A 55736-nucleotide genomic window follows, 5' to 3' on the forward strand; every position below is an offset into this window, starting at 1 on the left:
TACCGCGAAAACGCAGTCGCAGGACTTCGCCCGCAACCGTCAAATTCATAACTGCTGGCTGATTACTCACGCCGGTAAGGAATAAGTTTTATGTCACTGATCAGTATTCATGGCGCTTACCTCTCATTCAGCGACGCGCCGCTGTTGGATAACACCGAGCTGCATATTGAAGAGAACGAGCGCGTCTGTCTGGTAGGGCGCAACGGCGCGGGCAAATCAACGCTGATGAAAATCATCAACCGCGAGCAGCCGCTGGACGATGGGCGCATCATTTATGAGCAGGACCTGGTTATCGCGCGCCTGCAACAGGATCCGCCGCGTAACGTAAAAGGCTCGGTGTATGACTTCGTTGCCGAAGGCGTGAATGAACAGGCCGAGTACCTGAAGGCCTATCATGCGATTTCGCATCTGGTAATGAGCGATCCCAGCGAGAAAAACCTGAACGAAATGGGCAGGCTGCAAAGCATTCTCGATCACCAGAACCTGTGGCAGCTGGAAACGCGTATTCAGGACGTGCTGAAGCAGATCGGTCTGGACGGCGATGCGCCGCTCTCCTCGCTGTCCGGCGGCTGGCTGCGTAAAGCGGCGCTGGGCCGCGCGCTGGTCAGCAATCCGCGCGTGCTGATGCTGGACGAGCCGACCAACCACCTGGATATCGAAACCATCGACTGGCTGGAAACCTTCCTGAAAACTTTCCAGGGCAGCATTATCTTTATCTCGCACGACCGTTCGTTTATCCGCAATATGGCGACGCGTATCGTTGACCTCGATCGCGGCAAGCTGGTTTCCTGGCCGGGCGACTACGATCAGTTCCTGCTGGGCAAAGAAGAAGCGCTGCGCGTGGAAGAGATGCAGAACGCCGAATTCGACCGCAAGCTGGCGCAGGAAGAAGTCTGGATCCGTCAGGGCATCAAAGCCCGTCGTACCCGTAATGAAGGACGCGTCCGCGCGCTGAAAGCATTGCGCAACGAGCGCGCCGAACGCCGCGAAGTGATGGGCAAAGCCAATATGCAGGTGGAAGAGGCGAGCCGCTCCGGCAAAATCGTCTTTGAACTGGAAAACGTCAGCTACGGCGTGGCGGGCAAACAGCTGGTGAAGGATTTCTCCCGCCAGGTGCAGCGCGGCGACAAAATTGCGCTGATCGGCCCGAACGGCTGCGGCAAGTCTACGCTGCTGAAGCTGATGCTCGATCAGCTGAAACCGGACAGCGGTCGCGTGCATATCGGCACCAAGCTTGAAGTGGCCTATTTCGATCAGCACCGGACGGAACTCGACCCCGATCGCACGGTGATGGATAACCTGGCGGAAGGCAAGCAGGAAGTGATGGTGAACGGCAAGCCGCGCCACGTGCTGGGCTATCTGCAGGACTTCCTGTTCCACCCTAAGCGTGCCATGACGCCAGTACGTGCGCTGTCGGGCGGAGAGCGTAACCGCCTGCTGCTGGCGCGCCTGTTCCTGAAGCCCAGCAACCTGCTGATCCTCGATGAACCGACCAACGATCTGGACGTGGAAACGCTGGAACTGCTGGAAGAGCTGATCGACGGCTATCAGGGCACGGTGCTGCTGGTCAGCCACGATCGTCAGTTTGTCGATAATACTGTTACCGAGTGCTGGATTTTTGAAGGCCAGGGCGAGATCGGCGCCTTTGTCGGCGGCTATCATGATGCTCAGCTGCAGCGCACCGCCTACAAGCAAACCCGCAGCGCGGCGCAAAGCGCGCCGGCCACGCGTCAGGAAACCGTAAAAAGCGATCCGGCAAAGCGTCCGGCGGCTAAGATGAGTTATAACCTGCAGCGCGAGCTGGAGCAGATGCCGCAGAAGATGGAGCAGCTGGAGAACGAGCTGGCCTCGCTGCAGGCGAAGGTGGCCGACGCCAGCTTCTTTGGCCAGCCGCACGACGTGACCCAGCCGGTACTGGATGCGCTTGCCGAAGCCGAACAGGCGCTGGAAAAGGCTTTCGAGCGCTGGGAATACCTGGAATCGCTGAAAAACCAATAACCCCGAGGTAATCTATGTGTTCATCGCACCAGGCCGACCAGTGGATGCTTTGCCCGCAGTGCGACCTGATGACACAGTTGCCGCCTCTCACGCCGGGCAGCAAAGCCAGCTGCCCGCGCTGTGATACCACGCTGGTCATGAACTGGGATGAGCCGCGCAAGCGGCCAACCGGCTATGCGCTGGCGGCGCTGTTTATGCTGCTTCTGGCGAACCTGTTTCCGTTCGTCAATATGCACGTGGCGGGGATGAGCAGCGAAATTACGCTGATGCGTATCCCGCAGGTCATGGTTTCGGTGGATTACAGCAGCCTGGCGACGCTGTTTCTGCTGTTCGTGCAGGCCGTGCCCGCGCTCTGTATGCTTATTATCCTGCTGCTGGTGAACCCTGTTAATCTGCCCACGCCGTTAAAAAAAGCGATGGCGCGCGCGCTGTTTCAGATCAAAACCTGGGGCATGGCGGAAATTTTCCTGGCCGGCGTGCTGGTCAGCTTTGTCAAACTGATGGCCTACGGCGATATCGGCATCGGCACCAGTTTTATTCCCTGGTGTTTGTTCTGCGTGCTGCAGCTGCGCGCTTTTCAGTGCGTCGATCGCCGCTGGATGTGGCAGCGCATTGCGCCTCTGCCTGCGTTGCCGGCGAAACCGGTGCCTGCCATCAGCGGCCTGGCGCAGGATCTGCGTTCCTGTAGCTGCTGTACAGCCATACTGCCGGTCGGACAACTCTCCTGTTCACGCTGCGGCACGCGCGGTCACGCCCGGCGCAGGCACAGCCTGCAATGGACAATGGCGCTGCTGCTGACCTCACTGCTTTTATATATTCCCGCTAACCTGCTGCCAATTATGATCACGGAATCCCTTGGCAGCAAAACGACGTCTACCATTATGGCGGGCGTGGTATTGCTGTGGGGAGAAGGCTCCTATCCGGTTGCGCTGGTGATTTTTATCGCCAGTATCATGGTGCCTTCGCTAAAAATGCTGGCTATCGGCTGGCTTTGCTGGGATGCCAACGGCAAAAGCAAGCCGCATCAGGACAGCGAAAGGATGCATAAAATCTACGAGGTGGTGGAGTTTGTCGGCCGCTGGTCAATGATTGATGTCTTTGTGATAGCTGTGCTCTCCGCGCTGGTGCGCATGGGCCAGCTAATGAATATTTATCCCGCGACGGGGGCGTTGCTGTTTGCGCTGGTGGTGATCCTGACGATGTTCGCCGCCATGACGTTTGACCCCCGTCTGACCTGGGATCGTGTCAGTACCCAAACTAAAGAGGAGCCAGGCATTGCAGGAAAATAATCATGGCGTGGCGACGGTTGATCGAATCAAACGTTGGTCACCAGTCTGGATCATCCCCATTGTCACCGTATTAATCGGTGCGTGGATCCTTGTTTATCATTTCACCCATCAGGGGCCGCTGGTCACGCTGATCACCACCAACGCGGAAGGCATCGAAGGCGGTAAAACGGCGATTAAAAGCCGCAGCGTTGATGTCGGCACGGTAGAAAGCGCCGTACTGACTGACGATCTGCTGCACGTGAAAATTACCGCGCGCCTTAACGCCGGCATGGAAAAACTGCTGAAAGGCGACAGCGCGTTCTGGGTGGTTAAACCGACCATCGGCCGCGAAGGCGTTACCGGTCTGGGGACGCTGCTTTCCGGCTCCTATATTGAGCTGCAGCCGGGCAGCAAAGGCGAACAGCCCGAACAGTATAAGCTGCTGGATGCGCCGCCGCTGGCGCCGCCGGATGCCAAAGGGGTACGCATTACGCTGGACAGCGCAAAAGCGGGCCAGCTGAACCCTGGCGATCCGGTGCTGTTCCGTGGCTATCGCGTAGGCTCGGTGGAAACCAGCCAGTTCGACGCCGACAAACGTATGATGACCTATCAGCTGTTTATCGCCGCCCCTTATGACCGGCTGGTCACGACAAACGTGCGCTTCTGGAAGGATAGCGGCATCGCGGTAGATATGTCCGCTTCAGGTATGCGGGTTGAAATGGGCTCGCTGACCACGCTGTTCAGCGGCGGCGTCAGCTTTGACGTGCCGGACGGCTGGGATCTGGGACAGGCGGCGGCGAATAAAGCGGAATATAAGCTGTTTGACGATCAGCGCAGCATTCAGGATTCGCTCTACACCGTGCATAAAGACTTCCTGATGTTCTTCAGCGATTCTATTCGCGGCCTGCAGCCGGGCGCGCCTGTAGAGTTCCGGGGCATAAGGCTGGGAACGGTCGCGGAAGTGCCGTTTAAATCCACTAAAGTCGCGCAGCAGCTGGGCAACGATTACCGTATCCCGGTACTGATCCGCATCGAGCCGGACCGCTTCCAGAGTATGCTGGGCAAGGACTTTGATATTGAGCAGCACCTGAAGGACGGTATCAAGGCGGGTCTTCGCGCCTCGCTGAAGTCGGCCAACCTGCTGACCGGCTCGCTCTATATCGATCTGGATTTTGACAGCAATGCCAAACCGTTCAAAGGACCGGCCTCTTTTGCGGGCTATGAGCTGATCCCAACGACCAGCGGCGGACTGGCGCAGATCCAACAGAAACTGATGGATACGCTGGATAAAATCAATTCGCTGCCGCTGAACCCGATGATTAATCAGGCCACGGGCACGCTGAAAGAGAGCCAGCGCACTATTCGCGAGCTGCAGAAAACGCTGGATAACATCAACCAGATCACCGGCAGCCAGTCGATGAAAGAGCTACCGGCCGATATGCAGAAAACGCTGCGCGAGCTGAACGCCAGCATGAAAGGCTTCCAGCCTGGCGCACCGGCCTACAGCAAACTGGTCGGCGATATGCAGCAGCTCAATCAGGTGCTGCGTGAACTGCAGCCGGTGCTGAAAACGTTGAACAGCAAGAGCAATGCGCTGGTGTTTGAAGCAAAACCCGGCCAGGATCCCCAGCCGAAGAGGGCGAAATAATGAAAAAATGGCTACCTGTGGCTTTGATCCTGGCGCTGAGCGCCTGCAGCAGCACGTCCGATACCACCTATTACCAGCTGCCCGTGGCGGCGAAGGGCGCGGCCGTCAGCAGCGTTGATGCCGCGCGGCCAGCGGTTTTTGTCCAGCATGTTTCCGTTCCGGACTATTTGTCCGGTAACGGGCTGGTTTACCAAACCAGCGACGTGAAATATACGATTGCTGCCAATAACCTCTGGGCCAGCCCGCTCGACCAGCAGCTACAGCAAACGCTGGTGGCGAACCTGAGCCAGGCGCTGCCCGGCTCGCTGGTCTCGGCTTCACCGCTGGGCCAGCAGCAGGATAAGCTCAACGTAACGGTGACCGGCTTCCACGGTCGTTACGACGGCCATGCGGTGATCAGCGGCGACTGGGTGCTGGAGCATCAGGGGCAAATCGTGAAGCGCTCGTTTACGCTGGCCCTGCCGCAGAAAGAGGATGGCTACGACGCGCTGGTCAGAACGCTGGCAGAAGGCTGGCAGCAGGAGGCGCAGGATATAGCTAACGGTATCCGCAGCCTTAATTAGAAAAATTAATCACTGGCGCTAAGCCCCGGTTTGTCGACAATCAGAAGATTGCACAATCGGGGCTTTTTTTATTGCCATACAGGAGGTTATCTGGTTTTCAGGAGAGTTTTCAGGCGATAAGTTTCCACTATCCTCGCACAGGTTTATGACATTGGCGTGAAATTTGCGCGTTGATCTTCAGCGAAAATGGCGTTAGAACTAAATTGTGACTGCGTATGCACTCACTGATTTCTTTCCACCAGATTCCACCTGACCTGAAGAGGGGATTACAGGCATGATGAAGAGACAGAAACGAGATCGGCTCGAACGGGCACATTCCAGAGGTTATCAGGCCGGTATTACCGGACGCCCTAAAGAGATGTGTCCCTATCAAATGATAGATGCAAGATCTCACTGGTTGGGAGGTTGGCGACAGGCCATGGAGGACAGGACGGTTACCGCGTAATCCGCTCTGTTATTGAAAAGGAAAACCTCCGCCCGGGCGGAGGTTTCGTCTTTTAAACGCGCTTAAAAAGCGGTGGTGTCCTTGAACAGACCCACTTTCAGATCGGTAGCGGTATAGATAACGTTGCCATCCACCAGCACTTCGCCATCGGCTACGCCCATCACCAGCTTGCGGTTAATAACACGCTTAAAGTGAATACGGTAAGAGACTTTTTTCGCCGTTGGCAGAACCTGGCCGGTAAATTTAACTTCGCCTACGCCCAGCGCACGGCCTTTGCCTTCCGCGCCCAGCCAGCCCAGATAGAAGCCTACCAGCTGCCACATCGCATCAAGACCCAGACAGCCTGGCATCACCGGATCGCCGATAAAGTGGCAGCCGAAGAACCACAGATCGGGATTGATATCCAGCTCCGCTTCCACAAAGCCTTTACCGTAGTTGCCGCCATCTTCATTCATCTCGATGACGCGATCCATCATCAGCATGTTGCCAGACGGCAACGGCGGGCCTTCGGCACCGAAAAGTTCACCGCGACCAGAGGCAATCAGGTCTTCTTTTGAGTAGGATTTGCGTTTATCTACCATGTTCTTAATAAGCCTTATTTTATTGAAGCACGAAGGTTAGCTTACAGCTGTAAGCTGAGCAAGCCCGATTAGCTCTGGTTAAACCAGTTCAGCCAGCGCAGCGGCCACGGACGTTGCCGACCTTCCTGTTGGTTTATTTGCGCAATGCGCTCCTGAATCGATCTTAGCAGACAAGGCGCGTCTTCTTTGTCCCATTCGGTTTTGGTCAGGAGAGGAAGGGCTTCCTCCACGCTTTCCACCGCCCAGACGTGAAATTTTCCTTCCCGCACGGCATCCACTACTTCCTGCTGCAGGCAAAGGTGACGCACGTTCGCCGCAGGAATGATAACGCCCTGGCTGCCGTTCAGCGTGCGCTGCTGGCAGATATGGAAAAAGCCTTCGATCTTTTCGTTCAGGCCGCCGACCGGCTGCACGCGACCGAACTGATCCACCGAGCCGGTCACGGCAATCTGTTGCGTAATCGGCTGGCTGGACAGCGCGCTGATCAGGGCGCAGAGTTCGGCCAGCGATGCGCTGTCGCCATCGACTTCTGAATAGGATTGTTCAAACACGACCGAGGCGGAGAAGGGCAGCTGCTGATCAAGCTCCAGCTCCGCAATCAGCCATGCCTGCATAATCATCATGCCTTTGGCATGGATGTTGCCGCCCAGCTCCGCTTTACGCTCCACGTCATGGAACTCGCCGTCGCCCACGTGTACGACACAGCTGATGCGGGAAGGCTCGCCGAAGGCGCGGGGATGGCCGGGAAATTCGATAACGGAAAGGGCGTTGATTTGACCAATCGCCTCGCCTTCGGTTTCGATCAGGATCTGATCCAGCAGGATCTCGTCACGAATTCGCTCGGCAAGGAAGCCTTCGCGCCACTCGCGATTATCCAGCGCCGCCTGAAGGTGTTCGCCGTTGATCAGGTTTTCATCGCTGTTGGCCGCCGCCTCCTGGAACTGGCGAGCCAGCCAGACGGGACACAGCGGCAGCGTTTCCTGGTCGCCGGTATAGCGTACCGCTTCACGCATCAGCACCGGCCAAAGATCGTCTGCAATCAGCAGATCTTCATCAGCAGCGACCGAACGTGCCCACTTGATCCACAAAGCGAACGACTGCTCGTCGACGATCTGAATGTTATCCTCAAATTCCGAATAGAACGCCAGCTCCGCCAGCTCCGGCTCCATCTCCTGGAAATCAGCCAGCGCGTCGCGTTCACCGGTCAGGATAAGACGAAAATGCAGCGGCATTGGCGGCACGGCAACCGGCAGCGGCCGGGACTCGTCGGGCGAATGCCAGCTAAACTGGCGGGTGCTGAGGATTTGCTTCAGACGTAGCCAGAGCAGCGGCTGGGCCAGCAGGGCGCGTAAAGAAAGCAGTAGCGTCCCGCCGTTAGCCTTGTGCACCAGTCCGGGTTCAAGCGTTAACGTATTATTGTACTGACGGAAACAGCCGAACAGCTGTTCCGCCTCAATCCAGTCTGCGCTGTGCACGCCGCCCGTCGAGGCAAAATTATCCTGCTCCGACTCGGCCGGACGCCAGCTGACCGCCGCGCCGTCAATATGATAATGACCGCCGTACAGCGTCACGCTTTCATCATCAAAACCTGAAATCACGGTCTGCAGCAGAGCCTGATACTCCGGGTGCTCCGGCGTTTTGACCAGCATCAGCGGCAGTTTTGCCTGGCTGTCCAGCAGCAGGCTCAGCGTATTGAACAGGCGTGGCTGTACTTCGGAAAAGTAACAGGGATCATCAGGAAGCTCGGAGAAAAGCGACTGAACGCTGTCGGTATCGGGCTGCAGGGCGCGCCATTCAAGTTGGTTGTTGATCAAAGTTATCGTTTTTTTCTTAAAATGAGTAATACGCCATTATACAAGATTTCAGCCTGTTAAGCATCGCTGAGTTCTTCTTTGCACCCTTACGGGCCGCAATTGCGAGTTCGCTCTGGTTTTCCGTGCGGCTATGTTAAAAAAGCTGTTATTCTAAATAGGTTACAGGTTTAGCATGAGAGCCCGATGAAATACCAGCAACTGGAAAACCTTGAAAGCGGATGGAAGTGGACATACCTGGTGAAAAAACACCGGGAAGGTGAAGCGATCACGCGTTATCTGGAGCGAAGCGCGGCCCAGGCCGCCGTCGGTGAGCTGCTGGCGATAGAACACAGCCCTGGCGAGGTAACGACATGGATTGCCCGTCATATCAATCCGGCGCTGGAAAACCGCATGAAGCAAAGTATACGCGCGCGCCGCAAGCGTCACTTTAATGCAGAACATCAGCATACGCGGAAGAAATCTATCGATCTGGAGTATCTGGTCTGGCAGCGGCTGGCCGCGCTGGCGCAGCGGCGAAACGTCACGCTTTCGGACACCATTGTGCAGCTGATAGAAGATGCAGAGCATAAAGAAAAATATGCCAGCCAGATGTCTTCACTCAGGCAGGATTTGCAGGCGATCCTGGGCAAGCCGGATTAGACCTGTCGACGGTCTGCAATTACGGCCGGCGGGACAATAAGCAGCAGCGCGAAATAGCGCCCACAAAAAACCCCGCCGAAGCGGGGTTTTTATCAAAGCGTAAACTTAACCCTGAGGCTGAGTTACCACGTCTTTGATGCCTTTAACCTGGATTTCTACGCGACGGTCTGGACCCAGACATTCGATCAGGGCGTTACGGCCTTTCACGCTGTCACAGGTGTTGCCGGTAACTGGGTTAGTTTCACCCATGCCACGTGCAGAGATCTTGTTAGAAGGGATGCCTTTAGACACGAGGTAGTCAACAACGGACTGTGCACGTTTCTCAGACAGTTTCTGGTTGTACTGGTCAGAACCGATACGGTCGGTGAAGCCCAGAACCACGACGTTGCCGTCTTTAGGATCCAGAGAGCTCAGCTGGGTGTACAGCTGATCCAGAGCCTGCTGACCTTCTGGCTTCAGAGTCGCCTTGTTGAAGGTGAACAGCACGTCTGATTTCAGGGTGAAACGCTTGGTTTCAACAACTGGCGCTGGTGCTGGAGCCGGAGCCGGTGCTGGCGCTGCTTCATCCTGGCCGAAACGGTAGGAAACACCTACGCTCAGCATGGCGTTATCTGGACGGGTGCCAACGGTGTTTGCATCACCGATGTTGTTAACCCACTGGTAGTCCAGACGGGTAGCCCAGTTTTTGGTTACAGCGTATTCAACACCTACAGCTGCCAGCGGAGAAACACCGGTGTCGTGATCGCTGATGCGAGTACCGTTGTTGTTCTGCGTGGAGTCAGCGCGCCATACCATGCCGCCCAGACGGGTGTACACGTCCAGATCGTCATAGATTGGGTAGCTCAGTTTCGCAGCCAGCTGAATGCCCTGTGCTTTGAATGCGCCGTTTACAACGTTGCCTTTGTTAGGCATACGACCCAGCCAGTCATAACCCAGTTCGAAGCCCAGGTACTGATTAGCCTGGTAACCACCGAAGGCACCTGCGCCCAGCTGGCTTTCGTGAGTTGGGCCGTCGTTGTTTGCATAACCGTGACCGTAGTAACCAGTGTCGTGGTACTGAGACCAGCCCAGTTTCGCACCGGTATACCAGGTGTCATCTTTAGGAGCGGCCTGCGCTACGGTAGCGAAGCCAGCCAGTGCCACTGCAATTGCGATAGCTGTCTTTTTCATTTTTGCGCCTCGTTATCATCCAAATAGGCAATGAGCTTTCATTAGCTCTTTGATTTAATCCTTCGCCGGGTTATGACGCTCGATTATGACTCATCCAAAAAAGGGAGATTATTGAGCACCCTGGCGACGTAAAGTCTACAACGTACCAGCAAACTTACAAGTAAGATGTGAAGGCGGTCTGAAAAAAAACGGCGTTTTGTACACATTTTTACACATTTGCGTACAGGACGGCGGGAGATAACTTCCGGGAAAAACGCGGCTAAACCATTGTCACGCCGGGTCATAGCATAATCAGACGCTTATCATGCCCGGCGAAGAAGTTTATGATGAGAAAACTCTTATTTTTACTTAATGATACAAACTCGACTGAATTTTTAACCCATTAAAGGGTCTGCACGCGACAATTTCGACCGGATCCGGTCGCATAATCAGACCTAAAGCCTGGCCGCTTAACGCTGCGTCATGGAGCCGACGACGATCTTCCTCGGTCAGTTCCTCAGGCAGCCAACCCAGCACCACGCTGTAGTTCCCCGTTTGCAGCGCTTTAATCATGGCCTCCAGCGTATTAATGGCCTGCCCCTGGACCTGCATCACTTTATTAAGCGGCAGCCCGGAACGCGCAAGCCAGCTGCGGCTCAGCTTTTGCTGCGGCGTCAGCCATAGCTGCCAGCGGGACTGCGTGCCCAGCTGTTGCAGCAAAGGGAGCAGTAGCATTTGCGTCATGCCCGGCTGATTCTCGCTGTAGATCAGTTCGCTGATCAGGCCAGTCGCTTCGCTATGGGATGAAGAGCGGGGCTGAGGAAAACGGCTGTTAACAGAATGAGATTTCATGGAATGAGTACGCATATCGGCTTTGCTCGCAGGTCACTGTATGGATATACAGTATAAGGGCGGTGAACAAAGATCAACCCTAAATTTTGATAACGTCTCGCAAAATCACAATGAAACCGGCTGTAACGGCAATTAGTAATTGAACCTGTTACCACGATTGCATACTTTTCATTTCTCACAGGGACGAGGGTGTTCTGTATACAGGGAGAAAAGGATGAGCCAGTCAAAAAAACAGATTGAAAAAGCCAGACGCCAGCTTGCCGAACTGGGCGAAATCGAATGCCGCAGCCAGTTCGGCGGCTACAGCCTGTCGATAGAGAACGTGGTGTTCGCGCTGGTAGCGGAAGGGGAGCTTTATCTGCGGGCCTGCGAGCAGGTAAAGCCCTATATCGTGGAGCGGAAGATGCAGCCTCTGCATTTTACTAAAAGAGGGATGCCGGTCGCGCTGGATTATTATCGGGTGGACGACCCGCTGTGGAAAGAGCACGGGCAGCTGGTGGCGCTCTCCCGGCTTTGCCTGCAGGGCGCACGCCAGCAGCGAACGCAAAAGCAGCAAAATCAGCGCCTGAAAGATTTGCCCAATTTGACTATCCGCATCGAGACGCTGCTACGTCAGGTCGGCATCAGCACTATCGCCATGCTCAAAGAGCAGGGCGCCAGACGCTGTTGGCTCAAGCTGTACGCCAGCAACAATAATTTGGGCATCAACGTCCTTTTCGCGCTGGAAGGCGCGATCGCGGGCCGCCATTACGAAGCGCTGCCGGAAAGCGTCAAAACCGAGCTTCGGCAGTGGCATAAGGAAACGCTGCGGCGCCGGGCCAGGCAGCAAAAGTCTTAGGCCAGCCCCTTTTTTTTCAACCGAACAATTTCCGGCAGCAGTGCAACCAGCAGGCCAACCTGCTGTAAGACCAGCGGCTCCTTTGTGTCCGGCGCCGCTTCCGCCGCTGCCAGGCGGGCGGAAAGATTGCCCAGCAGCCTGGCCGCTTTGTCTTCATCAACAATATCAATATGCAGCACGTCGTCGACGTAGCAGACCGCATCATCCATCAGTTGCAGCATGGCCGGGTTGGTGATTTTCTCGCGATGGGCGCCCAGCGCGGAAATATAGCTGAGAAAAGAGTGGTTCAGGCACAGTAGTCGGAAAGCGTCTTCACGCAGGCCCGCGCTGGCGTTTTTTTCGGCCGAAATATTAGACACTACTGAGGCCAGCTCGGCGTCGCAGTTGTGCGCATCGCGCCGGGCAATGCGGTAATCCAGGCGATTATCTTTGCCCTGGTGATACTGCACCAGAATGGCGTCCAGATAGCGGCAGTTGGCATTAAGCGTGCGATCCGCGACGGCGGAAAGCTGGCGGAAACGCCAGTCGGGCCAGATAAAGGCCACGGCGATCCAGGCTATGCCGCAGCCCAGCAGCGTATCGATAATACGCGGCAGCGCGATCTCGAACCCCTCACCAAGCAGGTTAAAGCAGCAAAGTACCAGCAGGGTGATAAAAAGCGTGGCGTAGGCATATTGCGACTGTCGGAAGGCGAAAAACAGCACGCCGGTGAGCACAATGAGTATCAGCTGTCCCTCAACAGAGGGGATCAGCCAGAGTAGCGGCAGACCAATCGCTATACCGGCCAGCGTGCCGACAATACGCAGCGCCAGGCGCCTTTTCGTCGCGTTATAGTTGGGCTGGCAGACAAACAGGCTGGTCAGCAGGATCCAGTAGCCGTGTTCCAGCCCGGTGATCTGGATAAAAGCGTAGCCGGTACAGAGCAGCAGCGACATGCGCACGGCGTGACGGAAAAGCGGCGACTGCGGCGAAAGATGGCGACTCAGGCGCAGACGGATATCTGCCCAGCCGGTCAGGCCTTCACTGGAAAGACGTCCGTCGCTGTTGTCCTGCAAAACCTGCTCGGACTCGATGGTCGCCAGCTGGGCGTCGATAGCCTTAAGGTTATGCAGCAGGTAGTGCATGGCCTTAAGTTCGCTGCTGGCGGGTTGGTTTGCACTCAGGCGCTCCAGCGCGGCCTGAAGGTGCACAAAAGCGCGCTCAAAACGCGGATCGTGCTGCCAGGGTTCGCGCAGCAAGATAGCGTTGGAGAGCTGCTGGCAGGCGCGCGCCTGCATGGTTAACAGCCGCTGAAAGCGGAACAGAATATCGCTGTAGCGATACTCTTTGCGTAAGGCGTGATATTGCGCGTGGGAAGAGCTGGCGCGCTCGTGAATATCCTGCGCCACGAAATAATAGTGCAGCGTGCGGCGCGTGCTGCGCTGCCCGCGATCGCCACGCAGCCGGGACTGGATGGAAATCTTGGTTTGATTCAGCGTGGCGACCAGCTGGCTATTGGTCATTGCCGCTTCAATCAGCGAAGCGTCGTCATTCTCTTCGATGTCTGGATCGAAGAGACCTGCTTTCGCCTCCAGGTAGCGCGCCAGGCCTTCAAAGCAGCGCGCAATATTCTCCTGTAACGGACGTACGGGAAAAATCAGATGACCGATCAGCGTCAGCAGGTTGTACCAGATAGCTCCCGTCAACAGCAGCGAGGGCTGCAAATACCACTGGGGAAACAGACCAAGCCCCAGCAGCGTATAGACAGCGATCAGCAGCGCGCCGAAAGCAATAGTGGCGTAACGCTGACCCAGCGCGCCGAGCAGGATAAACCCCCAGGTAGACAGCGCCAGCCCAAGGGTAAACAGCCAGGGAAAAGGAGAAAGCAGCTCCACCGAGACGGAGGCCACGCAAAAGCAAACCAGGGTGATCAATAAATTGCGCAGCCTGCCGCTGAGGCGATCGTCAAGATCGGCCAGCGCTGCCGCCACAACGCCCAGCGTTAGCGGGATAGTCCAGGTTATCTGGCCCAGCCATAAAGGCACGCCCGCCGTGCCGGCCAGCGCAAAAAAGATGCGCAGGTTGTAGAGCAGGGCGCTGTTATAGGCATAGCGGCGCAGGCGTGGCGACAGCGACAGACGCATAGTTAGTTATACCGGCTGCGGGCGTTGGCTTCACGGGCGGCTTTGGCGACTTCAACGCTGACTACGCGGCGTCCGACCGGCCAGAGTGCGATAGCGGCGATCTTAAAGTGTGCGATGCCCGTAGGGATACCGATAAGCGTAATACACTGCGCGATGCCTACCAGGATATGGGTGACGCAAAGCCACCAGCCGCAGAAAATAAACCAGACGATATTTAATACGGTGCCGCCGGAGTTCAGCAAAACATTTTTTTTGCCGGGATTAAGCTCATCCACATGCACCGCTTCGTTGCCAAACGGCAGTAGCGAAAGCTTGGTGATTTCCCAGCAGGAACGGGTTAACGGTAGCGTCATAATGAAAACGATGCTGAGCAGCGTGGCAACAAGCCAGCCGAAAGTCGTGACAAAACCGCCCAGAAAGAAATTTAAAATATTTAAAACGGTACGCATCAGATAGGGTCCTCGCGCTGCGCGAAAAAAGAAAATTCAATACGTTGATTATACCGTGTTTTAACGCTGGAGCGGTACATCCTTGCCGGGTAAACTGTCCGGCAGATTAACCGCAGCCCGAGAGCCTCTATGGAACTGAAAGCAACCTCGCTGGGTAAGCATCTGGCGCAGCATCCCTATAATCGGGTGCGTCTGCTCGCAGCCGGCGTCGAAGTCAGTGGTCAGAAGCATGAATACCTGATCCCTTTTAACCAGCTGTTGGCGATCCGCTGCAAGCGCGGACTGGTCTGGGGAGAGCTGGAGTTTTCGCTGCCCGATAATAAAGTGGTGCGTTTGCACGGCACGGAGTGGCAGGAAACGCAGCGTTTTTATCACTACCTTAATCAGGCGTGGCAGGCGTGGAGCCAGCAGATGAGCCCGATCGCCGCCGAAGTTTTACAGCAGCAGGTTGCCAGCCTGAGCGAGTTTGAGCAGCAGGATCGCTGGCTGAAACGTCAGGAAGTGGCGAACTGGGGCGAAAAAATCCGGGATGCTTTCTCCTCTCAGCCTTTGCCCGTCAGCCGTCTTGAAGAGTTTGAATCCTGTCGCGAAGCATACCTTTTCTGTCAGCGCTGGCTGGAAAACAGCGAGGCGCAGCGTCAGCAGCGCAACAGGCGCTGGACGGAAAAAATGCTGGCGCAGTATGCCGATTTTTTTGCCGGCGTCGAAAGTTCACCGCTTAGCGCCTCCCAGGCCAGCGCAGTAGTCAACGGCGAGGAAGCGGTGCTGGTGCTGGCCGGGGCGGGCAGCGGGAAAACCTCGGTGCTGGTGGCGCGTGCAGGCTGGCTGCTGATGCGTAAAGCGGCTGCCGCAGAGCAAATTCTGCTGTTGTCATTTGGCCGTCGGGCCGCGGAAGAAATGAACCACCGGCTTAAAACGCGCCTCGGTAGTGATGACGTTGAAGCGCGCACTTTTCATTCCCTGGCGCTGCACATTATTCAGCAGGGCAGCAACAGGTCGCCAGTGATTAGCAAGCTGGAAACCGACGGCGCGCTGAGGCACAGGCTGCTGACAGAAACCTGGCAGCAACAGTGCAGCGAGAAAAAAGCGCAGGCCAGCGGCTGGCGGCAGTGGCTTCATGAGGATTTGGGCTGGGAGCTGGACGAAGGCGCTTACTGGCAGGATGAGACGTTGGCCAACAGAGTCGGCGAGCGTCTGGAGCGCTGGCTGGAGCTCATGCGGATGCACGGCGGCGCGCAGGCCGCGATGATCGAATCCGCGCCGGAAGCGGTTCGCGAGCTGTTCAGCAAACGAGTTAAACTGATGGCGCCGCTGTTAAAAGCCTGGAAAAGCGCACTGAAAGAAGAAGGCGCGGTAGATTTCGCCGGGCTGATCCATCAGGCGATCGCCGTGTTGGAAAAAGGACGCTTTATCAGCCCGTGGAAGCACATTCTGGTCGATGAATTTCAGGATATGTCGCCGCAGCGAGCGGCTCTGCTGGCGGCGCTGCGCAGGCAAAACAGTCAGACTTCGCTGTTCGCCGTGGGCGATGACTGGCAGGCGATTTATCGTTTTAGCGGCGCGGAAATGGCGCTCACTACCGCCTTTCATCATTATTTTGGCGAAGGCGAACGCTGCGTGCTGGACACGACCTGGCGATTCAACGAGCGTATTGGCGAAATAGCCAATGACTTTATCCAGCGCAACCCGTCCCAGCTGAAAAAGCCGCTGAACAGCCTGAGCAAAGGCACTAAAAAAGCGCTCTCGTTGCTGCCTGAGTCACAGCTGGAAGCGCTGCTGAATAAGCTCAGCGGCTACGTCACGCAGGAAGAAGAAATCCTGATCCTCGCGCGCTACCACTACCAGCAACCGACGCTGCTGGCTAAAGCGAAGACGCGCTGGCCGGGCCTGAATATTTCTTTTGCAACGATACACGCCAGCAAGGGGCAGGAAGCAGATTACGTACTGGTGCTGGGATTAAAAAGCGGCGAGGATGGGTTTCCGGCCGCTGCCAGAGAGTCGGTTATCGAGCAGGCGCTGCTGCCGCAGCCGGAAGATTTTCCCGACGCCGAAGAGCGGCGTTTGGCCTATGTCGCCATTACGCGGGCGAAAAAACAGGTTTGGCTGCTGTTTGACAGCGATGCGCCGTCAGGCTTTGTAGCAGAATTTAAACGCATGGGCGTGCCGCTGTTACGCAAGCCGTAATCCGGCACGCCCGTGGCGTCTACTGCAGGCGCGCCTGCAAATAACGTTGATAGTCAGGAATAGAAATATCAAGCGGCTGTGCGAACAGCGGAGAATGAATAATAAAGTCGGCGGTGGTGCGATTGGTCGCAACAGGGATATTCCAGACCGTTGCCAGGCGCAGCAGCGCTTTTACGTCAGGATCGTGCGGTACCGCGTTCAGCGGATCCCAGAAGAAAATCAGCACGTCGATTTTGCCTTCCGAAATCAACGCGCCTACCTGCTGGTCGCCGCCCATTGGGCCGCTTAGCATAGCGGTAACCGGCAGGCCGGTGGCGCGCTGGATCAGATTGCCGGTGGTGCCGGTTGCGTACAGCGTATGGTGCTGCAACAGCGCTTTATGGCTGTCGACCCACGCCATCATTGAGGCTTTACAGTGATCGTGCGCGACCAGCGCAATATGTTTTTTTTCCCCGAGGGTGCGGGTAGTCTGCTCCATGGCGATATCCTGTTTCGTTGAAAAGCAAACTATACGGCTTCCGATCCCGGGATGCCAGCAGGGCAGGCTTAACCTGTGCGGAAGGCTTTCATCAGCAGAACAAAACGTTGGCGGGTAGCGGCGTCAACCTGTTGATACCATAACTGCAGTACCCGGCCAGCCGGATAATGGCTGCTGGCGAAAGTCAGCGTATCGTCGGTCGGGCTGCCGGTAGTATGCGGCTGCGCAAAGCGAGGCACCGAAGCCGAATGGCCCTGCATATTATAAGCCGCCATTTCCCGTTCATAATTTTCGCCAGCGGTGCCGGTCAGTGTGTCCTGCTCGCTCTGCACAACCTTGCCGTGCTCGTCATGCAGCTGAAAATCGGGGTGATGGGCAAACGCACGTGCCTGGGCAGACGTGCGGATAGCGGGCAACGCGATAGCAATTGATTTAACGTTGGTAGTAAAAGTCACGATCAGCGGCGGCGAACGCCAGGACGAGGTATGGCTGTTTTCCAGCCTTTTTTCTACGCGGAACAGCAGCTGGTGCTGTCCTTGCTCCAGTTCAAGCCCATCGGCGCCTTTCAGCAGCGAACCGGAAATTTTATGACCGTCGAGCACCAGCAGATCGATCTCAGGCGCGAGTTTTAAGGTGGTTGCATGGGCCGCAGCCGCAACCCACATTGCCATCAACCCTGTCAGGAGCAGACCCAGCTTCATTGTTTCTCCAGATGCCCGAAATATAAAAAAGAGCGAATGTATCAAAGTCTTTCAGTATGACAGCATATTAACATTTTTACATATTTATTCATGCTAAATCTTTTGCGGCTATGATTATAAGCGCAAAATACGATCGTCTTGCAAAACAGAAATAGTTAACGGAGCCGCTATGGACGACAACATTATTAATGAAGTTTTGACAACGACTCGCCATATCGCGCTGGTAGGCGCCAGCGAGAAACCCACCAGGGCCAGCCATTACGTGATGGCGTATCTGCTTGGGCAGGGTTACAAGGTGACGCCGGTCAGCCCTAAACTGGCCGGGCAAACGCTGCTGGGACAGCGGGTTTATGCAAAGCTGGAAGAGATACCCGAGCCGGTGGATATGGTTGACGTGTTCCGTAATTCGGAAGCGGCCTGGGGCGTGGCGCAGGAGGCGATAGCGATAGGTGCCAAATCGCTGTGGCTGCAGCAGGGCGTCATCAATGAGCAGGCTGCGGTGCTGGCTGCCGATGCGGGTTTGAAAGTGGTGATGGATCGTTGCCCAATGATAGAAATTCCTCGTCTGGGGTTGGGCAGATAATAAAAAACCCCGCAAGCGGGGTCTTTGTCAGTTTCTGAGGCGTGGCGCCTGCAGCTGTTTGCGAATGGAAGCGGCGAGTTCATCCATTGAAGGATGCTCGGGGTGCTCGCCCGGTATCTCCCAGCCCAGCTGCGCTTCCGCCAGATAGGTGTGCACCGTTTCGCCGTTATCGTCTTCCATCACAACGTGATACCACGGGGCATTACGCAGCGCGCCGTCAGCGATATCGTCAATTTTAGGATCCTCTAACGAGTATTCCGGATCCACATCAACCACCACCCCTAAAAAACCCAGCAGCTTGTGTCGTACCTGCTGGCCAAGTCCAAATTTGCTGGCAATCATCGTGACCTCCCGAGAAACATAACCCTGTCATCCTTTATGGGGGCAGCGTTAGCGTTTTCAAGTCACAGCACGCGGCAGGCAAATCCTTTCAGATAGAGACCTTCCGGATAGCTGGCGATCACCGGGTGATCGGCTGCCTGCCTGAACTGTTCTATAAATTGTACATCACGCTGTGCATCGAGCGCAGCATCAGCAATAATTTTCTGGAACAGCTCGGTAGGCATCAGGCCGGAGCAGGAGAACGTCATCAACATCCCGCCAGGATTTAGCAGCTGCATTGCCAGCATGTTGATATCTTTATAGCCACGGCAGGCGCCGGCCAGCTGGTTTTTATTCTCAACAAACTTTGGCGGATCCATCACGATTAGATCGAATTTTTCTCCGCTTTCGCGATAGCGACGCAGCAATTTAAATACGTCATCGCGCAGAAACTCCGCTTTGCTGAGATCCAGACCGTTCAGCTCTACGTTCTGGCGAGCCACATCCAGCGCCGCCTGTGAGGTATCGACGCTGATCACCTGCTGGCAGCCGCCCATCAGTGCCGAAACGGCAAAGCCGCCGGTATAGGAGAAGCAGTTCAGCACGCGGCGACCTTTTGCATAGCGGCGCGTAGCCAGCCGACTGTCGCGCTGGTCGAGGTAGTAGCCGGTTTTATGGCCGGTCTGAATATCGACCAGCAGTTTCATACCGTGTTCGGTAATCGGCAGCAGTTCAGGCGGCGTTTCGCCCAGCACCACGCCCTGCGTCAGCTCAAGACCCTCTTTTTTACGTACCGATACGTCAGAGCGATCGTAGATGGCGCATTGCGGATAGCAGTGCTGTAGTGCGGTAATCAGGGCGGCGCGCTGGTATTCGGCACCGGCGGAAAGCAGCTGCAGCACCAGGAAATTGCCAAAGCGATCGATGGTGATGCCCGGCAGGCCGTCAGACTCGCCGGCTATCAGGCGATAGCTGTCGAGATCGTCGCGCTCCGCCAGCCAGTCGCGCAGCTGCTGAGCTGCCTGCAAACGGCGGGTAAAGAAAGCGATATCGATCGCTTCATCCTGTTCCCAGCTCCAGACGCGGGCGCGGATTTGCGAAGCGGGCGACCAGGCGGCGCGGGCCAGCCATTTACCCTGGCTGTCGCAAACGTCAATGGTTTCGCCCGACTGGGCTTTGCCTTCCATACGGGCTACGGCACCGGAGAAAACCCAGGGATGGCGGCGGAGTAAGGACTTTTCACGTCCTTTAGCGAGAATCAAACGAACGGTCATATTTGCTATGCTTACAGTCAGAAAAACAGGCGTCATTGTCCGGTGCCTGGCCACAAAAAGCAAACTGTCTCTTCAGGGGGAAATATGACGGCAATCTGTAAACGAGCGTGGGTCCACGGCAGCGTACAGGGCGTGGGATTTCGCTATACAACCCAGCACGAAGCCCGCGCGCGCGGGCTGAATGGCTATGCCCGCAATCTTGACGATGGCAGCGTGGAGGTACTGGCCTGTGGGGAGGAAAAAGAGGTTGAGGCGCTGATTGCCTGGCTGAAGGCGGGCGGGCCGCGTTCGGCCAGGGTCGACAAAGTGCTGACGGAACCCTGTGTGCTTCAGGAGCAGCCTGCGGGTTTCACCACCGGATAAAGACCGCCGCTACAGGCATTTAGCCGGTTTAGGCAGGCCGGCAATTTTAGTTGCCTGTTTTGCCGGGCCCTTAGGGAAAAGGCGGAACAGGTAGCGGCTGTTGCCTTTCTCTTCGCCATATTTTTTCGCCATGGCTTTAACAAGCATGCGCACGGCTGGAGAAGTATTAAATTCCAGATAGAACTCCCGTACAAAGCGCACGACTTCCCAGTGGGCTTCGCTCAGCCCAATGCCTTCTTCCTCCGCCAACAGCGGAGCCAGCGCCTCGCTCCAGTCCGAAGTTTTAGTCAGATACCCCTGCGCGTCGCGCGAAATTTCTTTACCGTCAAAAAACACCGTTTTGCCTCTGTATTGATAACCGGGATGCAGTTTACCAAAAATTTTCCGGCGCGGATGAGCAAAAAAAAGCCCCGCGCTGCGGGGCTTGTTGTCTTTGTTCAGCGCATCAGTTGCTGCGGGACATACCAAGGATACTCAGCAGGCTGACAAAAATGTTGTAGATGGAAACATACAGGCTGACGGTGGCGCGAATATAGTTGGTTTCGCCGCCGTGGATAATATTGCTGGTTTCCCACAGGATAGCGCCTGAAGAAAACAGTACGAACATCACGCTAATCGCCAGATGCAGGGCAGGGATCTGCAAAAACAGATTAGCCAGAACGGCCACCAGCAGCACCACAAAACCGGCCATCATCATGCCGCCCAGGAACGACATATCTTTGCGTGTGGTCAGCACGTAGGCTGAACAGCAGAAGAACACCAGCGCGGTGCCGCCGAGCGCCAGGCCGATAACATCGCCCATGCCCGCCGACAGCAGGGTATTCAGCATCGGCCCCAGGCAGTAGCCGAGAAAGCCGGTAAAAGCGAAGGCAGCCAGAATGCCGGTTGGGCTGTCCGCCAGGCGGTAGGTCAGAAACATCAGGCCATAAAAGCCAGCCAGCATAATGATTAAGCCCGGCGCGGGCAGGGCGAAGACGGTGCTGAGCGTGGCGGTGACCGCTGAAAAAGCCAGCGTCAGCCCCAGCAGAAAATAGGTGTTACGCAAAACTTTATGCGTGGCAAGCAGCGAGCTTTGCCTGGTATGAGTAACGATGCGATCCATAGAAATGCCTCTTAAGGTCATTAGATTGCAGTGAGAATAAGGACCGCGCCTGAAGGGGGGAAGACGTTTTACCCTTCTTTACTCGTTAAGGCGGCGTTTCTGTGAGCAGGCTGGCGCTAATAACAACAAAAAAACCAAAACTGGCTGTTTTTGCGGCAGTTGAATCAGACCCTGCTTTACATCGGCGCGGAGGATGTTTATAGTTCGGGTCATTGCGGAGGGGTGGCCGAGTGGCTGAAGGCACCGGTCTTGAAAACCGGCGACGGGAAACCGTTCGAGAGTTCGAATCTCTCCTCCTCCGCCATCAAATTCAACGGGTCAGCGAAAGCTGGCCCGTTTTGCTTTGCGCGTGATATGGCATAGCTGCCTGATTTAGGATCCCTGCTTCCCCAACAGCCCAACAGCCCAACTACTCAACCACTCAACTACTCAACCACTCTCAACTACCTTATCTTATTACGGCATCGCTGTTAGCTATTCCAGGCCCGTTGTTGGCGGCTTTTTGAACTACTGTGGCGCATTTCCTGAGCAACCAAAAAAAAGATGTATAAAAGCGCATAAATTCAACAAAATAGCTAAAAAAATGCTTGGCAGCCTTTGGGCTTTCCCCTATACTGCGCGCCATCAGATGCACTTCAGGTGCAGATGGTAAAAGTGCGGAGGGGTGGCCGAGTGGCTGAAGGCACCGGTCTTGAAAACCGGCGACGGGAAACCGTTCGAGAGTTCGAATCTCTCCTCCTCCGCCATCAAATTTAACGGGTCGGCAATTGCCGGCCCGTTTTGCTTTCTGCTTTCTGCTTTCTGCTTTCTGCTTTCTGCGTTCTGCTTTTTATTTTCTACCTGCTCACTGGCCCTGTTCTGCCGGACGATTATCCTGCTTACGAAAAACATCCCGTTTCTTTTCAATCTCCTGATGCGCCGTAACGGCAAAGGCGATAGTCTGCTATATTCTCAACACGAATAATGCCCGGTCCCGGCCCCATTTTGCCGTGCGGCGGCGAGCTTTTCCGACGCCCGCCTTTTGCCGGACGTATCGCTTTGCTGGCCGGGTGATTTACCCTTGGATCAATGGAAAAAACACATGATTAAAAAGTATAGTCTTTGCGCGCTGGCGGTCTGCTCGGCTCTGACCAGCCTCTCCGCTTTCGCCGCCGACGATAACTATCAGCTTGAACAGGTGTTAATGATGAGCCGCCATAATCTTCGGGCGCCGCTGGCCGACAACGGCAGCGTGCTGGCGCAGTCGACGAAGAAGAAGTGGCCGCAGTGGGACGTACCGGGCGGCCAGCTCACGACGAAAGGCGGCGTGCTGGAAGTTTATATGGGACGCTATACCCGCGAGTGGCTGGCGCAGCAAGGGTTGATCAAACAGGACCAGTGTCCGGGCAGCGATGAAATTTACGCTTATGCCAATAGCCTGCAGCGTACCGTTGCTACGGCGCAGTACTTTATTACCGGCGCTTTCCCCGGCTGCGACGTCGCGGTTTCCCATCAGGATGAAATGGGAACCATGGATCCCGTCTTTAATCCGATTATTACCGACGGCAGCGAAGCCTTTAACCAGCAGGCGCTGACCGCGATGAACAGCACCGCCGAAAAGCTGACGCTGAAGCCAGCGTTCCAGCGGCTGGAAAAAATCATTGATTATAAAAACTCGCCGGCCTGCGATGGCAAAAAACAGTGCGACCTGAGCAGCACTAACCAGAACAAATTCTTTGCGGAAAACGGTAAAGAGCCAACGGTAAGCGGCCCATTGAAGGTGGGCAACTCGCTGGTTGACGCCTTTACCCTGCAATATTATGAAGGTCTGCCGACCGACCAGGTCGCCTGGGGACAGATTAAAACCCCTGAGCAGTGGAAAGAGCTGTCGGCGATCAAAAATGGCTATCAGGATACGCTGTTTACCTCGCCGCAAGTGGCGCGCGACGTAGCGGCGCCGCTGGTCGACTATATCCGCAGCCTGTTGGTGGATGAAGATAAAGCCAGCGCGCCAAAGGTGACCCTAATGGTGGGGCACGATTCCAATATCGCCTCGCTGCTGAGCGCGCTGGATTTTAAAGCCTACACGCTGCCCGGCCAGTTTGAACGTACGCCAATCGGCGGTATGATCCAGTTCCAGCGCTGGCACGACAAGAAAAACAATCAGGAGCTGGTGAAGGTGGAATACGTTTACCAGAGCAGCGATCAGCTGCGCGACGCGACGCCGCTTTCTCTGGATACGCCGCCAAAACGCGTGACGCTTGAGATGAACGGCTGTAAGACCGATGCCAACGGCTTTTGCCCGTGGGATCAGTTTACTCAGGTATTGAATAAAGCCATTGCCGGTACGCCGATGGCGGCAGCCCAGGCAACAGCCGCCAGCGATAAGGCCGCAGCCGATAAAGCAGCAGCGGATAAAGCGGCGGCCGAAAAAGCGGCGCAGGCCAAAGTCTCTGCGGATAAAGCGGCAGCGGACAAAGCCGAGGCGGATAAAGCCGCGGCCGAAAAAGTAGCGAATGAAAAAGCCGCGCAGGAGAAAGCCGCCAGCGACAAAGCGGCCGCCGATAAGGCCGCTGCTGATAAAGCTGCAGCGGACAAAGCCGCGAAAGCGAAAGCCTCGGCGGAGAAAGCCGCAGCGGATAAGGCCGCCGCCGATAAAGCGGCTGCTGATAAAGCGGCAGCAAAGCAGGCGTCTGACAAAGCCGCAGCGGACAACGCCGCGGCAAAACAGGCCGCTGAGGAGAAAGCTGCGGCCAATAAAGCCGCTGCTGATAAAGCTGATGCCGAAAAGGCGTCAGCTAATGCCGCGCCGGTGGATAACAACGCGGCCGATACCGCCAGCAAGCCTGCGGACGACAAAGCGGCTCCGGCAGCGCAGACGGAAAACAAATCTTCCTGACGGCGGGCGAAAAAAAGACCGGCTGATTGCCGGTCTTATCATGCTCTGTCAGAACCTGATTTCAGGCCGACGCTGTCGGCCTTTTTTACGTCTGGCGATCAGCCTTTGCTGACCACAACCAGTTTCTGGTTTACAAACTCTTTGATCCCCAGATCGGAAAGCTCGCGGCCGTAGCCTGAGCGTTTCACGCCGCCAAACGGCAGTTCTGGTGCGGTATCGCTGGCGGAGTTGATATAAACCATACCGGTTTCAATGCGCGAGGCCAGGGTTTTGCCGCGCTCGATATTGCTGGTAAAGACCGAGCCGCCAAGGCCGTAATGCGAATCGTTGGCCAGTTTCACCACTTCCTCGTCATCTTTTACCACATAGATTTGCGCAACCGGGCCGAAAAACTCTTCAAAGTAAGCCGGGTTGTCGCGGGTAATGCCGGAAAGGATTGTCGGCTCATAGAAACAGCCTTCGCCTTCTACCGCCTTGCCGCCCAGATGCAGCTTCGCGCCTTTGGCTACCGCGTTCTCTACCTGCTTAACCAGCGTATCGCGCGCGCTGGCGGAAGAGAGTGGGCCAAGCGTGGTGCTTTTATCCAGCGGATCGCCGATCTTCACTTCGCGGAAGGCCTGAGTGAATTTTTCGATAAAGGCATCGGCCACTTTTTCCTGCACGATAAAGCGTTTAGCGGCGGTGCAAACCTGGCCGCAGTTGCTCAGACGCGCGCCAACGCCAGCCTTCACGGCTTTATCCAAATCGCAGTCATCCAGCACTACGAAGACGTCGTTGCCGCCCAGCTCCAGCGTGGTTTTTTTCAGGTATTTACCGGCCTGCTGCGCTACGGCGCTGCCTGCGCGCTCGGAACCGGTCAGGGCCGCACCCTGAACGCGATCGTCAGCAATCAGCGAGGCGATCTGATCGTTGCTGACGAAAAGGTTAGTCCAGGCGCCTTTTGGCGCGCCGGCTTCCGTTACCAGCTCTTCAAACAGCGTGGCGCAATGCGGCACGTTGGCGGCATGTTTCGCCAGCACCGGGTTACCGGCAGCAAGGTTAGGCGCCAGCACGCGCATCAGCTGATAGTAAGGGAAGTTCCACGGCTCTACGGCCACCAGCACGCCGATTGGGTGATTTTCCACCCAGGCTTCGCCCAGATCGGTGGGATAAGAGGTTGGGGCAAGGAAACGCTCAGCGTTTTCCGCATAGTAGCGAGCAATCTTCGCACAAAGCTGCACTTCGCCACGGCTCTGCTCAATCAGTTTACCCATTTCAATACTGGCGGTTTTTGCCAGTTCGTCCACGCGGCTGTCGATCAGATCGGCCAGCTTCGCCAGCACCTGAAGGCGCGGCTGGATTGGGCCTTTGGACCAGGAAGAATGATAAAGGTCGTCGGCGGTTTTCAGCGCGGCTTCCACCTGCCGATCGTCATGCTCCGGCCAGGATTTAATCAGTTCGTTATTGGCAGGATTGATGGTTTTATAGGACATGGTGGCTCCTTCTCAAGGCCGTCAGGCTAAATGGTGAGAATAAGCGTAGTAGAGGATTTATTGATTTAACAAGGCGGAAGGGTGTCAGTTTGTGCTGTGCAACGCGACGAAACAGCAGAATGCACTGCTGTTTCGCCGCAGTGGAGGTTAGACGTTTTTACGCTCGACCGGGACGTTATCCCAGGTCAGCACGTCCTGATCGGTTTTTTCAAACGCGCGGATCAGAACTTCATCATTACCCTGTTGCTCCCAAATCCCCTCGGCGAGCTTCTCATCGTAGTTCGCCACTTCAAAAATGGCTTCGGCAATTTCAGGCGAGGTGGAACGAATACTTGCCCATTCTCCCACTCGATGTTCTTTAGATTGTTGCGTAGCCATACTGTTCTCCTGTGAGTTGAGGTTATCCGTTCAGTTTTACCGCCAGTCCGGCGACATATTCACCCTGATAGCGGGCAATATTCAGTTCATCTTCGCTGGGCTGACGCGAGCCGTCACCGCCAGCGAACGTCGTGGCGCCGTAGGGCGTGCCGCCACGAACCTGTGAAATATCAAACAGCTCTTTCGCACCGTACCCAATAGGTACGATAACCATGCCGTGATGAGCAAGTGTAGTCCAGGTTGAGGTAATCGTCTGTTCCTGGCCGCCGCCGGTGCCGGTAGAAGCGAAAACGCTGGCGATTTTGCCGAACAGGGCACCGGATGCCCAGAGGCCGCCGGTGCGGTCAAGGAAGGTGCGCATTTGTCCGGACATATTGCCAAAGCGCGTCGGCGTGCCGAACAGAATAGCGTCGTACTGCGGCAGTTCATCCGGCGTGGCTTCGGCCGCATCCTGATCGGTTTTGCCGCCGACCTGAGCAAAACGCTCAGCGTTCATGGTTTCAGGCACGCGTTTCAGGGTCACTTCTGCGCCGCTGACGCGTCGTGCGCCTTCTGCTACTGCCTTCGCCATGGTTTCCACATGTCCGTACATCGAATAGTAAAGCACTAAAATTTTAGCCATCGTTCACTCCCTGAGTAGGTGGTTTTAAACAGCGTTCGATAGAAAAGTATAGATGAGGCTGCTCCAGCTTGCAGAAACGCAAAAAGCGAGGGATAAAAACGGGTACATTCCAGAAAATGCTTAAAATAAATATTAGATTTAATAATATGATTTTCAGCAATTTTTAGCCGTAAAAGCGCCTGGTAAACCTGCTTTTTGATAAAATAATTCGCGCTTCGCGTCGATAATCTATGCTTAATAACGGGACGGTGCACAGAAAGAGCGGCCACCGTCGCCAGGGTGAAGCCACAGGCTCACCGTATGAATGCAGTATGATGGCTTAACTATTCGGAGGTAAGAAATGGCAGAACATCGTGGTGGATCTGGAAATTTCGCTGAAGACCGTAAAAGAGCATCAGAAGCAGGCCGTAAAGGCGGCAAGGCCAGCGGCGGTAATTTTAAAAATGACCCGCAGCGCGCTTCACAGGCCGGGGAAAAAGGAGGACGCAACAGCCGGGGCAGTCGTGACAAGACATCCGGTTAGTCCATCCTTACGCCGCCGGGGCCACCCGGCGGCGTGATCGTCGTTTAACTTTTTCTGATTGATTCCCACAACAACCCTTGCCACACTGCGCCAAAAATTTATACGAGCGCGCTATGTCTTTCCTTTCCCGCTACAAATTTTCCCTCAGCTCGCAGGAGCTGGTGCTGATGCTGATTACCATGGTCTGGGGCGGCACCTTTTTGGCCGTGCACCATGCCATGACCGTCAGCGGCCCTTTCTTTTTCGTTGGCCTGCGTTTTGCCACGGCGGCGCTGCTGTTGGCCCTGGTCGCGCGGAAGTCGCTGCGCGGCCTGACGCTGGCGGAATGCAGGGCCGGAGCGGCTATCGGCGTCGCTATCAGCGGCGGCTACGGCCTGCAAACCTGGGGAATGCAAACCATCGAGAGCAGCCAGTCAGCCTTTATCACCGCCCTGTATGTGCCGCTGGTGCCGCTGCTGCAGTGGCTTTTTCTGCGGCGCATGCCGGGCGTGATGGCCTGGGTCGGTATCGTGCTGGCGTTTAGCGGCCTGATGCTGCTTGCCGGGCCGAAAAGCGGCTCGCTTTCGTTCAGCGCCGGGGAAACGGCGACGCTGCTCAGCACGCTGGCTATCGCAGGCGAAATTATTTTAATCAGCGCCAGCGCGGGCAAAGTGGACGTCAAAAGAGTCACCGTTGTGCAGCTGGCAGCGGCCTCGCTTTGCTCGTTTATGCTGATGGTGCCCAACGGCGAAGCCGTACCGGCTTCTTCCCCTTATTTATGGTATAGCGCGCTGGGGCTGGGCGCGGCCAGCGCATTGATTCAGGTCACCATGAACTGGGCGCAGCGCAGCGTGTCGCCTACTCGCGCGACGGTTATCTACGCGGGTGAACCGGTTTGGGCGGGCATTGTTGGAAGGGTGGCGGGCGAGCGGTTGCCTGGCGTTGCGCTACTCGGCGGCGCGCTGATTGTCGCTGGCGTGCTGATTAGCGAGTTCAAGCTGAAAAAGCGGGCGAAGCGGCCTTCGCCCGCTGAGAGACAAAGCTAGCTTTGCTGCCTTGCCACATCGTTCAGCGCGGCGGCGCGGCGTCGGCTGAGAATAGCGTTAAGGATGATGGCGCCGAAGGTCGCCGTGCCGATCCCGCCCATGGTAAAGCTGCCAATTTTCAGCGCAAAATCGCCTGCGCCCAGCACCAGCGTAACGGCAACCATAATCAGATTGCCGTTCTGGCCCAAATCGACGTTATTCTGCACCCAGATACGCGCGCCGGCCACGGCAATCAGGCCGAATACTACGATAGACGCGCCGCCGATCACGGGTGCGGGAATGGTATGGATCAGCGCGCCGAACTTGGGCGAAAAGCCCAGCAGAATGGCGATAACCGCCGCCGCCACAAACACCAGCGTCGAATAGACTTTCGTCACCGCCATCACGCCGATATTTTCTGCATAGGTGGTCACGCCGCTGCCGCCCAGGCCGCCTGACAACATGGTCGCCAGCCCGTCGCCGACAAAGGCTCTGCCCATCCACGGATCGAGGTTTTTACCTGTCATGCCCGCAACCGCTTTAAGATGCCCCAGGTTTTCCGCTACCAGAATGATCGCCACCGGCGCGATGGTAAACATTGCCTGGCTGTTAAAAATCGGCGCGGTCGTGGTCGGCAGACCAAACCAGGGCGCGCTGGCGATAAGGCCGAAGTCCACCGGTTTACCCAGGCCGAAACCGTTGGTCAGCAGCGCATAAATCGCCCAAGCCGCTATCAGCCCAACCAGCAGCAGCAGCCGCTGCACCATGCCGCGCGTAAAGACGGCCGTCAGACCAATGCAGATCACGGTCATCACGGCTATCCAGCTGTCGAACATGGAAGAGGAGACGCTGCGAACCGCAATCGGCGCCAGGTTCAGGCCGATCGCCATCACCACAGCGCCCGTCACCACCGGCGGCATGAGTTTCTCAATCCAGCGCGTACCGACCTTCATTACTACCACACCGATAAGCGTATACAGCAGGCCACAGACGATAATGCCGCCCAGCGCGACGCCAAGATGCTGATTGACGCCCTGGCCGTTAAAGCCGGTGACCGCGATCACCACGCCGACAAAAGCGGCGCTGGAGCCAAGATAGCTGGGCACACGCCCGCCGGTAATCAGAAAGAACAGCAGGGTGCCGATGCCGGACATCATCACCGAAAGGTTGGGATCGAGCCCCATCAGCAGCGGCATCAGCACCGTGGCGCCAAACATCGCGACCGCGTGCTGTAGTCCCATAATAATTGTCTGGCCCGGCGGCAGCGTTTCATCAGGGGCCACAAGGCCCGTGGCGGACACCGACTGCCGCCATTGGGGGAACCAGGAATCAGCCATCGTCTTCTCCAGAGAAGTGAATCAGTAGCCGCCGGAGCGGGGATCAGGCATCCCGCCGCGCCAGGTGGTGGTAGCCGCGATCGAACCAGATCAGGCCGTGAGTCTGGTCGTTGCAGACCAGCGCGTGGATTTCACAGATCAACACGTCGTGCGTACCGACGCTGGCGATTTGCGTAACGTGACAGTCAAACGAGGCTACCGCGCCCGCAAGCACCGGCGAACCTGTGGTCAGGGTTGACCACTCTGCGGCCTGGAAGCGCGCCTCCATCGGCGTTTTGCCGCCAAACAGGCCGGAGAGTTCCTCATGTCCGGCGGCCAGCGTATTAACGCAAAGCTGGCGGTTAGCGTTGAAAACCTCATAAACGGAGGCGGAGCGATTCAGGCACACCAGCAGCGTTGGCGGCGAATCGGTCACGCTGCAAACGGCGGAAGCGGTAAAACCGGCGCGTCCCGCAGGGCCGTCGGTAGTAATGATGTTGACCGCCGCGCCCAGGCGCGCCATTGCGTTGCGAAACGACTGTTTTTCCACGCCCGACACGACTTCAGGCATTAACGTATCCACAGACATAATTTTCCCCTTATACAAGCGTGCAGGCATCGGCAAAAGCCAGTCTTGGCAGCCGCGCATAGACTTTGCTCGCGTCGCCATAGCCGATATTGACTAATAAATTACTTTTCCAGCCGCTGTCGGCGAAGAAGGTGGTATCGACCATCGCCCGGTCAAAGCCGGACATCGGGCCGGTATCCAGACCGAGCGCGCGGCAGGCGCTAATCAGATAAGCCGCCTGAAGCGAACTGTTGCGAAAGGCCGTCTCCTCCGCCAGCGCCGGGCTGCTGGTAAACCAGGCTTTGGCGTCGGCATGAGGAAATAGCGTGGGTAGCTGCTCGTAAAAAGCCGGATCCCAGGCGACGATAGCCGTCACCGGCGCGGTCAGGGTTTTTTCCAGATTGCCGCTGGAAAGGGCAGGCTTCAGCTTCGCTTTGCCTTCCGCGCTACGCACAAAACAGAAGCGGGCCGGGCTACAGTTGGCCGAGGTCGGCCCCATCTTGATCAAATCATAAAGTTCAGCAAGCTGCTGGTCACTGACGGGACGATCCTGCCAGCCATTGTAGGTGCGCGCGGCGGTGAACAGCGTCGCCAGCGCGGTGGAATTCAGGGCTTCTGCCATAGCGGCTCCGGGGAAAAGTGGGCGGGCGCGGTTTCGTCCAGCCAGGTCAGTAAAAGGGCGTTAAAGGCGGCGCTTTCCGTCACGCTCATGGCATGACCGCCGCGAGGCATCGCCTCCAGCGTGGCGTTTGGCAGCGCCTCGTACAGTTTTTGCGAGCAGATCGACGGCACCAGCAGATCGTCCTGCGAACAGATCAGCAGCGCTGGCAGGGTAATCTGCCCGGCCTGTTGCGTAAAGTCGCAGCTCATCAGCGCGTGCAGGCGGCGAAGCAAATTTTCAGTACCCTGAAAATGCGCGTTATGCAGCGCGTCTTCCGCTTCGATACGCGCTTCGTTTTCCGCCAGCCAGTCGGCAGGATAGAGAAACAGCGGCTGCGCGCGAACGTAAGCTTCCACGCCGACGTTCAGCAGCAGATCCTGACGAACCTGAAAGCAGCGGCGGGTATGGGCGTCAAGCCGCAGCCAGCCGTTAACGATCGCCAGCCGCGCCACGCGTTCGGGGTAGTCGAGCGCCAGCTGCATCGCCACCATGCCGCCCAGCGCGTGGCCGATAATGTCGAAGCGGACGATGTCGCGCGCCGCCAGCGCCGAGGCCAGCTCTTCGGCCATATCGCGCATGCTGTAGCCAGCGGGCAGCGTATCCGGGCTGCGTCCGGTGCCGCGCTGATCGTAAGTGACCACGCGGTACGCCTTGCGCAGTTCGGCGAGCTGTGGCTGCCAGAAGCTGCCCAGCCCGCCCAGACCGGCAGAGAGCACCAGCGTGGGCGCAGAAGGCTGCGCCAGGCCGGAAATGTCAAGATGCATGGCGCCTCCGTTAGCTGCCGATATGCGCGATTGATGCGATTTCCACCAGCGCGTCCGGCTTTACCAGCCCGCACTGAATACAGAAGCGTGCGGGTTTTTCGCCGGGGAAATAGTCGGCGTAAACCCGGTTGATCTCGCCATAGTTGCTCCAGTCGGTCAGGAAGATGGAGTTAAACGTGACGTCAGCCATGGTGCCGCCTGCGGTTTCGATAACGCTTTTGATCGTCTCCAGCACGTGCCGCGTTTGTGCCGCCGCATCGCCGACGTGCACCACGTTGTTGTCCCGATCGAAAGGCAAGGTGCCGGAGACATAGACCACGCCATCGGCCAGCGTGCCGGGCACAAAAGGCGCAATGGGCACGCCGGTGCCCGGCGGAGTAATAATCGTTTTTGGCATCGTTTTCTCCTGCCTCAGGCCGTTTGTGTTTGCGCAACGCTGGCGGTTTGCAGCGCGGTGCAGAAAGTTTCTACGTTGCTTACCCAGCCAAAAAAGGTTTCGATGTTAAAAATGGCGGCCTGCTGGGCGAAAAGCGGGCCGGCCTGATAGGTGGCGTCTTCCAGCACCACGCCGAAATATTCCAGGAAAAACCCGTCGCGCAGCGTCGATTCCACGCAGACGTTGGTGGCAATGCCGGTAAAGATCAGATGGCGAATGCCGCGGCTGCGCAACATGCTGTCCAGCGGCGTATTAAAGAAGCCGCTGTAGCGCGGTTTCGGCAGCACGATATCGCCGGGCTGCGGCTGAAGCTGGTCAACCAGCTCATAGTCCCAGCCGCCTTTCGCCAGCAGCGTGCCCGCCAGCTCGGGCCGGTTGCGCATCGTTTTCAGCGCGTTGGATTTATGCCAGTTTGGCGAGCCGGGGCCGCCCGCCTCGACGTACTGGTCGTCCCAGCCGTTCTGAAACCAGATAATCTGGATCCCGGCATCCCGCGCCGCCTTCACGGCGACGGCGATTTTTTCAATAACCGGCGCGGTGGCGGAAACGTCAAACCCGGCCAGATCCAGATAGCCGCCGGTGGTGGCATAGGCATTTTGCATATCCACCACGATCAGCGCGGTCTGCTCCGGCGGGAAAGCGATGGCTTCCGGGCGCGCGGGTAAGGTAACGCTGTTTTTAGTGGCGGCGGTGGTGCAGATCACGGTTTCTTGCAGGCTCATCAGGCTACCTCTTTAGCGGACAGGGCAATATGGCTGCGGCAGGACATCAGCGGCTGAATACGCTCGCCGAAATTTTCAATGCCCTGCAGGAAATCATCGAAGGTCAGCAGCACGCCCTGGGTGCCGGGTACGGTAGCCACTTCATCCAACATGCGGGCCACGTTGGCGTAAGAACCAACCAGCGTGCCCATATTGATATTGACGGCCGAGGTAGGATCGGCCATCTGCCGCACGTTGGTATCGCTGCCGGAGCGCTTGTCCTGCTGGCTTTGCGTGGTAAGCCAGGCCAGCGCCTCTTCATCTGCGCCGTCTTTGTAGCGCTCCCATTTCTCGCGGGCAGCCTCGTCGGTTTCATCGGCGATGACCATAAACAGCACGTAGGAGCCGACGTCGCGACCGGCAAGGTCCGCAGCGCTTTTCATACGGGCGGCGGTTGGGGCAAAGGCAGTCGGCGTGTTGACGCCTTTACCGAAGCAGAAGTTGTAATCGGCATGCTGCGCGGAGAAAGCCATGCCGGCGTCGCTCTGGCCTGCGCAAATCACCTTCATCGGGCTTTGCGGCTGCGGGCTGACGCGGCAGTCGTTCATGGTAAAGAATTCGCCTTTCAGGTCGGATTTGCCGGTGCCCCATAAATCGCGCAGCACGGTGACGTATTCGGTCAGGTAGTCGTAGCGGCGCGCGAAGTAGTCGTCGCCGGGCCAGATGCCCATCTGCTCATATTCAGGCTTCTGCCAGCCGGTCACCAGGTTGACGCCGAAGCGGCCGCCGGAAATCGAATCCACGGTCGCAGCCATTCTTGCTACTATGGCTGGCGGCAGCGTCAGCGTGGCGGCCGTCGCATAAATTTCAATGCGGGAGGTCACGGCGGCCAGGCCCGCCATCAGGGTAAAGGACTCCAGGTTATGGTCCCAGAACTCGGTTTTGCCGCCAAAGCCGCGCAGTTTGATCATCGACAGCGCGAAATCAAACTGATAATGCTCCGCCTTGAGAACGATAGCCTTGTTCAGCTCAAAAGTCGGCTTGTACTGCGGAGCCGTGGTAGAGATCAACCAGCCGTTGTTGCCGATAGGGATAAAAACACCAACTTTCATGGGAATACCTCATAGTTAACGGTGACGGTCCGCGCTGCGTTGCTTCCCTGCTCCCTGTTGAGCGGCGCAAAAGAAGGATTGCAAAGGCTGTGCCACTTTATAAAAAAGGCTATGATTCAATCAGTTGAGATATTTGTGTTAAAATGTTGTGGAGCATATGGTCCGAAACAGACCATTTGGTAAAAATTCATGCACAAAAAGCAGGCGGACGTGAGCGAAAAAAGTGCACGGTGGCAAGACGCCCGCCGGTTAAAGGATGGAGTTACGGTGAATTCTGCAAAATCCCCCGCGCCGACCCGGCGTTCTAAAGCCGTTGCCGCCAAGCGAACGGCTATCCTGGCGGCGGCGCTTGAGCTGTTTTCTCTTTATGGTCTGCACGGCACCAGCCTGGACAAGGTGGCGGAAGGGGCAGACGTTTCAAAAACCAATCTGCTTTACTACTTTCCTTCAAAAGAAGCGCTCTATATTGCCGTGCTTAAGGAGATCCTGGACGTCTGGCTGGCGCCGCTGCGCGCGCTGCGCAGCGATCAGGAGCCGCTGGTGGCTATACGTGACTATATCCGGCTGAAGCTGGAAGTCTCGCGGGACCATCCGCAGGCCTCGCGGCTGTTCTGTCTGGAGATGCTACAGGGCGCGCCGCTGCTGAAAGCGGAGCTGGAAGGCGATCTGAAAGCGCTGGTGGATGAGAAATCACAAATCGTGAAAGGCTGGATAGAAGCGGGCAGGCTGGCGGCGGTAGAGCCGCATCATCTGATTTTTATGCTGTGGGCAACCACGCAGCACTATGCGGATTTCGCCAGCCAGGTCGAGGCCGTCACGGGACGTACGCTCAACGACGAGGCTTTTTTCCTGGAAACGGTAGAAAACGTGCAGCGAATGGTGATTGAAGGTATCCGCGTCCGCTAAAAAAACGGGCCGTAAAGGCCCGTTCTTGGTATTAACGCTGTTTGCGCTGGCGTAGCCACCAGCCGATGCCGAGCATCACAAACCACAGCGGCGTCACCATCAGCGCCTGGCGGGTATCTTCCTGTAGCGAGAGCAGCACCAGCACAAAGGCGAAGAAGGCCAGACATATCCAGCACATCACCTTGCCCAGCGGCATCTTATAGACGGATTCGGCATGCAGCTGCGGGCGCTGCTTGCGGTAGGCCAGATAAGAGCAAAGGATAATTGACCAGACGAACATAAACAGGATCGCGGAGACGGTGGTCACCAGCGTAAAGACCTTCATCACGTTCGGGATCAGGTAAATCAGCGCTACGCCGCCCAGCAGGCAGAAGCAGGAGAAGAAAAGGCCGGTAGTTGGCACCGCGCGCCGTGACAGCTTGCCGAAGCGTGGATGGGCGACGCCCTGCTGCGCCAGGCCGTAGAGCATACGGCTGGTGGAGAAAATACCGCTGTTGGCCGAAGAGGCGGCGGAGGTCAGCACCACAAAGTTAACGATGCTGGCGGCCGCCGGCAGGCCAATCAGCATAAACATTTCCACAAAAGGACTGCGGTCGGCCACGACCTGCGTCCACGGCGTAACGGCCATGATCACCAGCAGCGCAAAAACATAAAACATAATGATGCGCAGCGGGATAGCGTTAATAGCGCGCGGCAGGACTTTCTTCGGATCGTGCGTTTCCGCAGCCGCCGTGCCTACCAGCTCAATACCGACAAAGGCGAACACCGCAATCTGGAAGCCGGCAAAAAAGCCGCTCATTCCTTTTGGAAACAGGCCGCCATGATCCCAGATATTGCTCAGCGCCGCCGTGCCGCCGCCCGGTGAAGGGTAGTGCATAGCGACCAGCACAATGCCGGTAACGATCAGCGCGACAATGGCCACTATCTTGATGATGGCGAACCAGAACTCCAGCTCGCCGAACAGTTTCACCGTGGCGATATTCAGCGTCAGGAAAACGGCGATGCAGAGCAGGGCGCTCATGCCGACCGAGAAGCTGGGGAACCATAACTGGAAATAAGAGCTGATGGCGACCACGTCCGCAATACCGGTGACCACCCAGCAGAACCAGTAGGTCCAGCCGGTAAAGTAACCCGCCCAGGGGCCCAGCAGATCGGCGGCAAAATCGCCGAAAGATTTATATTCAAGGTTGGAGAGCAGCAGCTCGCCCATCGCCCTCATCACGAAGAACAGCATAAAGCCGATGATCATATAGACGAAAACAATCGACGGGCCGGCAAGACTGATAGTTTTCCCGGACCCCATAAACAGGCCGGTGCCGATAGCGCCGCCGATTGCAATAAGCTGGATATGCCGGTTATGTAAGTTGCGCCGCAGCTCGCCGGGCGCCTCCTCCTGAAGAGGGTTTTTCAATTGGTCAACCATAACGAGAAGTTATCCTGTAGATGTTGTGTCAGCTCTGAGGGCTGTTATTTAGTTAATGCGCGTCGGCAACTCGTTGTATTACCGCGCTCTCCGGGAAAAAACGGCATAAGGCCGACATCGTTTTTCCGCTTAAGGGCGCAAATCTTAACGTAAAAGCGCGTGGCTGGCAGGTAAAGTTATTCACAGTTGGTTCGATCGCACAAAAACGCCGCTACACTCATTATTCGGCGAAACGGGCCGGCGGAGCGGCATGAACGGGAGGAGATGATGAAAGCACTGATTGGCGCAGGCATCATTATTCTGCTGACGTTGCTGATAACGCCGTGGCTGCAAAAAAACCTGCCGTCGGCCTGGAACCCCTTTACGCCGCTGAACGTCACCGACGCGCCGGGCTGGATCACCCGTTATAAGCTAAAGCGGCTGCAAAACGATCCCGAAGCCTGTATGGCGGCACTACAGCGAGCGCAGGAAGGCGGCTATATCCGTTTCAGTCGCGTCCGGCCCGTTGGGGGAAATTGTCCGCTTGCCGATCCGGTGCGCGTACAGGGGTTCGGCGATGTACGCCTCAGCGCCTCGTTTCTGGCCAGCTGCTCGCTGGCGCTCTCAACCACGATGTTTATCACGGCGGCAAAACCACTGGCGGCTGCGCAGCTCGGCTCACCGTTGGTACGTATCGATCATGTCGGCAGCTACGCCTGTAGAAATATTTATCACCGTGCCACAGGCAGGCTAAGCGAACATGCCACGGCGGAAGCGCTGGACGTGGCGGGTTTCCGGTTACAGGACGGCAGACAAATTACCGTGCAGAAGACGTGGGGACAGCAGCGCCCCGAGGCGCTCTGGCTACGGCAAGTTTTCCAGCAAAGCTGCGCCTGGTATGGTAATTCACTGGGCCCGGATTACAACCGCGCCCACGCCTCGCACTTTCATCTGGGCATGCGAGGATTTGGCCTCTGTCGGTAACCGGCCGGTGCCATATTTCCAGATCGGGTAAAAGCGCGTCGTCGCCAATTGAGGGCGGAGAAAAGGCGTACTACAGCCGTAATTAATAATTATCCTAAAGACAAATTTCTGTCTTTAATGCTTTAATTTGCTGTAAATCAGATGGTTATAATATTTGATACTGTCGTATCAAATTGATTTTCCGCAAGTGCCTCCTTTTAAGCAATAAATTTTTAGCAGGCTTTAAAATCGACCCCTAAAAGCGCATGATTGAATATTTCCAGGAAAAATCTTATTCTTGTTTCTTAAAAGAGGCATCGGGCGGGTGCAAGGTAACCTTCTGGCTGATGGCTGATGGCTGATGGCTGATGGCTGATGGCTGATGGCTGATGGCTGATAGTGGATAGTGGATAGTGGATAGCTACGGCTACCGGCGTCACCAGGCGCAATCACGCTGCATTTTTCTGTTAATTTAAAAGGTTACTGCTATGCCTGCGATTTTCGGACAATCAGGAGCACCTTTTCTTGTTATTATCCCGCGACATAAGGATAAGTAGTGGGCGTTAATTCTCCCCCTATATTACCTGGTATTCAGAATTGACCCTAAATTTACAGCAGGATGCGGGCTGATGCCTCATCCATCCGAGGCAGCAATGGCTACTGGAAATTATTTCAGCTGGTGTAAGGAAACCGAGGCGGCTTTCCTTGAGGTCACAGATACGACTGAAATAATGCGACTGCTTGCCCAACACACGCTGGATCTGGGGCTAAATTTCTATGCGCTATATATACGCCATCCTGTTCCTTTTACTCGCCCTAAAATATTTGTTTTTTCCAACTATCCTGAAAGGTGGGTGCGGAAATGGCAGGAAGAAAATTTTTCGGAAGTTGATCCGATCATTCGCTATTGCCAGGTACCGGGCACTTTGCTGCTGTGGAACGATCCGGTGGTCAAGGAAGGACGAAAAGTGTTCGATGCCGCTAAAGAGTTTGGTATTCGTTCCGGGTTTTCCTGCTCCAGGATAGCCAGCAACCGCGTTGTGGGCATTTTGTCGATGGCCTCGGGTAAATCTTTTGAAAAGACAGCGTTATGCGCTGAAAAACAACTTAAACTCCAGTTTTTGTCGGACCGGATACTTGATGCTTTACAGCGCGTAAAGGATCGTTCGCTCAGCGTAATGACGATGCCTTTAAGCCAGCGGGAACGAGAAATACTCAAATGGACAGCAGAAGGCAAAACCGCAGCGGAAATCTCACTGATCCTGTCCATTTCAACACATACTGTGAATTTTCATCAGAAAAATATGCAAAGAAAGTTCAACGCGCCAAATAAAACGCAGGTGGCCTCTTATGCCGCTGCGATTGGGCTACTTTAAACGAATCATAGCTACCAATTTTAGTAGTTTCGTATTGCCGGTCGGTTGTCTACCCTGCGCCTGGGGTTGCCAGGCCTGAGCCACATGGAAAGGCATTCAGCGGTGAATGCAACAGAGGATTAATGATGAAGATTATCCAGACCAAGCTAAGGGACATGCCCTCGTCTTTGCTGGCAGAATTAGGAAGTTATCGCTACAGCGTTTTCGCGCGGGGCGAAGGATGGTCGATTCCATCGCGGTTAAGTACGCCTGGCCAGGAGTACGATCGCTTTGACCGCTCGGACGTGGTCTGGTTAATCGCCTGGACCGCACAGCAGGGCATTTGCGGCTGCGCTCGCCTGATGGAGTGGAACGACAGGGAAAGCGGAGAGAAGCGCCAGCAGGCTGTCTGGGAAATGTCGCGTTTTTCTGCCCGTCTGGATGTTGACCCCGAGCTACCGCTTAGCATTCTCTGGCACAGCGTGCAGCTGGCCGAACAGTCGGGCGTGGAATACCTTTATAGCGCGGCTACGCCAATGCTGGAAAGAATGTTCGAACAGCATCTGGTGGTCTATGAACCGTTAACGGCAGGCGTCATTCAGTCTGAAGATAATCTTTTCGCCGTCAGGATCCCGGTTAACCAGCCTAATCTGGCGGAAAAATTCCGTGGCGCGCGCCGTTTCAGCCCTGAAGAGGTGCTGCCGACGCTGGGTGTTTCCGTCAGCTGGAGCGGCAGAGGACGTCAGGCTTAAGCCTGACTGCGCGCCCACAGCGTAATCAACAGCCATGCGGCCAGACACCAGCACCCCACGGCGCCACCAAGCGCCAGGGGGAGCCGCATCATGCCGACAAAATACCAGAGCGTCAGCAGATAGATAAAATAGGGGATGATGGCCCACATACCAAAGATGATGGTGGTGCGGAGGGCCTCAATGCCGCGTTCGCTGGCTACGATATAGTGGGCAATCAGCGCGAAGGTAGGGAAGAGCGGCAGCAGGCCAGCCAGATAATAGCTGCGCGTTTTAGATAAAATACCAATCAAAACGACAACCAGCGCACCCAAAACAGCTTTAAAAATTAAGCCCATTGTTCCCTTAAGTCATTGGTGAGTTAAGCGAGCCCCACGCTGACCGGCAGACAATGGGCTACTTTGCTGCGGGCAATTACTGGCGGTAAGCCTGCTTAATTTGACTAATCGTGCTACTGAACACGTCCGCCTGCTGGCGATCCGTCAGCTGAGCAATATATTTTTCCATGTTAATAATTACCTTACCGGCATCGGCCTGGCCCATACCTTTCAACATAAATGTAACCAGCGCTTTCATGCAGGCCATCTCTTCGGCCAAAGTTTGCGTATCTTTACTGGTTGAAAAATCAGTGTCGCTCATGTTTTCTCCTGGTTTTTTTATTAACGGATCGGCTGCGCGATTTTTGGTGCTGATAATACAATTAAGTAACGAGTATATCATATTTACCCCATCTATACAGGCACCTGGCGCGCACGGCGTGCAATAACACCCGGCGGAACAGGCGTTTATTTATGTTCTAACGGCAATCAAAAAGAGGTAAAATCGACGGTCTGTTAATGATTCTTCCCCCCGTTAATACCCATTTGGAGAGGCCTTTTGATACGCGTTCTTCTTGTTGACGACCATGAACTGGTGCGGGCCGGCATTCGACGCATTCTGGAAGACATCAAAGGCTTTCAGGTTGTCGGTGAAGCCTGCTGCGGCGAAGACGCAGTGAAGTGGTGCCGCAGCAATGATGTCGACGTCGTGCTGATGGATATGAACATGCCCGGCATCGGCGGGCTTGAGGCAACGCGGAAAATCGTGCGCTACAGCCCGGATGTGAAAATCATTATGCTGACCATCCACACTGAAAATCCGCTGCCCGCCAGGGTAATGCAGGCGGGGGCGGCCGGCTATCTCAGCAAGGGCGCCGCGCCGCAGGAAGTGGTCAGCGCGATTCGCCAGGTTAACGCCGGACAACGCTACATTGCCTCGGATATCGCCCAGCAGATGGCCCTCAGCCAGATCGAGCCGCAAAAAACGGAGTCGCCTTTTGATTGTTTGTCGGAACGCGAATTACAGATTATGCTGATGATCACCAGGGGCCAGAAAGTGGCAGATATTTCCGAACAGCTTAGCCTGAGTCCGAAGACCGTTAACAGCTATCGCTACCGTATGTTCAGCAAGCTGAACATTAGCGGCGACGTCGAGTTAACACATCTGGCTATCCGGCACGGGCTGTTCAATGCGGAGTCGTTAACCAGTAGTGAATGATGTTTTTGATGCCAAATCTTTCCTGAAAACGGTCACCAGCCAGCCAGGCGTCTATCGCATGTATGATGCTGGCGGCACGGTTATCTACGTCGGTAAAGCCAAAGATTTAAAAAAACGCCTGTCCAGCTACTTTCGTGGCAATCTGGGCAGCCGAAAAACCGAAGCGCTGGTCGCCAGCATTCATCAGATAGACGTGACGGTCACCCATACCGAAACCGAAGCGCTGCTGCTTGAGCATAACTACATCAAGCTGTATCAGCCGCGCTATAACGTCCTGCTGCGCGACGACAAATCCTATCCCTATATATTCCTCAGCGCGGATGAGCATCCTCGTCTGGCCAGCCATCGCGGCGCCAAGCATGCCAAAGGCGAATATTTCGGGCCTTTCCCTAACGGCTATGCGGTGCGGGAAACGCTGTCGCTGTTGCAGAAAATATTCCCGATCCGCCAGTGCGAAAACAGCGTATACCGCAACCGCTCCCGCCCGTGCCTGCAATATCAGATCGGGCGCTGCCTTGGGCCGTGCGTGGCGGGGTTAGTCAGCGAAGAAGAGTATGCGCAACAGACGGACTATGTACGGCTGTTCCTGTCCGGCAAAGACGATCAGGTGCTGAAGCAGCTGATTAGCCGTATGGAGGAAGCCAGCCAGGCGCTGAAGTTTGAGGAAGCAGGGCGGCTGCGCGACCAGATCCAGGCGGTACGGCGCGTAACCGAACGGCAGTTCGTTTCCAATAATGGCGACGATCTGGATGTTATCGGCGTCGCTTTCGATGCCGGGATGGCCTGCCTGCACGTGCTGTTTATCCGTCAGGGCAAAGTGCTGGGCAGCCGCAGCTACTTCCCTAAAGTGCCGGGCGGCACCGATATCGCCGAAGTGGTGCAGACGTTTGTCGGGCAGTTCTACCTACAGGGCAGCCAGGCGCGCACGCTGCCTGCTGATATTCTGCTGGACTTCGCGCTGCCGGAAAAAGATCTGTTAGCCGCGTCGCTGAGCGAAATGGCCGGCAGAAAAGTTTCCATTCAGAGCAATCCGCGCGGCGATCGCGCTCGCTACCTGAAGCTGGCAAGAACGAATGCCAGCACCGCGCTGGTTAGCCGTCTTTCGCAGCAGTCCACTATTCACCAACGCTTACAGGCGTTAAGTGAAGTGCTGGATCTGCCGGAAATCAAACGGATGGAATGCTTTGATATCAGCCATACGATGGGCGAGCAGACGGTGGCTTCCTGTGTGGTTTTCGACAGCAATGGCCCACTGCGTTCTGAATATCGGCGCTATAACATTACCGGCATTACGCCGGGCGATGACTATGCGGCCATGAATCAGGTGCTGCGCCGTCGCTATGGCAAAGAGCTGGAAGAGAGTAAAATTCCAGACCTGATCCTGATCGACGGCGGCAAAGGCCAGCTGGCGCAGGCGAAAGCCGTGTTTGCGGAACTGGATGTCGGCTGGGATAAAGATCGGCCGATCCTGCTGGGCGTGGCCAAAGGCAGCGATCGCAAAGCCGGGCTGGAAACGCTGTTCTTCGAGCCGGAAGGGGAGGGATTCTCTCTGCCGTCCGACTCGCCAGCGCTGCATGTCATCCAGCATATTCGTGACGACTCTCACAATCATGCAATTACCGGCCATCGCAATAAACGGGCGAAAGTTAAAAATACCAGCGCCCTGGAAAGCATCGAAGGCATAGGGCCTAAACGTCGTCAAATGCTGCTTAAATATATGGGCGGCCTGCAGCCGCTGATGAACGCTTCGGTCGAGGAGATTGCTCGGGTGCCCGGCATTTCGCAGGCGCTGGCGGAGAAAATCTTTTATTCGCTGAAACACTAAGCATTGCGTTGGCTAAGGCATTGTAGGAACATAGGGACAAATTCTACTCTGCCCAGACAGTTAGCGTACCTATGCATTTTAATATTCCGACCTTACTTACTCTGCTTCGTGTCGTGTTGATCCCTTTCTTTGTATTGGCTTTTTATCTGCCGTTTGAATGGGCGCCGCTGGTTTGCGCACTGATCTTTATCGTGGCGGCGATCACCGACTGGTTCGACGGCTGGCTGGCGCGTCGCTGGAAACAAACCACGCGTTTTGGCGCGTTTCTCGATCCGGTTGCGGACAAAGTGATGGTGGCTATTGCGCTGGTTCTGGTGGCCGGGCATTACCACGAATGGTGGATTACGCTACCGGCGGCTACGATGATCGCGCGGGAAATTATTATCTCGGCGCTGCGTGAGTGGATGGCGGAAATCGGCAAGCGCAGCAGCGTGGCCGTCTCCTGGATCGGCAAAGTGAAAACCACGGCACAGATGCTGGCGCTGTTTGCGCTGCTGTGGCGTCCGGATCGCCTGGTAGAAGGCATCGGCGTGGCGGCGCTCTACGTGGCCGCCGTCCTCACTTTCTGGTCGATGTATCAGTATTTGAGCGCGGCACGCGGCGATCTGCTCGAACGATGATCAATGCGATTTAAAAAGCAGCAAACGAGAAAAAAGTGCGGATATTTGTGTTGACTCATTTCGTCCAGTCAGTAGAATGCAACGCATCGAAAGGCAGCTGAGTCGCCAGAAGATAAAGTAAATCAGCAAGTTCTGTTAAGAACGCTGAAAAATGCGGGAATAGCTCAGTTGGTAGAGCACGACCTTGCCAAGGTCGGGGTCGCGAGTTCGAGTCTCGTTTCCCGCTCCAGATTTAGCGGTCAGCGTAGCGCTGGCAGCAAAGCAGAATAAAGGCGCGTTGGCAGAGTGGCCATGCAGCGGATTGCAAATCCGCCTACCTCGGTTCGACTCCGGGACGCGCCTCCACTTTACACCCATGCCCGGGTGGTGAAATCGGTAGACACAAGGGATTTAAAATCCCTCGGCTTATGGCTGTGCGGGTTCAAGTCCCGCCCCGGGCACCACGCTTTGACTACCGATTAAAACAAATAAAAACAAGCACTTTGTGCAATGTCGTGAAGCCGCCGCAAGGCGGTTTTTTTGTGCCTGAAAATACCCGCCTGACATGCCGCCTGACATCATTTTTTTGTGTGTGCATGACTATTCATTTTTCCTGATTACCTGGCACTGGAACTATTTTAACCTTTCTGTCATAGCGCATAGTTTGTTCGATATTTTGCGCCTGAAATTCCCCGTCTGAAATCATGATGCGTACATGGTTACCCCTTTTTCCTGACTATCCGGCACCGCAACTATTTAAACCGCTCTGGTATGGTGGGGCGCTGCCGCCTCGCTTTATATTCTGTCAATGCTTTTCAGGAATAAAAAACCTTTATCGCGGGCTGCTGGCTTGCCGTGCAGGCGCAGAGCCTGTTTTGCGATAATTTTCCCAGGACCACGGCAAACCGCTTTCTGTCGACTATGATCCTTGATTATAATCATGCTCTGTTTTTTGTTAGCAACCTAATTATCAGGCTTCTATATATTGAATATTCAGGATCTCACCTTTTCCCGGCTGCTTCACCTGACTGCTCAGGCCTGGCGGCAGGCGATCGATCGTCGTGTGAAAGAAGATGGTTTAACCACCAGCAGCTGGATGGCGATAGCGACGCTGGCAACGCAAACCGCGCCCGTCAGCCAAAAAGAGCTGGCGCTGGCGCTGGGCCTGGAAGAGGCGACGATAGTGCCGCTGGTGGATCGGCTGGTTAAACAGCAGCTGGTGGTGCGAACGCAGCCGCCGGAAGATCGCCGCAAACGTCTGGTCGCCATTACGCCAGCGGGAACGGCCCTGCATCAGCAGCTGGCGGGCGAGATAGAAAAGCTGCGTAACGAGCTGCTGGCGACCATCAGCCGCGACGAATTAATCGTCGCACAGCGAGTGCTGCAAAAACTGTTGAAAGCGACCGAGGCGAAATAGCGTGCGCGCTAACCGTCCCGATCCTTTCGCGCCGCGCGAATGGGCGCCAGGCGAAAAGCCGATGCTGCCCGGATCGCCCTCAACACCTCTCCATCCCACGCCAAAACGCATCGCCTTTGGTCTGATCGGACTGCTGATTTCCGTTACCGGCGCGCTGAGTAATGCGCTGGTCACGGCGAACCTGAGCAATTTACAGGGCGTGTTTGGCGCCTACAGCAATGAAATAGCCTGGCTGCCTTCGGTTTACGTGATGGGCAACATTTCTATTAACCTGCTGCTGGTGAAATTCCGCCAGCAGTATGGTCTGCGCGCCTTTACCGAAGCCTTCCTGGTGCTTTACGCGCTGGTGTCTTTCTTTCATCTGCTGGTTAACGATCTTAGCTCGGCGATTATCGTGCGCGCCGCCCACGGCATGGTAGGCGCGGCCCTTAGCTCGCTGGGCATTTATTATCAGGTGCAGGCCTGGCCGGCAAAGCATCGCTTAAAAGCGATGGCTATCGGCCTGGGCGCTTCACAGCTGGCTATCCCGCTGGCGCGCCTCTTTTCCAGCGAGCTGCTGCAGCTGGAGCAGTGGCGTGGTCTTTACCTGTTTGAGCTTGGGCTGGCGATGATCTGCCTGGGGGCGGTGCTGATCCTGAAGCTGCCGCCGGGCGATCGTATGAAGGTGTTTGAAAAGAAGGATTTTCTGACCTTTATGCTGATGGCGCCGGGTATGGCGCTGTTTTGCGCCGTGCTGTCGCTGGGCCGCATTGAGTGGTGGACCAGCACGCCGTGGCTGGGCGTATGTCTGGCGCTCGGGCTGGTGCTGGTGATTGCCGCCGTGGTGCTTGAACATAACCGCAGCAATCCCTTAATCAATACGCGCTGGCTGCGTACCGGTGCCATTTTCCGTCTTGGCATCGTGATGGTGATGCTGCGCGTCACGCTGGCCGAGCAGAATACCGGCGCTATTGGCTATTTACAGCAGGTCGGGCTGCTGAACGATCAGATGCAGGGCCTGGCGCTGGCTATCCTGCTGGGGGTGATTGCCGGCATCGCCACCAGCGCGCTGACCATCAATGTTAAACATCTTAGCTGGCCAATCGTGGTGTCGCTGCTGTTGATTATCGTAGCCTCGCTGATGGACGCGCAGTCCAGCCCTTTGACTCGCGGCAACAATATGTATTTCAGCCAGTTCCTGCTGGGTTTCAGCAGCACCTTCTTTATTGCGCCCGCGCTGCTGCTGAATATCGGCAGCGTAGTGACCCAGCCGAAAAACCTGGTCAGCCTGGTGGTGCTGTTCGGCATGAGCCAGAATCTGGGCGGCCTGATCGGATCGGCGCTGCTGGGAACGTTTCAGGTGTGGCGGGAAAAATATCATTCCAGCCTGCTGGGCGACCAGCTCTCCCTGCTGGATCCCAACGTCACCGAGCGGCTGTCGCAATATTCAGGGCTGTTCAACAGCCTGATCGGCGATCCCGCTCAGCTCAGCGCGCAGAGTACGGCGCAGCTACAGACGGTAGCTACGCTGCAGGCAAACGTGCTGGCTTACAATGATACCTATCTTCTTACGGCCGGCATGGCCTTTGTCACATTAATCTGGGTACTGTGGCGTCTGTCGCGGCTGCGCTATCTCAACTGGCAGCAGGCCAAACGCGAAGCGGAAGCGGAAAGGCAGATGCTGCAGGCGAATAAAATAATGAGGAATGAATGAGTCAGCAGGAACAGAGCCAGCTCGCCGAGCGTGAACGCAATAACAGGCTACGGATCATCTCTATAGTGACGGGCGCAGGCATTGCCCTGGTCGGGGTGCTGGTGATCCTTTATGCCTGGCAGCTGCCGCCTTTCACCAGTTCAGTTCAGTCTACGGAAAACGCCTACGTGCGCGGCCAGGTCACGTTTATCAGTCCGCAGGTCAGCGGCTACGTCACCGCCGTCAACGTGCTGGATTACCAGCCGGTGCGTAAGGGCGAGGTGATGATGACCATTGACGATCGTATTTACCGGCAGCGGGTGCATCAGGCGCAGGCGCAGCTGGCGATCAAAAAGGCGGCGCTGGAGAACAACGTCCAGCAGCGGCGCAGCGCGCAGGCGGTGATCGCCCGCAACCAGGCCGTGCTGGAAAATGCCAAAGCTCAGGCGCTTAAAAGCGGGCTGGATTTAAAGCGCGTCGAGAATCTGGTGTCTGACGGCTCGCTGTCCGTGCGCGAGCGCGACGCCTCCCGCGCCAGCAATGCCCAGACGCTGGCCGAAGTACAGCAGGCGAAAGCCACGCTGGAAGTTTCCCGTCAGGATCTGCAAACCGCGATTGTTAACCATGCCTCAATGGAGGCGGACGTGGCGAATGCGCAGGCCGCGCTGGAGCTGGCGCAGATCGATCTGGACAATACCCGCATTATCGCGCCGCGCGACGGCCAGCTGGGGCAGATTGCCGTTCGCCTGGGCGCTTACGTGGCGGCAGGCACCCGGCTTACCTCGCTGGTGCCGCCGCAGAAGTGGGTCGTTGCCAATATGAAAGAGACGCAGATGGCGCATATCCGGCCTGGCCTGCCCGTGACCTTTACCGTCGATGCACTGAACGGCGAAACGTATCAGGGCAAAGTTGAATATATTTCGCCTGCGGCCGGTTCGGAGTTCAGCGCGATTTCGCCGGATAACGCTACCGGCAACTTTGTCAAAATCGCCCAGCGTATTCCGGTGCGGATAGCCATTACCAGCGAAAAAGTAGAGCGTCTGCGACCCGGCATGTCCGTTGAGGTGAATATCGATACCGCCGCCGGAGAGTCGAAATGAGGCCTCGGGCGCTGGCGCTGCTGATCGTTATCCTGCTGCCCGTCGGCTGCGCCACCAAAGTCGAAAAGGCGCCGGGATCGCTGCCCGTTCCGGCGCAGTGGCGCCATCAGGCCGGGCCTTCCTCACCCGTAGAAGCCGGATGGTGGCGCGCCTTTGGCGATCGCGATCTGAACGTACTGGTTGAGCAGGCGCTGAAGCATAATCTGGATATCCTTACCGCTCGCTCCCGCGTCGATCAGTACCGTGCTGAGCTGCGGGCGGCCGAGGGTGATAACTTTCCCACGCTGAGCGCAGGCGGCTCCGCCAGCCACGCCAGAGCGCTCTCGTCGGTCAGCGGCCAGCCCCATGAATCTGCCGTATTTCAAGGGTTGCTCCAGGCCAATTATGAGGTGGATTTATGGGGCGCACGCAGCAGCAACATTGCGGCCGCTGAGTCCTCGCTGGCGGCAATCCAGGCCGCGTCTTCTGCCGCAGAGTTGACCGTAGCCAGCTCGGTGGCCTCTGGCTATATGACGCTGCTGGCGCTGGACGAGCAGCTGCGCGTAACGGAGGCGACGCTCGCCACGCGTGAGAATTCGCTGCGGCTGGCGCAACGGCAGTTTGAAACCGGCTATACCTCCAGGCTGGAATGGGTGCAGTCGCAGTCGGAATACCAGACGGCAAAAGCGCAGATCCCGGTGCTGCGGCATCAGATTGCGCAGCAGGAGAATGCGCTCAGCATCCTGGTGGGGATGAATCCTCGCGAAATCGCCCGACAGGGCCGTTTTAAGCAGGTCGCTCCACAGCAGCTGCCTTCTCTGCTGCCTTCCGAACTTTTGCAGCGGCGTCCGGACATCGTTCAGGCCCAGCGCCTGCTGCTGGCGGCGGACGCCACGCTGGCCTCTTCGAAAGCGCGCCTGCTGCCTTCGCTGAATTTGACGGCCAGCGGCACGCTGCAAAGCGCCGCGCTGTATCAGCTGGCGGATAATCCGTTCCGGCTCTGGAGCATCGGCGGCAGCGTGCTGGCGCCCATCCTCAACCGCGAGGCGCTGACGGCGCAGGTCGATGTCTCTATGGCGGCCCGCAATCAGGCGCTGTTTAACTATGAGAAGGTGGTGCGCAACGCTTTCAGCGAGGTGAACAACGATCTGGATGCTATTGCTCGCTATAAAGAGCAGCTGGCGGAGCTGCAAACCCAGGAGCAGGTAGTGAGCGAAGCGCTGCATATTGCCAATAATCGTTATCAGAACGGTTACGCATCTTATCTGGAGGCGCTGGACGCGCAGCGAACGCTGTTCAGCACCCAGCTGAACCTGGTGCAGGTAAAAAATAATTTACTGCAGGCGCAGATAGATCTGTATCGGGCGCTGGGCGGCGGCTGGCAGGCGGGAGACGCTGGCAGCGGATAAAACCCTGCGCAACTAATGGATTACTTCTCTTAAAGTGGCGGTAAAAGTGGAGTTTACCGCTTGCATTCCCGGTAGCTATAAAGATAATCGCAATCCGAATAATAATGATTATCACTCAGCTTGCTATCAGGGAACCGCCATGGCCCATACACGCCTGTTTCACCGCCGCTTCAATTTTACGTTGCTGGCGACGTTTATCGCGTCCGCCGGTATGCCAGCTATGTCGGCAGAAACGCCTGCCGCCGCAAAAACAGTCTCTGCCGCCGCCAACGTCCCGGCCGACAAGACCATGACCGTTATTGCCACAGGCGCGGATAATTTCAAATCGGGCGGCGACCAGCTGGTGCCCGCTTATCTGGAAGGGCAGGTCGCCAACGGCGGCCGCCTGGGCATGCTTGGCGAGCAGAATGCGCATGATGTGCCTTTCAACGTGATCGGCTACACCAGCAAGATGATCCAGGATCGGCAGGCGCAAACGCTGAAGGATGTGGTTGCTAATGACGCCTCGGTACAGAACGTGCAGGGCTACGGCAACTTTGCGGAAACTTATCGCATTCGCGGTTTCGATCTGGACGGCGACGATATGACCTTCGGCGGGCTGCCTGGCGTGATGCCGCGTCAGGTCGTTTCTACCCAGATGGTGGATCGCGTGGAAATCTTTAAGGGATCTAACGCGCTGATTAATGGTGCCGCCACCAGCGGCGTCGGCGGCATGATTAACCTGGAGCCTAAACATGCCGAAGACGCGCCGTTGACTCAACTGGGCGTAGATTATACCTCTTCTTCCCAGGCAGGGACGTCGCTGGACGTAGGACGCCGCTTCGGTGACAGCAACCAGTGGGGCGTGCGCGCCAACGTATTGCATCGTGAAGGTGAAACGGCGATTGATAACGAAAAGCGCCGCACCACATTAGCCTCGCTGGGACTGGACTATCGCGGCGACAGGCTGCGCACTTCGCTGGATCTTGGCTATCAGAAGCAGGCGTTCCACGGCGGGCGCATTGGCGTTAACGTCAGCGGCGTCGATTTTATTCCCGCCGTGCCGCGCGCAACCAGCAACTACAGCCAGAACTGGGTTTACAGCAACCTGGAAAGCGAATTTGGCATGGCGCGCGCGGAATACGATCTCACCGACAGCTGGACAGCTTACGGTGCCGTGGGCGGCCAGCACTCTCACGAAATGGGCGCTTACGGTACGCCGAAACTGCTTGATGAAGACGGATCGGCGACCATCAGCCGTATGGATACCAATAAATATGTCGACGCCTTCAGCGGCATGGGCGGCGTTCGCGGTAATTTCCACACCGGTTTCGTCAGCCACAGCGTCAACATCGGCTATTCGGCACAGACCAAACGTGAAAAAACCGCCTATGGCATGGCGCTGACGCCGCAGGCGACCAATATCTATCAGACCTCCGCCGTACCGGCGCCAGCCAACACCTATTTCGGCGGCGATCTTGACGATCCTCGCCCCACCAGTCGGATCCGTACGCAGGGCGTTCTGCTGGCCGATACGCTCGGCTTTCTGGATGATAAGATTTTGCTGACGGCAGGCGTACGGCATCAGAAGGTGGTGGTGCGTAACTATGCTTACGGCACGGCGATCGAAGATACCGACTCGCGCTTTACCCAATCGCGCTGGACGCCGGGCTACGGGCTGGTGGTGAAACCCTGGGAAACGGTTTCGCTTTACGCTAACCATATTGAAGCGCTGCAGCCGGGCGACACGGCCACCAGCGACGCAAAGAACGCGGGACAGGTCACCGGTATTTCACTTTCCAAACAGAATGAAGTGGGCGTGAAGCTTGATAGCGGTCGTCTCGGCGGGTCGCTGGCGCTGTTTGAAATCAAAAAACCAACCGGCATTATTAACCAGCAAACGCAGATGTTTGGGCTTTACGGCGAGCAGCGCAACCGTGGCGTGGAGCTGAATCTCTTCGGCGAACCGGTTTACGGCGTGCGGCTGAACGGTAGCGCCACCTGGCTGGATCCAAAAATGACCAAAACGGAAGATGGCCTCTACGAAGGGAAAAACGCTATCGGCGTGGCGAACTTCTATACGGTGCTGGGCGCGGAATATGATATCAAACCGGTTGAAGGGCTGACGGCGCTGGCGCGGGTGACGCATTCCGGTTCGCAGTACGCCAACGCCGCCAATAGCAAAAAGCTGAACAGCTACACCACGCTGGACTTAGGGCTGCGCTACCGCATAAGCGTGCAGCAAAACGAGATGACCTGGCGTCTGGGCGTGGAAAACGTCACCAACAGGAAGTACTGGTCGGGCGTGGAAAGCTATGGCTCTTATATCTATCAGGGAAACCCTCGCCAGCTTAAGCTTTCAATGGCCTACGATTTCTGATTATTTCCTGCTAAATCCGCGAGGCGTTCGTTGCAAAAAAGGGACGAGCGTCTCGCTTTAAACCGTCTCAATTTTCACCGGCAGCCCGGCTGAATTTTCCAGATTAATCTGTAATTTATTGTTCTTACTGGTAATATTAAGAAACATTACTCTACATTTACATTTGTCTAACAAAGGTGCGTTAAGCTTTAGTGAGGCTGAACAATTATCAGGCTCCGTAACGTCTTTTAGCGCCATATAAAGCTAAAGCTTGTTCTGTTTTACTGTCAGGACCCTACGTTATCTCTTTTCCTTCCACGCAACTCAATGGTGAACAATGTGCTGATTAAGAAAAAGAAGGTCAGGTCCCACACGGAAGATCGTTACCTGGCGTTAGTATTGGCCACCACGGCAGGGATTTTGAACGCTATGGCGCTGGGCGCGTTTGGCTTTTTCCCCTCGCATATGACAGGAAACACCTCGCAGATCTCCTCAGAAGTTTTCAGCGCCGATATGCAAGGCCTGATTTTTCTGGCGGTGCTGATCGCGGCTTTTGTCATTGGCTCCGTCTGTGCAAGATTTATGGTGCTGGCGGGACTAAAAAAGAATTTCAGAACCATTTTCTGCCTGATTATCCTGGCAGAAAGCGTGGTGCTCTCCTTGATCTCCGTTTTTGAGCTGGCTTTCTATTCGCCGGGCAATAACAAGGAAATATCGGTGCTGCTGGGTTTCCTGATGGGCATCCATAACTCGACGTCCACGCAGCTTTCCAACGGGCGGGTCAGGGCAACGCACATCACCGGCACGCTGACGGATGCGGGTATCGCCTTAGGCTCGTTCGTCTCTTCCTTTATCAGCCATGTTTCTTACAGCGAGCGCCGCTTTCAGCAGAAACAGCTTTATACCCATCTGACCACCGTCTTTTCCTTTTTGACCGGCTGTATCGTGGGCCTGCTGCTGTTCAGATTCGCCGGCTTTGTGGCGATGCTGGGGCTGGGCGTGTTCCTGGCGGTCGTGGCGCTTTGGGCAATCGCCGTCACGCTGCACAGAGCTAAAAAAAACGTTTACGGACTAAATAAGATACGTCTGTCTTAAAGCTTTATTATCTGGCCGGCAGGGAAGCCGACTCTCCTCTTTTTTTAAACGCCCGTCTTATTTCCTTCCTGTTTTACTTCAGATTATTCTTAGCTTTTCATGCGCCGATACTTTATTATATTTTATGAGTACACGCTGCTGCTCTGAGAGGTAAGACATGACTTTAATAAGGGATTCCATCCTGAAAAAGGCCGTGCGCGATGGGGTGCTCCATCGCGGTACGCTAAGGATCTGTAACTTTAGTAAATCACTGGATAACGACATTGATGTCTCGCCTGCGGGCGGCTTTATTGATTTTCTTAAGGGTATGGATGTAATAAAAGAAGAGTATGCAAAGAAAGGATTCGTTAAAAAAAATCGCGCTCTGTTTCTTTATAATGAAGGACTGGTCGATAAAAACAGTACGCTGTTGCTGGCTCGTAAAGGCGATCGGGTGTTAGGCACGATAGGCGTTATCAGAGAGAAAAATAATAAACTGCCGTGCAGTAAGCTTTTTGCCGAAGAGCTGCAGACGCTTAATCTCCAGCATCGACAGGTGACGGAAATCGGCGCGCTCTCCATTAAGAGCGATGCGGGCACGGAAAACCTAGTGTTTATGCTTTATCTGAAGACGATGATGTACGCCATTTTTGTGGATAAAGTGGACGACATCGTGGTGCAGGTCAGAGAAAAAGTGGCTGCTTTTTATATCAGAAACTTGCTGTTTGAACAGATTGGCGCAACCAAAATCCATCCTGATTACGGCAATATACATACCTGTCTTCTACGGGTTGATGTTAAGGCCATCCGGGAAAAAATTTACGAAAAGCCGCAATACGGTACCCGAGGCTGGATAAGGATATTACACGAGCTGGGCCTGCTGGCCGAATACAAGAAAACCTGCCATCAGAGCTGGCTGTGTAACAAATTTACCCTGGATAAAAAGGACGCTGAGCTTTATCACTATCTTTGCCATCTATAAATTATTCCAGTAGTAATGAATTTGCAATAATAACTACGTATGCTTTATGCGTTTGCTTTTCTGGCGCTGTTGCCGCTCAGGGAAAATAAAGACTTTCTTTCTCTGTTGATATTTATTGTTGCTGCTATTAATTTTCATTGAAAATAAACTCAGGTCTCAATGCTGGTGAGGGGCGTATTGCGCATGTCTGTTATTATTAAACGAATATGAAACTATCGTGCGGATTGCATTATAAGTGAGCTTAATTATCGATAAATAAAAATCGGGGTTCAAAATTGAGACGATAGTAGCATTAAATAAGGCTATTTATCTTTGCTTCCCCAGGCAGGGATTATGATACACTCCCTTTTTTATGCGCGGCAGATGTACGACACCTGAAGGAATCAGCGACGCTAAAGCGTAAATTTTATTTATGCGCTGCCTTGTCAGAACGATAACGCTTTGCCCGGAGTGCCTTGCGTATTTAACAGAGCAGGGCTGGCAGCGTGTCAGGCCAGCCGACAGTGATTAACATGACAGAACCAACGCAAGAAAGCCTTTCCGGCGAGTCGCGTCACCAGCTTGACGATGCCCATTTTGCTATTGTGGTGCTTGCAGTCGCTTCCTTTACGCTGATAATCTTTGTGCTACTGGTTACGTTATTAATGACGTAATGGTTGTCAGGATGGAGGTAAAAGAGCATGGACACTCGCGAAGATCGCCTGCTGGCGCTCACAGGATTGCTGGCCGCCGGGCTGATTGCCGTGGCGGTTATCTTTGTGCTGACCTGGCTGTCAGACGTGCGGCGCACGCCGGTGCCTTACCCACTGCAGGAGTGCGCGCCGCCCTCGTCCGTTATCCCCCTAAAGACTTCATCCTGATATGCTGGCTGCGCAGCTCCAGCGCATAGGGCTCGCAAATCGTGCGGTTGCCGTTGGCATCAGGCAGGCCAAACAGCCCGCCCGGCGAGCGGCGATCGTCGGCCCATGAAGGGTAGTCCACCACCGGAAAAATCGAAACGCCTTCCACATCTGCACCCTGATCCCTGGCCTGCATGACCTGTGCTACGACGTTTCGCAGCCACGGCGCGCGCTTATCGCCTTCCGCGCCCGTTTCCGCTATCAGCAGCGGTCGTTGATAGCGCTGCCAGACCTCCAGCAGCAGGCTGGACAGCTCGCGATATTCAGCCTGTTCGGGCGTAAGCGGATCGCCGTTTAAATACCATTGGTTATCGGGATAGTAATTAAGGCCGATAATATCCAGCAGCGAAGGATCGCCGCCCAGCTCGGGCATCAGCCGCCCGCTTAGCATATCCCAGGCCTCAAACTGCGCGTCGTGCTGGCGCTGAGCCTCTTCGCGAGCGGCCGCTGACGCTTCGTGGGTGGCGATATGTACCAGCGGATCGGTCAGCACAAATCTTGCGCCCGGCAGCTCTTCGCGAATAGCGCGCATCGCGGCAAGCGAAGCCCTGACCAGCTGCTGCTTCAGCGCCTTGCCACGGCCCGTCACGCCGGGATTAAACAGCGCGGCTTCGGCGCCTGCCCATGCCCAGAACGAAATCTGATTAACCGGGGTGAAAAAAGGCGTCTCGTAGCCTTCGTCCCGCATCAGACAAGCCATAGCACGCGCAAAGGCGGCAAAGCGATCGACAAAGGCCGGCTGCCAGATATCCAGGCCGTCGGGCCAGCCAAAGTGCGCCAGCTCCCAGATAATTTCCAGCCCGTTGTTTTCCGCGGCGTGCAGCATAGGCAGAAAGGTCGACCAGTCGTAGTTGCCCGGCGTTTTTTCAATCAAATACCAGCGGGCGCTGTCGCGCGCGGTGAGCAGCTGGTTAGCCGCCAGCTGTGCATAATCCTTCTCCAGCAGCATATCGTGGCCGCTGTTGATCACCAGATCCACTCTTTTTCCCTCGCCCCGACAGGCGGTGGAGCAGGCGAAACTGCCCTGGAAAAAGCTTTTGAACAGCGGCTGGTCGCGCCTCTGAGACGGCAGCGGATGCGTTACTCTCATGACGTTTTCCTCATAGCAAAACCTGCGCGATATGCGCTAAGTCTAGACCAATTGGTATTAACGACTATGTTTATCACTGCTGCCGCACCGCTATCAGAACAGTCGCATGACAATCTGCCATAACTGGAACAATAATAGAGAGTGCCTGAATTGTTCCTCACCGCCTGTATATCGGGAAGTTAAAATAAGGAAGAACCGTGGTTGAAGCTTTTGCGCCAGAAGATGAGCCAGCCGCGCGCGCGTCGCTGACGAGCGCCGTTTCCTCTCTGGTAGAGAGTCACCCTGAACACAGCGGCATTTATCCGCTGGAAGAGGGCCTGGACGCCTTTGCCGCCCGCTATCAGCTGATGGCTAACGCCGAACGCACGCTGGATATTCAGTACTATATCTGGCAGGACGATATGTCCGGCCGTCTGCTGTTCAGCGCCGTGTTGGCGGCAGCAGATCGCGGCGTGCAGGTGCGGCTGCTGCTGGATGACAACAATACGATGGGGCTGGACCACACGCTAAGCGAACTGAGCCGCCATAAAAATATTCAGGTTCGGCTGTTTAATGCCTTCTCGTTTCGTACGCTGCGCGCGCTGGGCTATCTCACCGATTTCGCCCGGCTTAACCGCCGTATGCACAACAAGA

57 protein-coding genes and 5 tRNA genes (2 of these 62 cut by a window edge) are annotated in these 55736 nt (G+C 56.0%); 36 read left to right on the forward strand and 26 right to left on the reverse strand.

Annotated features, from left to right (window positions below):
- The 6 genes from rlmKL to rmf form a co-directional block, all read left to right on the forward strand.
- Positions 1-85 carry the final stretch of a bifunctional 23S rRNA (guanine(2069)-N(7))-methyltransferase RlmK/23S rRNA (guanine(2445)-N(2))-methyltransferase RlmL gene (rlmKL, locus tag AB3U87_RS17070; protein WP_301251201.1) on the forward strand. 2027 nt of this gene lie to the left of the window's left edge, so only the last 85 of its 2112 coding nucleotides appear in the window; its start codon lies beyond the left edge, outside the window; the stop codon is at positions 83-85.
- Positions 86-90: 5 nt separating this feature from the next.
- A complete protein-coding gene (locus AB3U87_RS17075) occupies positions 91-1998 on the forward strand; it encodes an ABC transporter ATP-binding protein (RefSeq protein WP_253454680.1) in 1908 nt (635 codons plus the stop codon).
- Between the two features lie 14 nt (positions 1999-2012).
- Positions 2013-3287 carry a membrane integrity-associated transporter subunit PqiA gene (gene pqiA, locus AB3U87_RS17080; protein WP_301251199.1) on the forward strand — a complete coding sequence of 425 codons (1275 nt, stop codon included), beginning with the start codon at positions 2013-2015 and terminating at the stop codon, positions 3285-3287.
- Positions 3274-4914, forward strand: a complete 1641-nt coding sequence (gene pqiB / locus AB3U87_RS17085; protein WP_253454678.1) for an intermembrane transport protein PqiB — start codon at positions 3274-3276, stop codon at positions 4912-4914. The genes pqiA and pqiB overlap by 14 nt, the downstream gene beginning before the upstream one ends.
- Positions 4914-5477 carry a membrane integrity-associated transporter subunit PqiC gene (gene pqiC, locus AB3U87_RS17090; RefSeq protein ID WP_301251198.1) on the forward strand — a complete coding sequence of 188 codons (564 nt, stop codon included), beginning with the start codon at positions 4914-4916 and terminating at the stop codon, positions 5475-5477. Before pqiB ends, pqiC begins: the two co-directional genes overlap by 1 nt.
- A 277-nt stretch (positions 5478-5754) precedes the next feature.
- Positions 5755-5922, forward strand: a complete 168-nt coding sequence (gene rmf / locus AB3U87_RS17095; protein ID WP_125288886.1) for a ribosome modulation factor — start codon at positions 5755-5757, stop codon at positions 5920-5922.
- Between the two features lie 62 nt (positions 5923-5984).
- On the opposite strand, the gene fabA is transcribed toward rmf, so the two are convergent.
- Positions 5985-6503, reverse strand: a complete 519-nt coding sequence (gene fabA, locus AB3U87_RS17100) for a bifunctional 3-hydroxydecanoyl-ACP dehydratase/trans-2-decenoyl-ACP isomerase (protein WP_125288691.1) — start codon at positions 6501-6503, stop codon at positions 5985-5987.
- A 68-nt stretch (positions 6504-6571) separates the two neighbouring features.
- Positions 6572-8317, reverse strand: coding sequence for an AAA family ATPase (locus AB3U87_RS17105; RefSeq protein WP_394149867.1), 1746 nt, complete (start codon positions 8315-8317; stop codon positions 6572-6574).
- A 183-nt stretch (positions 8318-8500) separates the two neighbouring features.
- On the opposite strand from AB3U87_RS17105, the gene matP reads away from it, so the two are divergent.
- Positions 8501-8956 (forward strand): macrodomain Ter protein MatP, encoded by a 456-nt coding sequence (gene matP / locus AB3U87_RS17110; protein ID WP_125288689.1) that lies wholly within the window; start codon positions 8501-8503, stop codon positions 8954-8956.
- Between the two features lie 105 nt (positions 8957-9061).
- Here the strand turns inward: matP and ompA are convergent, their stop codons facing one another.
- Complete coding sequence (ompA, locus tag AB3U87_RS17115; RefSeq protein WP_253454675.1) at positions 9062-10126, reverse strand: porin OmpA; 1065 nt, start codon at positions 10124-10126, stop codon at positions 9062-9064.
- Positions 10127-10474: 348 nt separating this feature from the next.
- On the reverse strand, positions 10475-10972 hold the full coding sequence (sulA, locus tag AB3U87_RS17120; protein ID WP_253454674.1) for an SOS-induced cell division inhibitor SulA: 498 nt from the start codon (positions 10970-10972) through the stop codon (positions 10475-10477).
- A 199-nt stretch (positions 10973-11171) separates the two neighbouring features.
- Here sulA and AB3U87_RS17125 point away from each other — a divergent pair, with 199 nt between their 5' ends.
- Positions 11172-11795: a TfoX/Sxy family DNA transformation protein gene (locus tag AB3U87_RS17125; RefSeq protein WP_301729757.1), complete on the forward strand. Its 624-nt coding sequence runs from the start codon at positions 11172-11174 to the stop codon at positions 11793-11795.
- Here the strand turns inward: AB3U87_RS17125 and yccS are convergent.
- Entirely contained in the window at positions 11792-13918 is a 2127-nt protein-coding gene (yccS, locus tag AB3U87_RS17130; protein WP_253454672.1) for a YccS family putative transporter, read from the reverse strand. The two genes, AB3U87_RS17125 and yccS, sit on opposite strands and share 4 nt — an antisense overlap.
- A 2-nt stretch (positions 13919-13920) precedes the next feature.
- Positions 13921-14367: a YccF domain-containing protein gene (locus tag AB3U87_RS17135; RefSeq protein ID WP_394149871.1), complete on the reverse strand. Its 447-nt coding sequence runs from the start codon at positions 14365-14367 to the stop codon at positions 13921-13923.
- A 129-nt stretch (positions 14368-14496) separates the two neighbouring features.
- Between AB3U87_RS17135 and helD the strand changes: the two genes are divergently transcribed.
- Positions 14497-16551: a DNA helicase IV gene (gene helD, locus AB3U87_RS17140; RefSeq protein WP_394149873.1), complete on the forward strand. Its 2055-nt coding sequence runs from the start codon at positions 14497-14499 to the stop codon at positions 16549-16551.
- 19 nt (positions 16552-16570) lie between these two features.
- Here helD and AB3U87_RS17145 read toward each other — a convergent pair whose 3' ends face one another.
- Together AB3U87_RS17145 and AB3U87_RS17150 are read right to left on the reverse strand one after the other, a co-directional pair.
- The gene (locus tag AB3U87_RS17145; RefSeq protein ID WP_253454669.1) at positions 16571-17029 is read right to left on the reverse strand and encodes a methylglyoxal synthase; all 459 of its coding nucleotides are present in this window, start codon (positions 17027-17029) and stop codon (positions 16571-16573) included.
- A gap of 68 nt (positions 17030-17097) precedes the next feature.
- Positions 17098-17730 (reverse strand): YccT family protein, encoded by a 633-nt coding sequence (locus AB3U87_RS17150; RefSeq protein ID WP_253454668.1) that lies wholly within the window; start codon positions 17728-17730, stop codon positions 17098-17100.
- A gap of 169 nt (positions 17731-17899) precedes the next feature.
- Between AB3U87_RS17150 and AB3U87_RS17155 the strand changes: the two genes are divergently transcribed.
- The gene (locus AB3U87_RS17155; RefSeq protein WP_253454667.1) at positions 17900-18313 is read left to right on the forward strand and encodes a CoA-binding protein; all 414 of its coding nucleotides are present in this window, start codon (positions 17900-17902) and stop codon (positions 18311-18313) included.
- A gap of 27 nt (positions 18314-18340) precedes the next feature.
- Here AB3U87_RS17155 and hspQ read toward each other — a convergent pair whose 3' ends face one another.
- Positions 18341-18655, reverse strand: coding sequence for a heat shock protein HspQ (hspQ, locus tag AB3U87_RS17160; RefSeq protein ID WP_253454666.1), 315 nt, complete (start codon positions 18653-18655; stop codon positions 18341-18343).
- 62 nt (positions 18656-18717) lie between these two features.
- On the reverse strand, positions 18718-19908 hold the full coding sequence (gene rlmI, locus AB3U87_RS17165) for a 23S rRNA (cytosine(1962)-C(5))-methyltransferase RlmI (protein ID WP_394149876.1): 1191 nt from the start codon (positions 19906-19908) through the stop codon (positions 18718-18720).
- Positions 19909-19992: 84 nt separating this feature from the next.
- On the opposite strand from rlmI, the gene yccX reads away from it, so the two are divergent.
- Positions 19993-20271 carry an acylphosphatase gene (gene yccX / locus AB3U87_RS17170; protein WP_301729752.1) on the forward strand — a complete coding sequence of 93 codons (279 nt, stop codon included), beginning with the start codon at positions 19993-19995 and terminating at the stop codon, positions 20269-20271.
- Positions 20272-20280: 9 nt separating this feature from the next.
- Here yccX and tusE read toward each other — a convergent pair whose 3' ends face one another.
- Positions 20281-20607 carry a sulfurtransferase TusE gene (tusE, locus tag AB3U87_RS17175; protein WP_394149878.1) on the reverse strand — a complete coding sequence of 109 codons (327 nt, stop codon included), beginning with the start codon at positions 20605-20607 and terminating at the stop codon, positions 20281-20283.
- Between the two features lie 109 nt (positions 20608-20716).
- Positions 20717-21373, reverse strand: a complete 657-nt coding sequence (gene yccA, locus AB3U87_RS17180) for an FtsH protease modulator YccA (protein WP_253454663.1) — start codon at positions 21371-21373, stop codon at positions 20717-20719.
- A 216-nt stretch (positions 21374-21589) separates the two neighbouring features.
- Between yccA and AB3U87_RS17185 the strand changes: the two genes are divergently transcribed.
- The 3 genes from AB3U87_RS17185 to agp all read left to right on the forward strand — a co-directional run bounded on the left by AB3U87_RS17185 (position 21590) and on the right by agp (position 24251).
- Positions 21590-21677, forward strand: a tRNA-Ser gene (locus AB3U87_RS17185).
- Positions 21678-22031: 354 nt separating this feature from the next.
- Positions 22032-22119 (forward strand) — tRNA-Ser (locus tag AB3U87_RS17190).
- Positions 22120-22454: 335 nt separating this feature from the next.
- Positions 22455-24251 carry a bifunctional glucose-1-phosphatase/inositol phosphatase gene (agp, locus tag AB3U87_RS17195; RefSeq protein ID WP_370733886.1) on the forward strand — a complete coding sequence of 599 codons (1797 nt, stop codon included), beginning with the start codon at positions 22455-22457 and terminating at the stop codon, positions 24249-24251.
- A 98-nt stretch (positions 24252-24349) separates the two neighbouring features.
- Here agp and AB3U87_RS17200 read toward each other — a convergent pair whose 3' ends face one another.
- The 3 genes from AB3U87_RS17200 to wrbA all read right to left on the reverse strand — a co-directional run bounded on the left by AB3U87_RS17200 (position 24350) and on the right by wrbA (position 26723).
- Positions 24350-25723, reverse strand: coding sequence for an NAD-dependent succinate-semialdehyde dehydrogenase (locus AB3U87_RS17200; RefSeq protein WP_125288673.1), 1374 nt, complete (start codon positions 25721-25723; stop codon positions 24350-24352).
- Between the two features lie 147 nt (positions 25724-25870).
- A complete protein-coding gene (locus tag AB3U87_RS17205) occupies positions 25871-26101 on the reverse strand; it encodes a YccJ family protein (RefSeq protein ID WP_253454661.1) in 231 nt (76 codons plus the stop codon).
- A 22-nt stretch (positions 26102-26123) separates the two neighbouring features.
- Positions 26124-26723 (reverse strand): NAD(P)H:quinone oxidoreductase, encoded by a 600-nt coding sequence (wrbA, locus tag AB3U87_RS17210; RefSeq protein WP_253454660.1) that lies wholly within the window; start codon positions 26721-26723, stop codon positions 26124-26126.
- Between the two features lie 340 nt (positions 26724-27063).
- Between wrbA and AB3U87_RS17215 the strand changes: the two genes are divergently transcribed.
- Together AB3U87_RS17215 and AB3U87_RS17220 are read left to right on the forward strand one after the other, a co-directional pair.
- Positions 27064-27246: a con-10 family general stress protein gene (locus tag AB3U87_RS17215; protein WP_125288670.1), complete on the forward strand. Its 183-nt coding sequence runs from the start codon at positions 27064-27066 to the stop codon at positions 27244-27246.
- 113 nt (positions 27247-27359) lie between these two features.
- A complete protein-coding gene (locus tag AB3U87_RS17220) occupies positions 27360-28271 on the forward strand; it encodes a DMT family transporter (protein ID WP_394149882.1) in 912 nt (303 codons plus the stop codon).
- Here AB3U87_RS17220 and rutG read toward each other — a convergent pair.
- From rutG to rutA, 7 genes are read right to left on the reverse strand one after another with little or no spacing between them, the layout of a single operon-like run.
- Positions 28268-29587 carry a pyrimidine utilization transport protein G gene (rutG, locus tag AB3U87_RS17225; protein WP_369894877.1) on the reverse strand — a complete coding sequence of 440 codons (1320 nt, stop codon included), beginning with the start codon at positions 29585-29587 and terminating at the stop codon, positions 28268-28270. The genes AB3U87_RS17220 and rutG overlap by 4 nt on opposite strands.
- Positions 29588-29630: 43 nt before the next feature.
- Positions 29631-30155 carry an NADH-dependent FMN reductase RutF gene (rutF, locus tag AB3U87_RS17230; protein ID WP_369894875.1) on the reverse strand — a complete coding sequence of 175 codons (525 nt, stop codon included), beginning with the start codon at positions 30153-30155 and terminating at the stop codon, positions 29631-29633.
- Positions 30156-30165: 10 nt separating this feature from the next.
- Entirely contained in the window at positions 30166-30756 is a 591-nt protein-coding gene (locus AB3U87_RS17235) for a malonic semialdehyde reductase (protein ID WP_369894874.1), read from the reverse strand.
- Complete coding sequence (rutD, locus tag AB3U87_RS17240; protein ID WP_394149885.1) at positions 30741-31559, reverse strand: pyrimidine utilization protein D; 819 nt, start codon at positions 31557-31559, stop codon at positions 30741-30743. The genes AB3U87_RS17235 and rutD overlap by 16 nt, the downstream gene beginning before the upstream one ends.
- 10 nt (positions 31560-31569) lie before the next feature.
- The gene (rutC, locus tag AB3U87_RS17245) at positions 31570-31956 is read right to left on the reverse strand and encodes a pyrimidine utilization protein C (protein ID WP_253454654.1); all 387 of its coding nucleotides are present in this window, start codon (positions 31954-31956) and stop codon (positions 31570-31572) included.
- A gap of 14 nt (positions 31957-31970) precedes the next feature.
- Positions 31971-32717, reverse strand: coding sequence for a pyrimidine utilization protein B (gene rutB / locus AB3U87_RS17250; protein WP_301251183.1), 747 nt, complete (start codon positions 32715-32717; stop codon positions 31971-31973).
- Entirely contained in the window at positions 32717-33808 is a 1092-nt protein-coding gene (gene rutA, locus AB3U87_RS17255) for a pyrimidine utilization protein A (RefSeq protein WP_369894871.1), read from the reverse strand. The genes rutB and rutA overlap by 1 nt, the downstream gene beginning before the upstream one ends.
- A 267-nt stretch (positions 33809-34075) precedes the next feature.
- On the opposite strand from rutA, the gene rutR reads away from it, so the two are divergent.
- Positions 34076-34714 carry an HTH-type transcriptional regulator RutR gene (gene rutR, locus AB3U87_RS17260; protein WP_301251182.1) on the forward strand — a complete coding sequence of 213 codons (639 nt, stop codon included), beginning with the start codon at positions 34076-34078 and terminating at the stop codon, positions 34712-34714.
- Between the two features lie 31 nt (positions 34715-34745).
- Here the strand turns inward: rutR and cycA are convergent, their stop codons facing one another.
- A complete protein-coding gene (cycA, locus tag AB3U87_RS17265) occupies positions 34746-36137 on the reverse strand; it encodes a D-serine/D-alanine/glycine transporter (protein ID WP_394149888.1) in 1392 nt (463 codons plus the stop codon).
- A gap of 267 nt (positions 36138-36404) precedes the next feature.
- Here cycA and AB3U87_RS17270 point away from each other — a divergent pair, with 267 nt between their 5' ends.
- The 3 genes from AB3U87_RS17270 (at position 36405) to AB3U87_RS17280 (ending at position 39186) form a co-directional block, all read left to right on the forward strand.
- The gene (locus tag AB3U87_RS17270; RefSeq protein WP_394149890.1) at positions 36405-37100 is read left to right on the forward strand and encodes an extensin-like domain-containing protein; all 696 of its coding nucleotides are present in this window, start codon (positions 36405-36407) and stop codon (positions 37098-37100) included.
- 608 nt (positions 37101-37708) lie between these two features.
- Positions 37709-38455: an autoinducer binding domain-containing protein gene (sdiA, locus tag AB3U87_RS17275; protein WP_253454648.1), complete on the forward strand. Its 747-nt coding sequence runs from the start codon at positions 37709-37711 to the stop codon at positions 38453-38455.
- A gap of 125 nt (positions 38456-38580) precedes the next feature.
- Positions 38581-39186 (forward strand): autoinducer synthase, encoded by a 606-nt coding sequence (locus AB3U87_RS17280; RefSeq protein ID WP_394149909.1) that lies wholly within the window; start codon positions 38581-38583, stop codon positions 39184-39186.
- Here AB3U87_RS17280 and AB3U87_RS17285 read toward each other — a convergent pair.
- Both AB3U87_RS17285 and AB3U87_RS17290 read right to left on the reverse strand, forming a co-directional pair.
- Positions 39183-39521, reverse strand: a complete 339-nt coding sequence (locus tag AB3U87_RS17285; protein WP_253454647.1) for a GlpM family protein — start codon at positions 39519-39521, stop codon at positions 39183-39185. The two genes, AB3U87_RS17280 and AB3U87_RS17285, sit on opposite strands and share 4 nt — an antisense overlap.
- A gap of 76 nt (positions 39522-39597) precedes the next feature.
- Positions 39598-39822, reverse strand: coding sequence for a DUF2594 family protein (locus AB3U87_RS17290; protein WP_125288658.1), 225 nt, complete (start codon positions 39820-39822; stop codon positions 39598-39600).
- A 237-nt stretch (positions 39823-40059) separates the two neighbouring features.
- Here AB3U87_RS17290 and uvrY point away from each other — a divergent pair, with 237 nt between their 5' ends.
- From uvrY to AB3U87_RS17365, 15 genes are all read left to right on the forward strand, one after another.
- The gene (uvrY, locus tag AB3U87_RS17295; RefSeq protein WP_253454646.1) at positions 40060-40719 is read left to right on the forward strand and encodes a UvrY/SirA/GacA family response regulator transcription factor; all 660 of its coding nucleotides are present in this window, start codon (positions 40060-40062) and stop codon (positions 40717-40719) included.
- Entirely contained in the window at positions 40712-42544 is a 1833-nt protein-coding gene (uvrC, locus tag AB3U87_RS17300) for an excinuclease ABC subunit UvrC (protein ID WP_253454645.1), read from the forward strand. Before uvrY ends, uvrC begins: the two co-directional genes overlap by 8 nt.
- A gap of 71 nt (positions 42545-42615) precedes the next feature.
- Positions 42616-43164, forward strand: a complete 549-nt coding sequence (gene pgsA, locus AB3U87_RS17305) for a CDP-diacylglycerol--glycerol-3-phosphate 3-phosphatidyltransferase (RefSeq protein WP_253454644.1) — start codon at positions 42616-42618, stop codon at positions 43162-43164.
- 153 nt (positions 43165-43317) lie between these two features.
- A tRNA-Gly gene (locus AB3U87_RS17310) sits at positions 43318-43393 on the forward strand.
- 42 nt (positions 43394-43435) lie between these two features.
- A tRNA-Cys gene (locus tag AB3U87_RS17315) sits at positions 43436-43509 on the forward strand.
- A gap of 12 nt (positions 43510-43521) precedes the next feature.
- Positions 43522-43607: transfer RNA gene (locus tag AB3U87_RS17320), tRNA-Leu, on the forward strand.
- A 521-nt stretch (positions 43608-44128) separates the two neighbouring features.
- Positions 44129-44560, forward strand: coding sequence for a MarR family winged helix-turn-helix transcriptional regulator (locus tag AB3U87_RS17325; protein WP_253454643.1), 432 nt, complete (start codon positions 44129-44131; stop codon positions 44558-44560).
- Positions 44561-44621: 61 nt separating this feature from the next.
- The gene (locus AB3U87_RS17330; protein WP_301251306.1) at positions 44622-46253 is read left to right on the forward strand and encodes an MFS transporter; all 1632 of its coding nucleotides are present in this window, start codon (positions 44622-44624) and stop codon (positions 46251-46253) included.
- Complete coding sequence (locus AB3U87_RS17335; protein WP_301729747.1) at positions 46250-47332, forward strand: HlyD family secretion protein; 1083 nt, start codon at positions 46250-46252, stop codon at positions 47330-47332. Before AB3U87_RS17330 ends, AB3U87_RS17335 begins: the two co-directional genes overlap by 4 nt.
- Entirely contained in the window at positions 47329-48720 is a 1392-nt protein-coding gene (locus AB3U87_RS17340; RefSeq protein ID WP_394149894.1) for an efflux transporter outer membrane subunit, read from the forward strand. Before AB3U87_RS17335 ends, AB3U87_RS17340 begins: the two co-directional genes overlap by 4 nt.
- Before the next feature lie 139 nt (positions 48721-48859).
- Complete coding sequence (locus AB3U87_RS17345; RefSeq protein ID WP_301251176.1) at positions 48860-51079, forward strand: TonB-dependent receptor; 2220 nt, start codon at positions 48860-48862, stop codon at positions 51077-51079.
- 318 nt (positions 51080-51397) lie between these two features.
- Positions 51398-52153 carry a YoaK family protein gene (locus AB3U87_RS17350; protein WP_253454640.1) on the forward strand — a complete coding sequence of 252 codons (756 nt, stop codon included), beginning with the start codon at positions 51398-51400 and terminating at the stop codon, positions 52151-52153.
- Between the two features lie 157 nt (positions 52154-52310).
- Complete coding sequence (locus tag AB3U87_RS17355; RefSeq protein ID WP_301251174.1) at positions 52311-53114, forward strand: N-acyl amino acid synthase FeeM domain-containing protein; 804 nt, start codon at positions 52311-52313, stop codon at positions 53112-53114.
- 512 nt (positions 53115-53626) lie between these two features.
- Positions 53627-53767, forward strand: a complete 141-nt coding sequence (locus tag AB3U87_RS17360; protein WP_199746402.1) for a hypothetical protein — start codon at positions 53627-53629, stop codon at positions 53765-53767.
- Between the two features lie 27 nt (positions 53768-53794).
- Entirely contained in the window at positions 53795-53974 is a 180-nt protein-coding gene (locus AB3U87_RS17365; RefSeq protein ID WP_125288648.1) for a hypothetical protein, read from the forward strand.
- Here AB3U87_RS17365 and AB3U87_RS17370 read toward each other — a convergent pair.
- Positions 53949-55103 carry a beta-glucosidase gene (locus AB3U87_RS17370; RefSeq protein ID WP_301251172.1) on the reverse strand — a complete coding sequence of 385 codons (1155 nt, stop codon included), beginning with the start codon at positions 55101-55103 and terminating at the stop codon, positions 53949-53951. The two genes, AB3U87_RS17365 and AB3U87_RS17370, sit on opposite strands and share 26 nt — an antisense overlap.
- Positions 55104-55300: 197 nt before the next feature.
- On the opposite strand from AB3U87_RS17370, the gene AB3U87_RS17375 reads away from it, so the two are divergent.
- On the forward strand, positions 55301-55736 hold the beginning of the coding sequence (locus tag AB3U87_RS17375) for a phospholipase D family protein (RefSeq protein WP_394149898.1). It continues 1031 nt past the right edge of the window; only the first 436 of its 1467 coding nucleotides appear in the window; it begins with the start codon at positions 55301-55303; its stop codon lies off the right edge, out of view.

Origin of the sequence: Erwinia plantamica (assembly GCF_043420595.1) — a bacterium.
Lineage (GTDB): Bacteria > Pseudomonadota > Gammaproteobacteria > Enterobacterales > Enterobacteriaceae > Erwinia > Erwinia aeris.

Coding starts and splice junctions, on each gene's coding strand:
- pqiA (WP_301251199.1), top strand. CDS start 2,013: ATGTGTTCATCGCACCAGGCCGACCAGTGGATGCTTTGCCCGCAGTGC.
- AB3U87_RS17145 (WP_253454669.1), bottom strand. CDS start 17,029: ATGGAGCAGACTACCCGCACCCTCGGGGAAAAAAAACATATTGCGCTG.
- AB3U87_RS17235 (WP_369894874.1), bottom strand. CDS start 30,756: ATGGCAGAAGCCCTGAATTCCACCGCGCTGGCGACGCTGTTCACCGCC.
- hspQ (WP_253454666.1), bottom strand. CDS start 18,655: ATGATTGCCAGCAAATTTGGACTTGGCCAGCAGGTACGACACAAGCTG.
- ompA (WP_253454675.1), bottom strand. CDS start 10,126: ATGAAAAAGACAGCTATCGCAATTGCAGTGGCACTGGCTGGCTTCGCT.
- AB3U87_RS17270 (WP_394149890.1), top strand. CDS start 36,405: ATGAAAGCACTGATTGGCGCAGGCATCATTATTCTGCTGACGTTGCTG.
- sdiA (WP_253454648.1), top strand. CDS start 37,709: ATGCCTCATCCATCCGAGGCAGCAATGGCTACTGGAAATTATTTCAGC.
- rmf (WP_125288886.1), top strand. CDS start 5,755: ATGAAGAGACAGAAACGAGATCGGCTCGAACGGGCACATTCCAGAGGT.
- AB3U87_RS17215 (WP_125288670.1), top strand. CDS start 27,064: ATGGCAGAACATCGTGGTGGATCTGGAAATTTCGCTGAAGACCGTAAA.
- AB3U87_RS17125 (WP_301729757.1), top strand. CDS start 11,172: ATGAGCCAGTCAAAAAAACAGATTGAAAAAGCCAGACGCCAGCTTGCC.
- yccX (WP_301729752.1), top strand. CDS start 19,993: ATGACGGCAATCTGTAAACGAGCGTGGGTCCACGGCAGCGTACAGGGC.
- rutB (WP_301251183.1), bottom strand. CDS start 32,717: ATGAGCCTGCAAGAAACCGTGATCTGCACCACCGCCGCCACTAAAAAC.
- pqiC (WP_301251198.1), top strand. CDS start 4,914: ATGAAAAAATGGCTACCTGTGGCTTTGATCCTGGCGCTGAGCGCCTGC.
- AB3U87_RS17280 (WP_394149909.1), top strand. CDS start 38,581: ATGAAGATTATCCAGACCAAGCTAAGGGACATGCCCTCGTCTTTGCTG.
- cycA (WP_394149888.1), bottom strand. CDS start 36,137: ATGGTTGACCAATTGAAAAACCCTCTTCAGGAGGAGGCGCCCGGCGAG.
- rutG (WP_369894877.1), bottom strand. CDS start 29,587: ATGGCTGATTCCTGGTTCCCCCAATGGCGGCAGTCGGTGTCCGCCACG.
- AB3U87_RS17135 (WP_394149871.1), bottom strand. CDS start 14,367: ATGCGTACCGTTTTAAATATTTTAAATTTCTTTCTGGGCGGTTTTGTC.
- fabA (WP_125288691.1), bottom strand. CDS start 6,503: ATGGTAGATAAACGCAAATCCTACTCAAAAGAAGACCTGATTGCCTCT.
- AB3U87_RS17290 (WP_125288658.1), bottom strand. CDS start 39,822: ATGAGCGACACTGATTTTTCAACCAGTAAAGATACGCAAACTTTGGCC.
- wrbA (WP_253454660.1), bottom strand. CDS start 26,723: ATGGCTAAAATTTTAGTGCTTTACTATTCGATGTACGGACATGTGGAA.
- rlmI (WP_394149876.1), bottom strand. CDS start 19,908: ATGACCGTTCGTTTGATTCTCGCTAAAGGACGTGAAAAGTCCTTACTC.
- AB3U87_RS17370 (WP_301251172.1), bottom strand. CDS start 55,103: ATGAGAGTAACGCATCCGCTGCCGTCTCAGAGGCGCGACCAGCCGCTG.
- AB3U87_RS17360 (WP_199746402.1), top strand. CDS start 53,627: ATGACAGAACCAACGCAAGAAAGCCTTTCCGGCGAGTCGCGTCACCAG.
- AB3U87_RS17355 (WP_301251174.1), top strand. CDS start 52,311: ATGACTTTAATAAGGGATTCCATCCTGAAAAAGGCCGTGCGCGATGGG.
- rutC (WP_253454654.1), bottom strand. CDS start 31,956: ATGCCAAAAACGATTATTACTCCGCCGGGCACCGGCGTGCCCATTGCG.
- AB3U87_RS17345 (WP_301251176.1), top strand. CDS start 48,860: ATGGCCCATACACGCCTGTTTCACCGCCGCTTCAATTTTACGTTGCTG.
- AB3U87_RS17150 (WP_253454668.1), bottom strand. CDS start 17,730: ATGAAGCTGGGTCTGCTCCTGACAGGGTTGATGGCAATGTGGGTTGCG.
- sulA (WP_253454674.1), bottom strand. CDS start 10,972: ATGCGTACTCATTCCATGAAATCTCATTCTGTTAACAGCCGTTTTCCT.
- AB3U87_RS17075 (WP_253454680.1), top strand. CDS start 91: ATGTCACTGATCAGTATTCATGGCGCTTACCTCTCATTCAGCGACGCG.
- matP (WP_125288689.1), top strand. CDS start 8,501: ATGAAATACCAGCAACTGGAAAACCTTGAAAGCGGATGGAAGTGGACA.
- AB3U87_RS17200 (WP_125288673.1), bottom strand. CDS start 25,723: ATGTCCTATAAAACCATCAATCCTGCCAATAACGAACTGATTAAATCC.
- rutA (WP_369894871.1), bottom strand. CDS start 33,808: ATGAAAGTTGGTGTTTTTATCCCTATCGGCAACAACGGCTGGTTGATC.
- agp (WP_370733886.1), top strand. CDS start 22,455: ATGATTAAAAAGTATAGTCTTTGCGCGCTGGCGGTCTGCTCGGCTCTG.
- AB3U87_RS17220 (WP_394149882.1), top strand. CDS start 27,360: ATGTCTTTCCTTTCCCGCTACAAATTTTCCCTCAGCTCGCAGGAGCTG.
- helD (WP_394149873.1), top strand. CDS start 14,497: ATGGAACTGAAAGCAACCTCGCTGGGTAAGCATCTGGCGCAGCATCCC.
- AB3U87_RS17205 (WP_253454661.1), bottom strand. CDS start 26,101: ATGGCTACGCAACAATCTAAAGAACATCGAGTGGGAGAATGGGCAAGT.
- AB3U87_RS17285 (WP_253454647.1), bottom strand. CDS start 39,521: ATGGGCTTAATTTTTAAAGCTGTTTTGGGTGCGCTGGTTGTCGTTTTG.
- yccA (WP_253454663.1), bottom strand. CDS start 21,373: ATGGATCGCATCGTTACTCATACCAGGCAAAGCTCGCTGCTTGCCACG.
- yccS (WP_253454672.1), bottom strand. CDS start 13,918: ATGCGTCTGTCGCTGTCGCCACGCCTGCGCCGCTATGCCTATAACAGC.
- AB3U87_RS17335 (WP_301729747.1), top strand. CDS start 46,250: ATGAGTCAGCAGGAACAGAGCCAGCTCGCCGAGCGTGAACGCAATAAC.
- AB3U87_RS17340 (WP_394149894.1), top strand. CDS start 47,329: ATGAGGCCTCGGGCGCTGGCGCTGCTGATCGTTATCCTGCTGCCCGTC.
- pgsA (WP_253454644.1), top strand. CDS start 42,616: ATGCATTTTAATATTCCGACCTTACTTACTCTGCTTCGTGTCGTGTTG.
- AB3U87_RS17330 (WP_301251306.1), top strand. CDS start 44,622: ATGCTGCCCGGATCGCCCTCAACACCTCTCCATCCCACGCCAAAACGC.
- AB3U87_RS17155 (WP_253454667.1), top strand. CDS start 17,900: ATGGACGACAACATTATTAATGAAGTTTTGACAACGACTCGCCATATC.
- rutF (WP_369894875.1), bottom strand. CDS start 30,155: ATGTCTGTGGATACGTTAATGCCTGAAGTCGTGTCGGGCGTGGAAAAA.
- AB3U87_RS17365 (WP_125288648.1), top strand. CDS start 53,795: ATGGACACTCGCGAAGATCGCCTGCTGGCGCTCACAGGATTGCTGGCC.
- rutD (WP_394149885.1), bottom strand. CDS start 31,559: ATGCATCTTGACATTTCCGGCCTGGCGCAGCCTTCTGCGCCCACGCTG.